Source organism: Desulfuribacillus alkaliarsenatis, from assembly GCF_001730225.1.
Taxonomy (GTDB): domain Bacteria; phylum Bacillota; class Bacilli; order Desulfuribacillales; family Desulfuribacillaceae; genus Desulfuribacillus; species Desulfuribacillus alkaliarsenatis.
The window spans coordinates 115,343-173,013 of the sequence record NZ_MIJE01000031.1 but is presented as its reverse complement, the minus strand read 5'-3'; the positions used below and the strand labels follow the sequence as shown (position 1 = coordinate 173,013).

Annotated in this window: 40 protein-coding genes (2 of these 40 running past the window's edge); 34 read left to right on the top strand and 6 right to left on the bottom strand. The window is 38.0% G+C overall.

Annotated features, from left to right (window positions below):
- From BHF68_RS10480 to BHF68_RS10410, 15 genes are all read left to right on the top strand, one after another.
- Positions 1-286 carry the 3' portion of a chemotaxis protein CheA gene (locus BHF68_RS10480; protein ID WP_069643598.1) on the top strand. It extends 1,826 nt beyond the left edge of the window, so only the last 286 of its 2,112 coding nucleotides appear in the window; its start codon lies beyond the left edge, outside the window; the stop codon is at positions 284-286.
- A gap of 51 nt (positions 287-337) precedes the next feature.
- Positions 338-808: a chemotaxis protein CheW gene (locus BHF68_RS10475; RefSeq protein WP_069643597.1), complete on the top strand. Its 471-nt coding sequence runs from the start codon at positions 338-340 to the stop codon at positions 806-808.
- A gap of 1 nt (position 809) precedes the next feature.
- Positions 810-3,122 (top strand): ATP-binding protein, encoded by a 2,313-nt coding sequence (locus BHF68_RS10470; RefSeq protein WP_084019372.1) that lies wholly within the window; start codon positions 810-812, stop codon positions 3,120-3,122.
- A 4-nt stretch (positions 3,123-3,126) separates the two neighbouring features.
- On the top strand, positions 3,127-3,522 hold the full coding sequence (locus BHF68_RS10465) for a response regulator (RefSeq protein ID WP_069643596.1): 396 nt from the start codon (positions 3,127-3,129) through the stop codon (positions 3,520-3,522).
- Between the two features lie 72 nt (positions 3,523-3,594).
- Positions 3,595-4,083: a chemotaxis protein CheW gene (locus BHF68_RS10460; RefSeq protein ID WP_069643595.1), complete on the top strand. Its 489-nt coding sequence runs from the start codon at positions 3,595-3,597 to the stop codon at positions 4,081-4,083.
- Between the two features lie 28 nt (positions 4,084-4,111).
- Positions 4,112-5,818 (top strand): methyl-accepting chemotaxis protein, encoded by a 1,707-nt coding sequence (locus BHF68_RS10455; protein WP_069643594.1) that lies wholly within the window; start codon positions 4,112-4,114, stop codon positions 5,816-5,818.
- A 128-nt stretch (positions 5,819-5,946) separates the two neighbouring features.
- Positions 5,947-7,116, top strand: a complete 1,170-nt coding sequence (locus tag BHF68_RS10450; protein ID WP_069643593.1) for a DnaJ domain-containing protein — start codon at positions 5,947-5,949, stop codon at positions 7,114-7,116.
- Between the two features lie 40 nt (positions 7,117-7,156).
- Positions 7,157-9,361, top strand: coding sequence for an SF1B family DNA helicase RecD2 (gene recD2 / locus BHF68_RS10445; protein ID WP_069643592.1), 2,205 nt, complete (start codon positions 7,157-7,159; stop codon positions 9,359-9,361).
- Positions 9,362-9,424: 63 nt separating this feature from the next.
- Positions 9,425-11,107 carry a Na/Pi cotransporter family protein gene (locus BHF68_RS10440; protein ID WP_069643591.1) on the top strand — a complete coding sequence of 561 codons (1,683 nt, stop codon included), beginning with the start codon at positions 9,425-9,427 and terminating at the stop codon, positions 11,105-11,107.
- A gap of 13 nt (positions 11,108-11,120) precedes the next feature.
- Positions 11,121-12,929, top strand: coding sequence for a DNA topoisomerase III (locus BHF68_RS10435; RefSeq protein ID WP_069643590.1), 1,809 nt, complete (start codon positions 11,121-11,123; stop codon positions 12,927-12,929).
- 46 nt (positions 12,930-12,975) lie between these two features.
- The gene (locus tag BHF68_RS10430; RefSeq protein ID WP_069643589.1) at positions 12,976-14,061 is read left to right on the top strand and encodes a 6-phosphofructokinase; all 1,086 of its coding nucleotides are present in this window, start codon (positions 12,976-12,978) and stop codon (positions 14,059-14,061) included.
- Positions 14,062-14,236: 175 nt separating this feature from the next.
- Positions 14,237-14,686 (top strand): hypothetical protein, encoded by a 450-nt coding sequence (locus BHF68_RS10425; protein ID WP_069643588.1) that lies wholly within the window; start codon positions 14,237-14,239, stop codon positions 14,684-14,686.
- Positions 14,687-14,917: 231 nt separating this feature from the next.
- On the top strand, positions 14,918-15,499 hold the full coding sequence (locus tag BHF68_RS10420) for a hypothetical protein (protein WP_069643587.1): 582 nt from the start codon (positions 14,918-14,920) through the stop codon (positions 15,497-15,499).
- A 303-nt stretch (positions 15,500-15,802) separates the two neighbouring features.
- Positions 15,803-22,258 carry a DUF8202 domain-containing protein gene (locus BHF68_RS10415; protein WP_069643586.1) on the top strand — a complete coding sequence of 2,152 codons (6,456 nt, stop codon included), beginning with the start codon at positions 15,803-15,805 and terminating at the stop codon, positions 22,256-22,258.
- A 295-nt stretch (positions 22,259-22,553) separates the two neighbouring features.
- The gene (locus tag BHF68_RS10410) at positions 22,554-25,622 is read left to right on the top strand and encodes a hybrid sensor histidine kinase/response regulator (RefSeq protein ID WP_069643585.1); all 3,069 of its coding nucleotides are present in this window, start codon (positions 22,554-22,556) and stop codon (positions 25,620-25,622) included.
- A gap of 108 nt (positions 25,623-25,730) precedes the next feature.
- Here the strand turns inward: BHF68_RS10410 and BHF68_RS10405 are convergent, their stop codons facing one another.
- A complete protein-coding gene (locus BHF68_RS10405) occupies positions 25,731-26,900 on the bottom strand; it encodes a response regulator (protein WP_069643584.1) in 1,170 nt (389 codons plus the stop codon).
- Between the two features lie 198 nt (positions 26,901-27,098).
- Here BHF68_RS10405 and BHF68_RS10400 point away from each other — a divergent pair, with 198 nt between their 5' ends.
- From BHF68_RS10400 to BHF68_RS10385, 4 genes are all read left to right on the top strand, one after another.
- Positions 27,099-27,812 (top strand): class D sortase, encoded by a 714-nt coding sequence (locus tag BHF68_RS10400; protein ID WP_084019370.1) that lies wholly within the window; start codon positions 27,099-27,101, stop codon positions 27,810-27,812.
- A gap of 31 nt (positions 27,813-27,843) precedes the next feature.
- Positions 27,844-32,841, top strand: a complete 4,998-nt coding sequence (locus BHF68_RS10395) for a DUF7601 domain-containing protein (RefSeq protein ID WP_069643582.1) — start codon at positions 27,844-27,846, stop codon at positions 32,839-32,841.
- A 122-nt stretch (positions 32,842-32,963) separates the two neighbouring features.
- Positions 32,964-34,439 carry a CAP domain-containing protein gene (locus BHF68_RS10390; protein ID WP_069643581.1) on the top strand — a complete coding sequence of 492 codons (1,476 nt, stop codon included), beginning with the start codon at positions 32,964-32,966 and terminating at the stop codon, positions 34,437-34,439.
- Between the two features lie 95 nt (positions 34,440-34,534).
- A complete protein-coding gene (locus BHF68_RS10385) occupies positions 34,535-35,674 on the top strand; it encodes an RtcB family protein (protein WP_141706274.1) in 1,140 nt (379 codons plus the stop codon).
- A gap of 35 nt (positions 35,675-35,709) precedes the next feature.
- Here the strand turns inward: BHF68_RS10385 and BHF68_RS10380 are convergent, their stop codons facing one another.
- Positions 35,710-36,207 (bottom strand): hypothetical protein, encoded by a 498-nt coding sequence (locus BHF68_RS10380; protein WP_069643579.1) that lies wholly within the window; start codon positions 36,205-36,207, stop codon positions 35,710-35,712.
- A gap of 161 nt (positions 36,208-36,368) precedes the next feature.
- Between BHF68_RS10380 and BHF68_RS10375 the strand changes: the two genes are divergently transcribed.
- From BHF68_RS10375 to BHF68_RS10350, 6 genes are all read left to right on the top strand, one after another.
- Complete coding sequence (locus BHF68_RS10375; RefSeq protein ID WP_069643578.1) at positions 36,369-36,983, top strand: vWA domain-containing protein; 615 nt, start codon at positions 36,369-36,371, stop codon at positions 36,981-36,983.
- Between the two features lie 117 nt (positions 36,984-37,100).
- Positions 37,101-37,280, top strand: coding sequence for a hypothetical protein (locus BHF68_RS10370; RefSeq protein WP_069643577.1), 180 nt, complete (start codon positions 37,101-37,103; stop codon positions 37,278-37,280).
- Positions 37,281-37,478: 198 nt separating this feature from the next.
- Positions 37,479-38,261, top strand: a complete 783-nt coding sequence (locus BHF68_RS10365; protein WP_218070353.1) for a deoxyribodipyrimidine photo-lyase — start codon at positions 37,479-37,481, stop codon at positions 38,259-38,261.
- 502 nt (positions 38,262-38,763) lie between these two features.
- The gene (locus BHF68_RS10360; protein ID WP_069643576.1) at positions 38,764-39,084 is read left to right on the top strand and encodes a hypothetical protein; all 321 of its coding nucleotides are present in this window, start codon (positions 38,764-38,766) and stop codon (positions 39,082-39,084) included.
- A gap of 63 nt (positions 39,085-39,147) precedes the next feature.
- Entirely contained in the window at positions 39,148-39,564 is a 417-nt protein-coding gene (locus tag BHF68_RS10355; RefSeq protein ID WP_069643575.1) for a class I SAM-dependent methyltransferase, read from the top strand.
- A 150-nt stretch (positions 39,565-39,714) separates the two neighbouring features.
- Positions 39,715-42,174, top strand: coding sequence for an ATP-binding protein (locus BHF68_RS10350; RefSeq protein ID WP_069643574.1), 2,460 nt, complete (start codon positions 39,715-39,717; stop codon positions 42,172-42,174).
- Positions 42,175-42,224: 50 nt separating this feature from the next.
- Here the strand turns inward: BHF68_RS10350 and tig are convergent, their stop codons facing one another.
- Both tig and BHF68_RS10340 read right to left on the bottom strand, forming a co-directional pair.
- A complete protein-coding gene (gene tig / locus BHF68_RS10345; RefSeq protein WP_069643573.1) occupies positions 42,225-43,451 on the bottom strand; it encodes a trigger factor in 1,227 nt (408 codons plus the stop codon).
- 96 nt (positions 43,452-43,547) lie between these two features.
- Entirely contained in the window at positions 43,548-44,609 is a 1,062-nt protein-coding gene (locus BHF68_RS10340; RefSeq protein ID WP_069643572.1) for a copper amine oxidase N-terminal domain-containing protein, read from the bottom strand.
- A 295-nt stretch (positions 44,610-44,904) separates the two neighbouring features.
- Here BHF68_RS10340 and BHF68_RS10335 point away from each other — a divergent pair, with 295 nt between their 5' ends.
- From BHF68_RS10335 to BHF68_RS15385, 3 genes are all read left to right on the top strand, one after another.
- Positions 44,905-47,862, top strand: a complete 2,958-nt coding sequence (locus BHF68_RS10335; RefSeq protein WP_069643571.1) for an AAA domain-containing protein — start codon at positions 44,905-44,907, stop codon at positions 47,860-47,862.
- Between the two features lie 275 nt (positions 47,863-48,137).
- The gene (locus BHF68_RS10330; RefSeq protein ID WP_069643570.1) at positions 48,138-50,486 is read left to right on the top strand and encodes an nSTAND3 domain-containing NTPase; all 2,349 of its coding nucleotides are present in this window, start codon (positions 48,138-48,140) and stop codon (positions 50,484-50,486) included.
- A 223-nt stretch (positions 50,487-50,709) separates the two neighbouring features.
- Positions 50,710-50,862 carry a hypothetical protein gene (locus tag BHF68_RS15385; protein WP_176719924.1) on the top strand — a complete coding sequence of 51 codons (153 nt, stop codon included), beginning with the start codon at positions 50,710-50,712 and terminating at the stop codon, positions 50,860-50,862.
- Between the two features lie 197 nt (positions 50,863-51,059).
- Here BHF68_RS15385 and BHF68_RS10325 read toward each other — a convergent pair whose 3' ends face one another.
- Entirely contained in the window at positions 51,060-51,626 is a 567-nt protein-coding gene (locus BHF68_RS10325) for an HD domain-containing protein (RefSeq protein WP_069643569.1), read from the bottom strand.
- 77 nt (positions 51,627-51,703) lie between these two features.
- Here BHF68_RS10325 and BHF68_RS10320 point away from each other — a divergent pair, with 77 nt between their 5' ends.
- Entirely contained in the window at positions 51,704-52,435 is a 732-nt protein-coding gene (locus BHF68_RS10320; protein ID WP_069643568.1) for an AAA family ATPase, read from the top strand.
- Positions 52,436-52,569: 134 nt separating this feature from the next.
- Positions 52,570-53,007, top strand: a complete 438-nt coding sequence (locus tag BHF68_RS10315; protein WP_069643567.1) for a VOC family protein — start codon at positions 52,570-52,572, stop codon at positions 53,005-53,007.
- Between the two features lie 41 nt (positions 53,008-53,048).
- Here the strand turns inward: BHF68_RS10315 and BHF68_RS10310 are convergent, their stop codons facing one another.
- The gene (locus tag BHF68_RS10310; protein WP_218070352.1) at positions 53,049-53,963 is read right to left on the bottom strand and encodes an alpha/beta fold hydrolase; all 915 of its coding nucleotides are present in this window, start codon (positions 53,961-53,963) and stop codon (positions 53,049-53,051) included.
- A gap of 89 nt (positions 53,964-54,052) precedes the next feature.
- Here BHF68_RS10310 and BHF68_RS10305 point away from each other — a divergent pair, with 89 nt between their 5' ends.
- From BHF68_RS10305 to BHF68_RS15855, 4 genes are all read left to right on the top strand, one after another.
- Positions 54,053-54,235 (top strand): YwbE family protein, encoded by a 183-nt coding sequence (locus BHF68_RS10305; protein WP_069643566.1) that lies wholly within the window; start codon positions 54,053-54,055, stop codon positions 54,233-54,235.
- A 24-nt stretch (positions 54,236-54,259) separates the two neighbouring features.
- Complete coding sequence (locus tag BHF68_RS10300; RefSeq protein ID WP_069643565.1) at positions 54,260-54,598, top strand: arsenate reductase family protein; 339 nt, start codon at positions 54,260-54,262, stop codon at positions 54,596-54,598.
- A 113-nt stretch (positions 54,599-54,711) separates the two neighbouring features.
- Positions 54,712-57,153 carry a UvrD-helicase domain-containing protein gene (locus BHF68_RS10295; RefSeq protein ID WP_069643564.1) on the top strand — a complete coding sequence of 814 codons (2,442 nt, stop codon included), beginning with the start codon at positions 54,712-54,714 and terminating at the stop codon, positions 57,151-57,153.
- Positions 57,154-57,609: 456 nt separating this feature from the next.
- On the top strand, positions 57,610-57,671 hold the beginning of the coding sequence (locus BHF68_RS15855) for a DUF1653 domain-containing protein (RefSeq protein WP_254006223.1). It continues 151 nt past the right edge of the window; only the first 62 of its 213 coding nucleotides appear in the window; its start codon is at positions 57,610-57,612; the stop codon falls past the right edge of the window.

Below are 57,671 nucleotides of genomic sequence, written 5' to 3'. Positions count from 1 at the left end.
AGTTAGGCTTCATCAATACTTCAATGTAGAGACAAAGGTAACAGAGTTAACCGACGGTATTCTTGTCATGGTTGAGCAAGATGAAAAAACGATTTGCCTATTCTTAGATGAGTTATTAGCCCAACAACAAGTAGTCGTTAAAGCACTACCAAACTATATCAAAAAGACTAGAAATGTAGAAGGTATCGCTGGGTGTACGCTTTTAGGAGATGGAAGCATCAGCTTAATTATTGATATAGCAGGACTTCATAACCGATCAAAATCTACTAAACATGAGATAGCTTAAAAAAACAAAATGAGAGCTCATAGAATGATAGAATACGGGGGGTGAATTTCTATGGTTCAGGAACAATCATTAGAAATTGAGCATATTGATGATGTGGATACGCAAAAGAATAAATATTTAACATTCATACTTGAAGATGAGACATACGGTATTGACATCGGATATGTAACAGAAATCATTGGTATACAACCGATTACTGTGGTTCCAGACATGCCTAAATACATTAGAGGCATTATCAATATCCGGGGAAGAATTATTCCAGTAATGGATATGCGGTTGCGCTTTCAGCGGAAGTGGAAACCATATACAGAACGAACTTGTGTAATCATAATAGATATTGATGATATTACAATAGGATTTATCGTAGATGAAGTATCTGAAGTCATGGTCATACCCGAAGAGGATATTATGCCGCCGCCGGATTTAGGGGAAGGCTCCGAGAAATATATTAAAGCAATTGGAAGAGTTGGCAATCAAGTAAAGATGATTCTAGATTGTGAGAAACTCACTACGGGTGAATAATATGGAAAACGGTATAGTTAATCACATGAAACCAAATAAAGATGCTATCCTTGATAACCTAGGGGACGGAGTTATTGCCGTTAATAGGCAAGGGATAATTACATATATTAACATAAGTGCGGTAGCACTAACAGGATGGGAACAAGAAAATGCTCTGGGGAAGGATTTTGATATCGTATTCTCCCTTGTTCATGCTCAAACAGGAGAACCAATGCCTAGCCCACTGTTAAAACTGTTTCAGGAAGGAATGCATCAAACGGGTCTTCAAAGAAACACAGTATTGGAAACAAAACATTCCCTGCCAATCTATATAGCTGCCAATTGTACTAAGATTCTTGATGAACTGGGTCAGATAACAGGAGCATCGATTGTTTTTCGTGATGTTAGTCAGCGAGTAACACAATCTATTGAAAATGCAAACCGTTTAAACTGGGAGAAAGAATCGTGTTTGAAAATGCTAGATACTTTACCAGTTATGGTATGGCTAGCGGATAATAAGGGTAGTAGTGATTATATGAATCAGAGCTTTCTCGATTTTATTGGCCTTAAAACAGGAGCTACCGTAGTCGAGATGTGGGCAAAGATTCATCCAGAGGATTTTGATGCTTACTATACTCTGTACTCCCAATCATTTGAAAAGCAAGAGTCCTATGAAATTGAAATGCGTTTACTACGGGCAGATGGGCAATACCGCTATGTTGTTAACACTGGAGCCCCTTATTATGATATAGACAATCAATTTTCAGGATATATAGGGGCCATCCTTGATATAACATCGAGGAAAATGGCTGAAGCGTCTTTGAAGCAAGCAAAGAAGGATGCTGAGGCTGCAAACCATGCAAAAAGTGAATTTCTAGCAAATATGAGCCATGAGATACGTACGCCTCTTAATGGAATTGTCGGAATGATAGATTTGACTCTTAGAACAGAGCTTGACCAGGAGCAACAAGAGAACATGATAACGGCAAAAAAATGTGTTGACTCACTGCTAACAATAATCAACAACATTCTGGATTATTCAAAGCTAGAAGCTACGAAAATGGAACTTAACAAAAAAGATTTTAACCTCAAAGAAATGATAGCAGAAATGAAGAAGATCCATCTCCTACACGCTGAGGAAAAGGAGTTAAATATTAGTTTTTCTATCAGTAAAGATATACCTGAGTATCTAATTGGGGATAGGTTACGAATCATGCAAATACTGAACAATCTAATTAGCAATGCACTCAAATTTACAGAGCATGGAAGTATCAATGTTAAGGTTCAACTAGCACATAAAAATGCTACTGACTTATATATAAGATTTTCCGTCGCAGACACAGGTATAGGCATATCCAGCGAAGATTTGAAGAAGTTATTCAATAGCTTTACCCAGGTAGATAGCTCATTTACCAAAAAATATGGGGGTACTGGTTTAGGACTGACAATAAGTAAAGAACTAACTGAACTTATGGGTGGCGAGCTTGATGTAATTAGTGAAGAAGGGCGAGGAAGTGAATTTGCCTTGACCGTACCATTGCAAATAGGTAAATCACCAAAGCTAAATAGTGAAGCAACTCAAGTAGTCTATTCAACGAAGGAAAAGCTTGAGCAAGCCCATATACTTATTGTAGAAGATGCGAAAGTTAATCAGATGGTCATTACAAAGATGGTAGAAAAATTAGGTTATTCATACGATTTAGCTGAAAATGGGCAAGAAGCAGTTGAACTGCATGATAATAACCATTATGACTTAATTCTCATGGATATTCAGATGCCAATATTGAATGGTATCGAAGCCACTAAGATCATTCGAGAGCGGGAAGGAGAAAATAATCACACACCAATTATTGCTTTGACAGCCTTTGCACTTCACGGTGATCGCGAAAAATTCCTAGCATATGGAATGAATGAATACGTTTCTAAACCCTTTGATAAAGCTAAACTAGCAGAACTAATAGCAAACTTTATTAGGAAATATAGAGCGTATAATCAGAAAGAGCACAAGAATATTACTGCTGGTTTTTCGGACAAAGTGACTATCGACGAACACGGTGAGATAGTATTTGAAAAACAGGATGCTTCTCCCGTGGTATCAAAAGCACATTTGTTAGAAATGGTTAAAGATTTAAACAAAGCCTTTGCTGCAAAATCTTTTACGTTAATTGAGAAGGCTGCACATTCACTTAAAAACTTGCTCGAACAAATGCAACTAGACGAGCTAAAAAGATTGGCTTTTAAAATTGAGCTTGCTGCAAGAAGAGAAAATATAGAACAAGCAAAAGATAACAAACAAGCACTTTTAAATGGACTGCAAGTACAGCTAAAGGAGTGAGAAAATGTTAAAGATTTTAGTTGCAGAGGATGATATGGTAAGCAGAAAGTTTTTGCACAAAATACTATCTGAATATGGAGAGTGTGACTTAGTAGTAGATGGTCTTGAGGCGATTGAAGCCTATATGATGTCTATGAAATATAAAGAGCCCTATGATTTGATTTGCTTAGATATTATGATGCCTAAGGTAGATGGGGTAAAAGTTCTAAAGACAATACGAGACCTAGAAAAGCAGCATTACATCACCGAGGACCAGCAAGTGAAAATCATCATGACAACAGCCTTAGGTGAGACTGATATGGTACAACAAGCATTTGATTTAGGTTCAAACGCATACGCTTCAAAACCAATAAACACAGAAAAGCTAATCGAGGTGATGTGCAAGCTTAAATTGATTTAAAAATACCGATTCCAACAAGATGACTATAACTTTGACGAAAAATATTTCGAAAAGTTTTAGGAGGGAGTTCAAATGGAAAAAGGAACAACGGCTACACAATTTGTAACCTTTCAAATTGGCGATGAAGAATATGGGGTAAGTATTATGCTAGTCCAAGAAATCATTCGTCACCAAAAGCTTACAAAAGTCTTTAATGCCAATCATGCCATTAGAGGAGTAATTAATTTCAGGGGTAATGTAATACCTGTGGTTGATATGCGCCGAAAGTTTCAATTAGAAGAAATCGACTATGACAACCACACCGTCGTAATTGTGTTAGAAGTAAACAAAAAGACAATGGGTATTATCGTCGAACGTGTATCAGATATTGTGAATTTTACAGAGGATATCTTACAGGATATTGATCAAGAATTTGCTGGTGATGTCATGACGTCGCATATAAGAGCTATGGCGAAATATGATAATCGAATTATCATGCTACTTGATCCTGATAAGATTATGAGTTTCGAAGAGTACAATAAAATTAAAAAATCAAACGATGTCCTACAAGAGGCAAATTAGACACCGATAAAAAAGAAGGAGGGTTTATATGTCTGGAAGATTCAAACTAAATATAGGAACGAAATTACTAGGCGCTTTTATAGTTATTTTTATTATGATTATTGCAATGGGTGGAGCAGTTTATTATTTTATGGAAATGCAGCAACAAGCACAAATTAACGCGTTAGAAACAATGGAAGATTTTATTTTCTTTGTAGAGCGAGAAGTTGATCATCTTAACTGGGTTAATGGATTGGCTAATATGTTTGTAACTGGTGAGGAGTTTACGGGCCAGCTTGACCATAGGAAATGTGCTTTAGGAGAATGGTATTATGCAGTCGTAGAAACAGAAGCATTTCAATTACTACCAGCAGATTTTCGACGGACATTTGTCCAATTAGAAGAGCCGCATCGCTATTTACATAATACAGCAATTGAGATTTTAGATGTGATAGAAGCAGATGCTGAAAATGGCATATCTAGAGCTATTGAAATTTATGAAACAGAAACAAGACAACATATGGCAGAGGTTAGAAGAGTCATTACTGAGCTAAATAGTTTATTGGAAATTCAAACATCAGACAATCTTGCGCTAGCAGACCAGCAGGCAAGTAGGACTATACAGGTGCTTATTTATGTCACAATTGCTGTAATTGTTTTTGGTGTTGTAATTGCTATATTCTTAACGAAGGCAATAACTAATCCGATTAAAAATGTAGTTGACTCACTACGGGAAATGGCCGAAAGTGGTGGAGATCTTACCCGTCGAATTGAAGTGAAATCGAAGGATGAAGTTGGGGATTTAGCTTATTGGTTTAATGCTTTCGTTGGCAAACTACAAGGAATTATTAAAAATGTTCGTACTTCGACGGACATCGTTAATAACGGCTCGATGGAAATTGCATCAGGCAACCAAGATTTGTCACAGAGAACAGAAGAGCAAGCATCAGCGCTTGAGGAAGTTGCGTCAACGATAGAAGAAATAAATTCTTCAATGGAAGCTTCTTCATCTAATGCAGTAGAAGCTGATAATCTATCAAAACGCACTTTGGAAACTGTGAGAAATGGAGAACAAGTCGTTAATAATCTTCAAGAATCTATGACTGAAATCACCAAGGGGAGCCGAGAAATATCAGAAATTATTTCTACTGTAAATGATATTGCCTTCCAAACAAACCTACTTGCATTAAATGCTGCTGTTGAAGCTGCACGAGCTGGCGAGCAAGGTAGAGGATTTGCTGTTGTTGCAGCAGAGGTACGAAATCTAGCAGGTAGAGCAGCTGAATCTGCAAAAGAAATAGAAAGGCTAATAAAGAGTAGTATTGAACGGGTTGATAGAGGAAATGAACAAATGGAAGACACACAAAAAGTCTTACACGCTATTGTCGATAATACTCGCAAGACAACAGACGTGGTTGGAGAGATATCTGCATCCCTTAAGGAACAGACAGTGGCAGCTTCAGATATACGCCGAGCCATTGATGAGCTAAACCAAGTTACACAACAAAACGCATCATTAGTTGAAGAGATAGCAAGTTCAAGTGAGAACATGAGTAGCGAATCAATGGAACTAGCTAGGCTAGTAAGCGTGTTTAAGGTAGATAACGATAGCCAGCCTGTAATGGCTCAGCAACGGTCGCAACAGGTAAAAACAGCTACGAAGAAGTTGCCAGCAGTAGGAACGCCTAAGCAGAAAAAAGACCAATACCAAGAAAATGACTTTGACTTTGACGAAAAAGATTTTGAGAAGTTCTAAAATAGTAGAGAGCACCTAGATATCAACTGTCTAGGTGCCTTTCTTGTACTATCAGTGGTAATAATTTATAATGTCGGTAGTATACGGTGATTTCACTGAAACATCTATTAAGAAGGGATGGGTTGGCAATGAACAGCGCTTGGGAAGATTATTATAAGATATTACAAGTTCATTTCTTAGCTGAGCCAGAAATGATTAATAATGCTTATAGGAAGCTCTCAAAAAAATACCACCCAGACCTTAATAAATCCTATAACGCAGAATCGAAAATGAAAGAAATCATCCGAGCTTATGAAATACTTAGTGATCCGACTCGACGTCAGCAATATTTTATGAAATGGGTAGAAAAAAATAGTAGACTACATAGCTCAAGTTACCAAAATAATAATAGATGTTACCACAGCAACGTAGAACGTGAGCAAATTAAAGGTGTATTGCTAGATTATCTCCATTGCATTTCTAAGAAAGAATACCATACGGCCTTCGATATGTTATCAGAGAGGGATCAGCAATATATAGCCAAACAAGATTTTATCAAATGGCAGCAGCTAGTCTCGGAGGTCTATGAGCTTTTAAGATACGACTGCGAAGTGCAGGATATCTATCGTGGACTTAATATGAATAATAGCACCTATGAAATGGTAGCTGATTTAGAAGTCAAGGTAATTGAGAAAAACCATATCATGGGCCGTAAAGAGAAGGACGAGCTATCAAAGAATATCGTATATGAAAATAACGACTGGAGTGTCTATCTTGGGCGGAACGACCTCACAGCTATAATTAATAGATTTAAAGAATTAGCTAGTCTAAAAAAGCGTAATCGCACCTATATGTTTAAGGCAAAAAGAAATCTATTTTTAGAAGAAATACCAGGGGTAATTAATAAACGCGCATTCGTTGAGCGGGCGCGGCTAGAGCAAATTCGCTATAATCGTTATGGTAATGTTTTTTCCGTAGTTGTCTGTGAAGTGATACGACGGAAATCTGATGATAATGCTATAATAGTCAGAAAGAAGAACGATGAAGATGAGATTTACAAGCAAATTGGTATTGTCATTGCTGACAATCTAAGGCATCTCGACTGCATTAGCCGTTGGAACGGTAATGGATACATAATATTATTACCAGAGACAGAGGGTTCAGCAGCAATTAAAGCTGTAGATAAAATCAACAAAAAAATCGATGAGCTCTTTGCTTGTTCACAGGAATTCAGAAACAACTATACAATGAAGTTTAGCATCGCCGAACAGACTTATCGTACCTTTAAAGAGCTATATCAATCATTAGCAAAAAAATAAATGCATAAACAAAGAAATAAATACAAACACAGGTGAGACTATGGAGCGTTTGAGTGGCATAGTAGAGAGAATTACATACCAAAACGAGGAAAACGGTTTTTGTGTGCTCAAAATTCGCTCGAAGGGGCATGTAGACTTAGTAACTGTAGTCGGGAATCTAGCGTCCGTGAATGTCGGTGCAGTTATTCAGCTTCGTGGACTATGGAAAATGGATAGCAAATTTGGCAAGCAATTCGCTTGTCAGGACTATGAAGAGACCGTACCAGCAACAATTGCTGGCATTGAGAAATATCTAGGCAGTGGACTTATCAAGGGTATAGGACCTGTATATGCCCGTAAGATTGTGAAACATTTTAAAGAAGACACTTTACGCATGATTGAAGAACAGCCTGATGACCTTATCCATGTAGAAGGGATTGGTCAGAAGCGAGTTAATATGATTAAGAAGGCGTGGGTGGAACAGAAGGAAATCAAAAACGTCATGTTATTTCTACAAAGTAACGGCGTATCTACAGCCTATGCAGTAAAGATTTACAAAACATACGGTAACGATGCCATTGATATCGTTACAACCAATCCCTATCGACTGGCGGATGATATATGGGGCATCGGCTTTAAGACAGCCGATCGCATTGCTCAACAAATGGGTTATGCCAAAGACTCCTTTGAACGCTGTCGTTCAGGGATTGTTTATGTTCTTAATGAACTATCCAATGATGGTCATTGCTTTGCAACTAGAGAGCAGTTACTAGAGAAGTCACAGGAAATATTAGAGGTAGAAAGACAACGAATTAACGAAACCCTAGAGCAAATCGTAATTGATAGGACAGTCATTCTAGAAAAATCCACTGCAACAGATAACATCATGCCACTGGAGTTATTAAATAGCACTGAGCATACTGAGGATGCTATATTTCTGCCATCCCTATACTACAGTGAAGTTGGCACGGCGAGGCGAATTAAGGAAATTAGCAAAACACCGAGCCGCTACCAGGACAGAGAAGTTAGCACAATCATTTCTAATATCGAAAATGAACATCAGATTCGTTACGACGAAGTACAAAGACAAGCAATTCAGACGGCGATTCAGTCGAAATTTATGGTGCTTACAGGTGGGCCAGGGACGGGAAAAACAACAACTACACTTGCAATTATCAAAGCCTTTGAAAACCTTGGTGGCAAAGTATTATTAGCAGCTCCTACAGGTAGGGCAGCCAAGCGTATGACGGAGACAACAGGCATGGAAGCTAAAACCATCCACCGCCTATTAGAATTTAAGCCAACGGAAGGCTATAAAAAGAACGAGCAGGATCAACTTGAATGTGACATATTGATTGTTGATGAGACATCTATGGTAGATGTTGTCCTTATGTTTAATCTATTAAAAGCCGTTGCTAACGAAACGGTAGTTATCCTCGTAGGTGATGTTGATCAGCTACCGTCCGTGGGACCAGGGAATGTTCTGAAGGACATAATTGTCTCTGAAACGGTGAACGTGGTAAAGCTAACGAGGATTTTCCGACAAGCCCAGGGTAGCGATATTATTATGAATGCCCATCGCATCAATAATGGAGAAATTCCGAGATTGAAGACGGGACATGATAGCGATTTTTTCTTTATTGAGGAGGAAGATCCTGTTCGTATTGCTCACACTATTAAAGGCTTGTGCACCAAGCGCCTACCAAGCTATTATCAGATAGATCCAATAAACGACATTCAGGTATTGTGTCCAATGCAGCGAGGAGATACTGGGGCTGTCAATCTTAATATCGTATTACAGCAGGCACTGAACCCATCTACTGTCTCCATTTCCTATGGAAGTACAACCTACCGTTTGGGAGACAAGGTCATGCAGATTAAGAACAACTACGATAAGAATGTTTTTAATGGAGATATAGGCACCATTACTCATGTAGACCGTGAAGAGCGCACTTTAACTATTACTTTTGACAATATTCCAGTAGAATATGATGTAACAGAGCTTGACGAAGTAATGCTTTCATACGCGACGACAGTTCATAAAAGTCAGGGTAGTGAATATCGTATAGTTATAGCACCATTTACCATGCAACATTATATGATGCTACAACGGAACCTTATATACACTTGTATCACCAGGGCCAAAAAGGTAATCATATTAGTCGGCACAAAAAAAGCCATTAGTATGGCCGTTAGAAACAACAAAACAACAAACAGAAATACAAGGCTTACCGACCGACTACAAGACAACAATAATGACTGCTAGTTAAGTTAGCGACAAATTGAGTTATGTTATTAATGAAGCAGACAATAGGAAATAGGTGATTGAATGACAACATTTGCATTGATTCTCGGTGGAGTAGGTTTGTTTCTCTTAGGGATGAACCTTATGACTGAAGGGTTAAAAGCTCTTGCTGGAGAATCGTTAAAAAACATGCTAAGTAAATTTACCGGTGGGACATATCGTTCCATAATGACCGGGGCAACTATGACTGCAATTATTCAATCATCAAGTGCCACTACCTTTATGACTATTGGATTTGTCAGTGCGGGATTACTTACATTCAGTCAGTCTGTGGGAGTTATCATTGGAGCGAATCTAGGAGGTACGAGTACAGGTTGGATTGTTTCTGTAATTGGATTTAAAATTAATATGAGTGCTATTGCCTTGCCAGTTATTGGTGTTGGAATTTTGATGAAATTACTATCGAGTAACCGCTTAGGGCCACACGGATATGCTTTAGCGGGCTTTGGCCTTATTTTCCTTGGAATTGCAGTTTTACAGGATGGTATGGCTGATTTTACTACCTATATCGATCTAACACGCTTTGCAGGAGATCAATGGTGGGTGATTCCGATACTGCTGATTATTGGGATTGTGATGACAGTCGTTATGCAATCATCATCTGCAGCTGTAGTTACCACTTTAGCAGCTCTACATACAGGAGTTATTGATTTCAATCAAGCGGCAGTGCTAGTAATTGGTCAGAATGTTGGGACGACTATTAAGGCAATTATAGCTACTATTGGTGGTACAATTGCTGCAAAACAAACCGCAATGGCGCATATCACCTTCAATTTACTAACAGGCTTATTAGCTGTCGTATTTTTACCATGGCTAATTCAATTTGTGTTTTTCATTAGTTCTATTTTCCAAATCGCCGATTTAGCTGTAATTCTTGCGCTTTTCCACACCGTATTTAATGTAATTGGTGTATTAATTATTGTTGCCATCTTACCGTGGTTTGCCAAAGTAGTTAAATGGGTCTACCCAGACGAGAAGGATACAGACAACTATAGCCGTTACCTTGATGATAGCGTAGCGGAAGTTGGTCCTGTAGCAATTGAGGCAGCACGCCGTGCTCTTTTAAGGCTATGGGGTGACATTGTTGACTTATCATTATCAACTGTAGCGAAGGATAGCTCGAAAGCTTTAACAATGGATAGTAGACATAAGAAATTAGATAAACTAAATCAAGCACTTGCGGAAATAAGGATGTTCTTACTGAAAACAAGTGAAAACATGCAGCGCCATTCCAAACAAGAATATAAGGCTCACGTAGCATTAGTCCATGCTGTTGACCATATAGATAGACTTATTTATCTGCTGAAGGAAGACTATAATCCGCAGAAAATAACTGAAATTCAGCTAATAGACAACATAGTAGACAAACTACGAACTACTTACGAGAGTATAAAGCTAGATAGCGAGAATTTAGTCATAGAAGATGAATGCTTAAAGCAATTGGAAATAGAGTCTAAATCTATAGCAGAGCTTCGCAAGCAAGGTAGAAAAGAAATATATAAATCAACTGCGAAGGGCGCAGAGTTTCCAATAGATTCCGCGATTGTCATAGTACAGACGATACATTGGCTAGATCGCTTAGCCTATCATCTATGGAGATCTGCGAACCACTTAACGATAATTGGATTAAATGAAAGTGATAAGTTGGATTCGCATGAAAGTGATAAGTCGGACTCAAAAGAAAGCTCCGAAGACATTGACGAATAAGAAGGAATTTAACATGACACAAAAAACATTAATTATAGCAGAGAAGCCAAGCGTCGCAAGGGATATTGCAAAAGCAATTATAAATGGTAAAAGCACTTCGAAGGACGGCTATATAGAAGGTGGAAAACATATTATTTCCTGGGCAATTGGACATCTAGTAACATTGTGTGATCCAGAGGATTACGATGTGAAGCTCAAACGCTGGAATATGGGACATCTACCAATTTGCCCTGAATCCTTCCGACTCAAGCCAGTAAAGACTACAAAAAAACAACTTGAAATCGTTAAGCATCTTATGCAACGACCAGATGTGGACGAGCTTGTATGTGCTACAGACGCTGGACGTGAGGGTGAGCTGATTTTTCGCTATATTTATCACTTAGCAAAATGCAATAAGCCTTTTAAACGACTTTGGATTAGCTCGATGACAGAAGAAGCAATTAAGAAAGGATTTGCACAGCTTAAACCTGGTACGGACTATGACCCATTATATGAATCAGCGAGGTGTCGTAGTGAAGCTGATTGGCTGATAGGAATTAATGGCACGAGGGCTTACACGACTAAGAACAACACGATTTATAGCGTCGGTAGAGTGCAGACCCCAACCCTTGCCATGCTTGTAGAGCGAGATCGGCAAATTGAAAATTTTACACCTGAAGATTATTGGGAAGTAAAGAGTATATATGAAGATTTTCAAGGAACATGGATTGACCTGTCCTTAAAAGAGAACAGCACAAAAATAAGCTCAAAAGATGAAGCAGAGAAAATCGCTAACCTAGTCAAAGGAACAACAGGAAAAGTTACAGAACTAAAGAAGGAGAAGAAAAAGCAACCACCTCCACTGCTTTATGACTTAACAGAACTACAGCGTGATGGGAACAAATATTTTGGGTATACGGCAAAACAAACCCTAGACATCGCCCAAGCGCTCTATGAAAAACATAAGCTGATAACATATCCTCGTACCGATAGTCGCTATCTGTCAACGGATATGAAGCCAGCGGTTAAAGATACTATTCAAAAGTTAAAGCAAAGCACCTACAATGAGTGGATTGAACCAATAACAGGCACGATGAAATTTACAGCAAGAATCATCAACGACAAAAAGGTCACAGACCATCATGCCTGTATTCCGACACCGCGTATACCAAATCTACAGCGGCTTAACGATAAAGAAAAGAATATATACGAATTAGTTGCGAAGCGATTAATCTCTGTATTCTATCCACCCCATGTATTTGAGACAACCACTGTATTAGTAGAAACAGAAAGCCATACCTTCCAATCAAAGGGTAAAGTAATAGTAGATGCTGGTTGGAAGCATGTGTACAATAAATCAGTAGAAAAGAAAAACTCTGATAGTGAGCAGCAGCTCCCAGCACTTAAGAAAGGTAACGCAGTACAGTTTGTAGATACAGAAATATTAACAAAGCAAACACAACCGCCTAAACCTTATACTGAAAGCACACTACTGAGTGCCATGGAGAATGCTGGAAGACAGGTGGAAGACGAAGAATTAAAGGAGCAATTAAAAGACAGTGGCTTAGGTACACCTGCCACACGAGCATCTATCATCGAACGCTTAATCCAAGTAGGTTATGTAGAGCGTAACAAGAAATCTCTGCAACCAACTGCTAAAGGAATTGCGATTATAGAGGCAGTCCCACAGGAACTACAATCTCCAGAAATGACAGGTAAGTGGGAGCGAGCATTAAACAAAATGGCCAAGGGCAACTTCTCCTCGGAGCGCTTTATGGAAAGCATCAATCGCTTCGCAGCCTACATCGTCCAAGAAGCCAAAAAGAGCAAACCAATAAAGTAAACCAATAAAGTAAAACAATAAAGTAAAACACAAGGGGATAGTTCTTATGAAAATTAAACGTATCGGAGTATTAACTGGTGGTGGCGACTGCCCAGGTCTTAACGCAGTCATCCGTGCTGTAGTAAAAACAGCTATTCGTCAATATAACTATGAAGTAGTTGGATTTATCAATGGTTTTGCAGGCATGATTAAAAAAGAATATAGGTTGCTAACAGAGCAAGAGGTTTCGGGAATCCTTCATAGGGGAGGCACTATCTTAGGTACAACCAACCGTGATAACCCGTTTCGCTACGCTGTCAAAGAAAACGGGGAACTCGTATTTAAAGACGTCTCTGAACAAGCTATTGCCAACCTTCAAGAGCTAGGTGTTGACGCTCTCGTAGTTATAGGGGGAGATGGTAGCTTGGCGATTGCCAATGAATTCTACCAAAAAGGTTTGCCTGTAGTAGGTATACCTAAAACTATAGATAATGACCTATCGGCTACAGATACGACCTTTGGCTTTGATACAGCCTTAACAACGGCATCTGAAGCCATAGATAAGTTACATACAACTGCTGAGTCACATCACCGTGTAATGGTACTAGAGGTTATGGGACGCTATGCGGGCTGGATTGCCCTACACGCTGGAATTGCAGGTGGAGCCGACGTGATTTTAATCCCAGAGAAACCATTCACCATTGAGGGCGCATGTGCCAAAATTAAGGAGCGCGCAAGCAAAGGCAAGAAATTTAGTATTGTGGTAGTAGCTGAAGGAGCTACGATTAAAGACGGTGAGCTGGTGGTTCAACGTGTTGTCAAAGAAAGTCACGACTCTATCCGTCTTGGTGGAATTGGTAATCAAATCGGCGAAGCGATTGAGGCGTGTACAGGTATGGAAACACGTGTCACAGTGCTAGGTCACTTGCAACGAGGAGGATCACCGACGGCATTTGATCGCATTCTCAGTACACGCTATGGAGTCGGTGGTGTTGATTTAGTAGCACAAGATAAATTTGGGCAAATGGTAGCACTAAAAGGCACAGACATCGTAGGTGTAACCCTAGAGTCAGCAGTTAGTCAGCTTAAGAAAGTGGATCCTGATGGTGAACTCGTTCATGCTGCAGAATCTGTGGGAATTTGTTTCGGGTGATGTTTAATGAACTTTTACTAGAACTATTGAATAGTTGATAGGGTAATATTTGCACTATATTTGCTGGGATTTTACAATTCTTGATATGTTCTTAATATCTCTCTGATAATTTCTTGATATCTTTTCTGTACAGTTACAGTGCAAGAAAAATTCATGAATAAAGGAGAGATTTATTATGAAAAAGAAGGCAACAAAAATCGTTATCGCGATGGCTGCAAGTGCAATGCTATTAGTAGGTACGGCCTTCGCAGCAGGAGCAGAACCTGTAGGGAAAAACATGACAGGCGAAGGACTAGGGCAAGGAGTTACTAAACACTTCATTACAGACTTTCTAGCAATTGACCCGTTTGAAGCTCGTCAATTTCGTAGTCAAGGGCTTTCAATGGTAGAGATTGCTGAACAAAAAGGTGTTTCCGAAAGCACACTTATTGACGCAGTAGTAGAATTTAAAACAGAAAACATGGGAGAAACTTGTATAGTTGAAGACGTTCGCGAAAAAATAACAGCTAACTTAACGAAAGCACCAGCACCAAGAGCCAATGCAAATCCAGCAGAATTAAGTACAGGTGAGCATAGAGGTGAGCCTGTATATAATCAAATGAGAGGGCAGGCAAGAGGTTGGTAAAGAGAAATATAAAAGCTGAAATATATAAGGAATAATTGAATAAGAAAAATAGAACGTGTCTGCGGTCGCTTTAATAGCAAACTGTGGACACGTTTTATTATCGAAAGGAAACGATTGAAGGATAGCGAATATTTATATAGAGCTTAAAAGTTAAGCTTTAATTTAAAGGACTTTTGAAAGTAGAGATTAGTGTGTGGAAGTATGTGCGAACTAGGAAAGGTGAATACGATTATGACCAAAATGAAAAAAATATCAGAATGGTGCTACCGAAACATCAATGTAAAGATTTTTTTAGCTGTAGCCATTATATTTGTGTTATTTATGATTTTAGTGTTACCTCAGGTAGCTGAACACTCATATGAGGTAACAGGGACAAAGTCATCCCCTGACACTTCTTTTTACTATACAGCTAGCATTCTCTATGAGATTGCAGAAGCCTATGGCGAACAAGGAAGAGTCTACTATATTAGCTCCCGCTTTACCTTTGATGTGATATGGCCAATCGTATATGGAGTATTCCTGATCGCTGCACTAACGTTCGTATATCAGAGAATATCTATAGAAAGTCGTTGGCGTCGTATCCATCTGTTGCCATTTGTGGGGGTAGGCTTTGATTTCTTAGAAAATATTGGCGCATCAATTGTAATGGCTCGCTATCCAAAGACAACACCAATTATTGCCGAACTCACTCCTGTATTTACTTTGCTAAAGTGGATTAGTATTTACGCTAGTTTTTTCTTTCTACTTGTGGGACTAACTTTATGGATGGTAGGATTCTTTAAAAAACTTCAGAGCAATACGAAAAGAATGTAACCGATGCAAGGCTTGTATAGTAATTCAGCTTAACAAACTCCTTTCCCCAATTTTTGAAAACAAACTCCCCTAGTTAGAAATCTATCTTGGTTTAATCACTTCTCCTCAAATCATATTCCCTGAGGCTTATGTCGCCTTGTTAGTGTCAACAAAGTTACGCTGCTTCAAATTCTGTATAAATTAGTTTAGATTGATATTGTCAGATTTTTGTCAGACTAGTTTGATATATTGAGTTATGGACACCGAAGAAGGCGAAGCTTGTACATTAAAAATTGAAGACATGAAGGGAGAGAAGTGTGTAAAATGTTGAAACAAAAAAGATTGCAAAGCATGAGGAAAGGATTGTCTAGATTTTTAGTCTTTGTCATGCTCTGGTCACTACTTGCAGGAGCCTTTCCGTCAGTAGCATTGGCAGGTGCAGATCCAGGCTTAGGAGGACTGCCAGGAGCTTCTACAGAATATGCGGCAGGTGGAAGTGCAGTAGCAATTGCTCCTAATGCAACGATAACAGCAATATCAGGAGTGGATTTCGATGATGTTGCAGACGGTGATGTAATTACGTTTAATGTGAGGATTACGAATGCTGCGGCGGGGGATGAGTTGTCTGAGCCTTCTGTTGCCGGAGTTACTTCAACGTATGACGGGGCAACAGGAGTACTAACAATCGCAAGTGAAGTTAGTGGTGGATTTACTGGAACAGATGCATTTAATGCGATTCAGGAGGCTTTACAGGAAGTTACATATCACAATACGAATCCAGTACCAGTAGAAGGCGAAAGAACTATTGAGATTGCTTTGGAGAGTATTGGGAGTAAGAAGTATTTTCCAGGAACAGGGCATTTGTATGAGGAAGTTTATGAAGGGTATACTGGTGCTCTAGATTTATATGGAGCAATTAGCTGGGAAGATGCAAGAGATGATGCAGCTGAAGAAAATGTAATTGGTCTAGCAGGTTATTTAGCTACAGTTACTTCTGGTGATGAACAACAATTTATTGTTCAAAACGTACTTGGTACAGGTGGAGGGTCAGACGATTTCCATACGTATAATAGTGCGTGGATAGGTGCGGAAAACGATAATCTGGATTTAATATCACATGATTATCGTTGGAAGACTGGACCTGAGACGGGTAACTCGGTTGAAATTGGAGCACTCACTTGGTATCCTACTCATCCATTGGTTAACGGGAAATATCTTTCTCTAATTCGTCATAATGTAAGCTTTGGTCAAGGGTGGACATATTATGAAGCCTACAATTATGCTTCTGCCTATATCGTAGAATACGGTGATACGCCGTTAAACTTACACGGTACGGTTACTGTTGATGTAACTGCAGATTTTGCTGATCTGGGGTTAACAGACTTACCTGGTACAACAATTGAGTTTGCGGCGGCTGGTTCAGAATTGGTTGCACCTGGTGTGGTACTTGCAGGTGATCCTGCTATTAAGAATGATATTGCTGATGGTGAAAGGATTACCTTTGAAGTTAGGATAGCAGAAGGGTTTGATGCAACTGCTGGAGATACGTTATCAGCTCCATCTGGTGCAAATGTAACTTCAACATACAATTCGTCAACAGGAGTTTTAACGATTGTAAGTGATGAAATTAGCAGTTCAGGTTTTACTGGAGCAGATGCTTTTGCTGCAATTCAAGCGGAGTTACGCCAAATCGAATATAGCTCTAATACAGCAGGAGATGTAAAAATCTCAATTGACTTAAGAAGTATCGGCGATAAAAAGTATTTCCGTGGCACAGGGCATTTATATGAGGAAGTATATGGAGGATTTTGGGCATTTAGTTGGAACACTGCGAAAACAGCAGCAGAAGGAAATCAAGTATTAGGCGAACAAGGTTATTTAGCAACAGTTACCTCAGCAGCTGAAAATGCGTTTATTACAAGTCGTGTAATCAATGCTAATGTTTTAGGTGACTCAGGGTTATTTAGCTGGATTGGCGCCCAAAACCGTGCCGTTTGGCCTGCTGGTAACGGAGCATTCCATTGGGAGACAGGTCCAGAAGAAAATGACCAATTTTTCACAGGGAATTACCTTACAGGAACTCCTGTTGAAAGTAGATATAGCAACTGGATGCTCGGGCAACCTCAAGTGTTTGCGCGCGATATAGCAATGAGTAGATATATCGGTAGTTGGATCGCACACTTTGACTTTTATCAAGTTTCAGGCTATATCGTCGAATATGGAACGGGTTCGTTAAATTTACATGGAGATGTGGATGTAAGAGTGACACCAACAGATGGCTTCGGTGTTACACGTGCATTTAATGTTTCTTATGTTCAAGGAGAGCAAGCAAAGCAAATTGCTCCTAGTGTATCGGTTGTAGGAACAGATGGAGAGGTGCTTGGAGACTTTACAGTAGAAATAACAGGTGGTTTTGAAGATGGAGATATATTAGCAGTACCCGCAGTAACTGGCGTTAGTTCATCCTATGATGCTGGAACAGGGGTACTATCACTTTCTACAGATCCAGCTGATTTTGATGCGATTCAAGCAGCACTACGACAAATAACGTTCTATGGAACAGAAGTAGGAACTAGAACAATTACCATTAAACATGATGGAACGGAATTAGATAGCTTTACAGTTGAAGTTACAGCTTCTGATTTCGCAAGTGGAAGTGGTACAGCGGATGATCCGTGGATCATTACAACACCAGAACACTTAGATAATGTACGTAAATATTTGGGATTAGAACATGCGGATAAACATTTTAAATTAGGGAATGACATTGATTTAGCTGATTCAGAATATGTAGATCCACCAAACGGATGGGATCCAATCGGAGACTCAGACGATCCATTCCAAGGCTCATTTAATGGAGATGGTCAATCGATTACAGGTTTATTTATCGACAGAAGTGCTGCTACAAGTGGTGTAGGTTTATTCGGTCAAGTCGGTGAAGCAGGTATCCTTAGCGATGTCCATGTCGTTTTAGATGAGGATGGCGTAGAAGGAAACTTAAGAGTAGGTGGTTTAGTCGGATCGAATAGCGGTACGATTATTCATTGTAGCGTTACAGGTGAACCAGATGGAGCCATTGAAGGTGCGGCTTATATCGGTGGTTTAGTCGGATATAACAATGGAACAGTGTTGAGGTCGTTTGCAACAGTTCCAGCAGGATCGCCTGGAAGAGATTACGCAGGGGGGTTAATCGGACATAATGTAGGAGGAACGATTACCGAATCGTATGCTACAGGTTCAGTTTTAGGTTGGGATAATATCGGAGGATTAGTTGGAGAGAATGACGAGGGATCTATTACGAATTCGTATGCACTAGGTTCAGTTGAAGGTAATAGCAATATTGGAGGATTAATTGGATATAATGACGACGGTGAGATAACAAATACGTATGCGGCAGGATCAGTTACTGGAACTACGAATGTCGGAGGATTAATCGGAGACAACAGTGGTGGTACGGTAAATGATAGCTACTACGATGAAGAAACAACAGGTCAAGAAGATACAGGTAAAGGTATTCCAACATCAACAAATGATATGAAAATTCAAGGTACTTATACACCTGAATGGGATTTCATAGATATTTGGGGTATGGTTGGTCATATGAATGATGGATATCCGTATTTAAGGTGGCAGCAAGTGTCAGGACCACCAGGACCACCAATAGTGTCAGCATACCCAGGTGGAGTTAGTACAGGATTGATTTCATGGGTAGATATTGAGAACAATAAGGTTTTGGGAGACGGTACACAAATAGCTTCATTAGATGACTCAGTCGGATCAGTTAATTGGAATCCTATTGATGCCCAAAATGATTTTATAGCGGATGCGATTAACTTCAATGGTGGCATGGAAGTTGGCAGATACTATACTCGAATTCCTTTTGATATAACTGATACTGCCCGAGAGGTATTCTCGATTCAAGGACCAAAGCAAGGGGTAACTATGAATGGGTTCCCATGGAATTTTGGTGGAGAAGGCGGAGACGCTCAACAAGTAGTTGATATATTTAGATCAGATTTAATTCGAGTTTCTCTAGGTGCATCTGTGAATGAAGATACTCAAAAAGTTAGTGTTGATTCAGGTTTTAGCTTAGGAAACGCAGATCTTTTAAATGTAGTTAGAACAACTAATGAATTAACTGTAGCTTTAAATGGTGTTCAAATAGGTGAAAGAGATGAATTACCAGGAGTGCAATTTGGGGGTGCAGGGGGGATAACTCCTTATTATATAGGAGCAGGTCATAATAGCGTATTCAATGGGTTAATTTCTGAGGTGATTGTTTACAGTCGTGAACTTGATCCAGATGAAAAGCTAAGAGTGAACAGTTATCTAGCTTTAAAATATGGTCTTACGTTGGATAGTAACTATGTTGCTAGTAACGGTACAACTACAATGTGGACATCGGCTAGTAATGATGGCTACGGACACCGCATTACAGGTATCGGTCGTGATGATGATAGTGGATTGCTACAAAAACAATCGAAATCTCAAGCGAACGGTACAAATGTAACGATTGCATTAGGTGATAGTATTGCAGCAACAAATGCTGAGAATGCTAATAATATCGACTCTGATTTATCTTTCTTCGTGTTTAGTGATAATGGTGAAGACGCTAATTATATTGTGAGTACGATTGAAGAACCAGATACAAGTGCACCATTGAACCGAATGGAACGTGTGTATAAAGTCGAGAAGACGAATTGGACAGATACAGATGTAACATTGAAATTGGATGGAACAGAAGATCTCGGTGATATTTATTTAGTGACAAGTACAGATGGAACAACATTTGCTAATCCAACATCTGCTCGTAAATTGGATGAACATGGTGAGATAACGGTAGACAGTTCAGAACTACAGTATTTCACGTTTGCAAAAGTTAGTGAAATACCAGCAGCTCCAACAGGTTTAACAGCAGTAGCACCAACAACATCAGCGAATGATGATGGTCAAATTACGGGTGTAAGTGATGCGTTAGAATACCGCCTACAACCAAGTGGAGCCTGGGTATCAGTACCAACAGGAGCGAATGAAATTACAGGTCTAGCACCAGGCACATATGAAGTAAGGGTAGCAGAAGATGGAGATACGCCAGCAGGAGCAATTACAGAAATAGTAGTGCCAGAAGTACCAGCAGCACCAACTGGGCTGACTGCAGTAGCCCCAACAACATCAGCGAATGATGATGGTCAAATTACGGGTGTAAGTGATGCGTTAGAATACCGCCTACAACCAAGTGGAGCCTGGGTATCAGTACCAACAGGAGCGAATGAAATTACAGGTCTAGCACCAGGCACATATGAAGTAAGGGTAGCAGAAGATGGAGATACGCCAGCAGGAGCAATTACAGAAATTACGGTACCTGGATACACGGCACCTCCAGCAGATGATGACGATAGTTCAGGAGATGATGGTGGTAGTACAGTACCTCCTACAGATGATGACGGTACAACAACACCTGCAACAGAAGTAATTACTGTCGATGTAGAAGTAGATGGTATTACAGGAAGCGATGTAGCAACAAGAATTCCAATCTCAAGAGAGACACAAGCTAATGGCTCCAAGCATGATAGTGTATCATTAACTGTCGATCAAGCTAGAGAGGCTGTACAAACTGCAGTCAATTCAGAAAGAAACATTGCAAGAATTGTTATTCCAGATGCGAACGATGAAGTTTCGCAAGTCGAAGTAAATGTTGAATTACAATCTGTACAAGAAATTTCTGCACAGAGTGTTAACTTAGAGGTGCTTACTGACAATGTACGTATCTTAATTCCAAGCAGTTCACTTGACGGAGTAGCAAATGATTTATACTTCCGTTTAGTGCCAGTTAAAGAAGTAGGAGAGCGTCAATTGGTAGAAGAGCGTGCAAGGGTAGAACGGTCTGTCCAATCAGTTGCTAGAGGAAGAGATGTAAATGTCGTTGCTCGTCCGATGACAATTGAGACTAACTTACAAAGTCGCCCAGTCACATTAACGTTACCATTACGTGATGTGGAATTACCAACGAATGCACAAGAGCGTCAAGAATACCTTAATAAACTAATTATCTTCGTAGAACATAGTGATGGAGATAAAGAGTTATTAATTCCTAGAGTTGTAGAATACAAGCAAGGTCAACTTGGATTAGAATTTGGTGTGACGAAGTTTAGTACATTCTCTATTCTTGAAATGGAAGGCTGGCAAGATAGTTATTTTGGAGCCTATATTAAAGGGTACGAGGATGGAACATTTAGACCAGCGAACGCTGTAACTCGTGCTGAAATAGCAGCGATGGTTGCGAGAAACCTACGTTATGATGACACACAACAAGTAACGCATGATCCATTTAAAGATGTAGCTTCATCGCATTGGGCGGCAAATGCCATTGCATTTGTTAAGCAAGAAGGCTTCATGCTAGGTGATGCAACGGGTGCATTTAACCCATCAGCACCAATTACACGAGCTGAAATGGTAACGGTTATTGCTCGTTATCAACAACTAGCATTACTGTCAGAAGCAGAAAGTGCAAAAGCGTTCCCAGATATTGCGGAACACTGGGCAGTGAAGGAGATTGCTGCCGTGAAGTCGCAAAATATTGTAAATGGATATGAAGACGGGAAATTCCGACCGAACGATAATTTAACTCGTGCAGAGGCTGTCAAAGTAATCAATTTAATGTTTGAGCGTCCATCCTATTCAGGAGTGATGACACCAAGCTTTACAGATGTTCAAACAACACACTGGGCGTATATTGATATTGAAGAAGCGTCTCGTGATTACTTTTTAATCGAGCAATAAAGTAAATTTTAACAGAATAATAAAATGCAAATTTTTATCTAAGGGTAGTCTAAAAGTAATGGAAAATTGCGTACAAATAAAGTGGTTATATATCATGGTGTTTGTAGCAATAGACATATTTTAGACACCCTTTTTTATTTGGAAAAAGTATTGTCATTACAATAGTATAAACGTTATTATTTGTTATAATGATTATAAGCATTTATCACTATAAAAATTTTTAGCATTTCAATGATTTGTTTAATGCCGATTAACATAATTATAGTGCTTACAGTGGTATAAAGAGGTGAATAAAATGTACCATCAAAAGAAGTTGGAAAATAATAGTTACTACTTTATATTATCAATTGGTATTTTTGTCATATTTGTATTGTCTATGTTTATAAGTATAGACGAATCTGGTCAACCTCAAGCAGAAAGAGGAACATTAGATTTAAGTGGATGGAATTTGGAGCAGGAGGGGATAATCCAATTAAATGGATATTGGGAGTTTTATCCACGAAAGTTGTATGAGCCAACAGACTTTACTATACAAGAATCATTTAACAAAGAATACAAATATGTGCCGAGTGGCTGGCATTTTCTTGATGAGTTTGGGAATAATAGTCCTTTCGGATATGCAACATACCGACTTAATGTGATTAATTTACAGGAGAATGAACAGCTAGGATTAAAGGTTATGGGCATCCGTTATTCTTATAAAGTCTTTGTCGATGGAGTTGAAGTATTGGCTTCGGGTCATCCTAGTACGTCTAGAAAAGACTACGAAATGAAGAATATACCAAAGCAAGCTATTTTTACTCCAAAGCAAGATTCTGTTGAAATTGTTATTCAGGCAGCGAACTTTGACTATATATCAAGTGGAATCGGAATACCCATTTATTTTGGTCATGCACAAGATATTTTATTAAAGACGAAGAGGAATATATTCTTAGAAACAGCAGGAGCTGCATTCTTTCTAGTTTTGGGGATATGTTATATTTCAATATATTGGATGGCTCGCCGAGATTTGAATTATTTTTATGCAGGATCTGCTTTCCTTATTTTCTCAGTACTTATTTCTATGTATGGCCAAAGCATTTTCGTGCAAATGTTTCCTGATGTAAATTTTAATTTGTATTTAAAGGTTAAGATGGCAGTAACATTTATTGTTATTCCATTTATAATGAATTACATGCGAACGGTACTTTCTGAATGGAAATATAGCAAAATTTTCTACATTCCTATTATTCTCTTTGGAGGGTATTGTTTAAGTATTATTATCCTTCCTACACATTATTATTTTTTAGCTTTTTCGTTTATTATGCCGTTAGTTATTGCATTTTTAATTATAACGTGGATTATTGCGCTTTATCATGAGCGCCGAGGGTTTTACGGTAAGTTAAGTAAGAATGAAATGCGTTTTATAGTCATTATTTTGCAAATAATTAGCTTAATGTGCCTGGATGCGATTTTATACTATTATAGTATGAAAAATAATAATTATTTTGGCATAGCTGCGACATTATTTCTAGCTTTAGTGATTTCGATCTTCTTAGCATACAACTATTTTCGGGCATACTTAACAATGGAAGATCAGACGAAACAGCTAAAGAAAGCAGATAAAATGAAGGACGATTTCTTATTTCGAACATCTCATGAATTAATAACTCCATTACACGGAATCATTAGCATTTCAGAGACGCTACTACAAGATAAAAAGAATGAGCTTACTCCTAACTTAGAGGAGCGATTGGAATTAATACAGTCCACATCGTATCGGTTAGTTAATCTAGTCAATGATATACTAGACTTTGCACGGATTAAAGAAGGATACTTACATATTGTCATGGCAAAAATAGATATTCGAAATATCGTTAATATTATTTCAGAAATTTTCAACCATTCTTTAGTGCGAAAAGGCAACCAACTAAGTGTCAATATAAATGCAGATGCTCACTGTATATTGGCAGATGAAAATCGCGTATTCCAAGTGTTAGCGAACTTAGTCAACAATAGCTTAAAAAATACGACACAAGGAATAATTCGAATCAGCAGTGAGGTACAAGGGGAGAAAATTATTGTCTATGTTGAAGATAATGGAGTAGGAATTCCCCTCCATGAACAAGAACATATCTTACTACCATATGTGCAAGGTGAGAGCAATATGGGAAGTAAAGGGTTAGGACTCGGTTTGTCTATCAGTAAGGAGCTAATGGAATTAATGGGTGGTGCTTTGTCGTTGGAGTGGTCTGAAGAAGGCAAGGGAACTTGTTTTCGATTGGAGTTTCAGGCACCTTCTACACAGGATTCGCCCGCTCAGGAAGCCCATAAGATGATAATTAATGGAGATGAAATAGAAAAACGCTCATTAGACTCAACTAAAATAACAAAGAACTATAAAGTGCTAGTAGTCGATGATGAAGAATTGAATGTTGAAGTACATTCATCATTATTGAAAGCTGATGGATATGAAGTATATGAAGCCTTCTCTGGGGAAGAAGCCTTGCAATTGCTAGAGAACAATAAGCTAGATATAATTTTACTAGATGTAATGTTACCAAAAATGTCAGGATATGATGTATGCCGGAAGATTAGAGAAAACTATTCTATTTTAGAGCTACCTATCCTATTTAACTCTGTTCGGAGTCGTCCTGAGGATGTCGCGGCAGGCTTAGCTGTAGGTGGTAATGACTTTATAATCAAACCATATGATTCAGGAGAATTAAAGGCTCGTGTTCAAACATTACTATTGATGAAACAGCTATATGTTGATGCGATGAGAAATGAAATGGCATATAGACAATCACAAATCAAGCCTCACTTTGTCTATAATGCCTTAAATTCAATTACATCTTTATGTTACGTCGATGGGGAAAAAGCGGCAGAGCTATTAGCAAATTTCAGCAAATATTTGCGTATTATTTTCACCCTTGACCATAGTAATGTGATGATTTCTGTTGAACAAGAAATAGACCTAATAAACGCATACATTGAAATAGAGAAAGTTCGATATGGCAATCGTTTAAAGGTAAAAACATCTATAGATGAACACTTGATGAGTTGCAAAATATTACCGCTTATCATAGAGCCTTTAGTTGAAAATGCGATTTTGCATGGTATTTCAAAAAAGGATAAGGGTGGTGAAGTTATACTTTCGATAAGTCTTCATGGGGATAAAATTAAAATTCAAATAAAGGATAATGGAATAGGGATGTCCAATGAAAAGATAGAAGAAAGTCTGAACAATAATCTTTCTAGTGACGGTATTGGAATAAATAATATTAATGAACGGTTAAAAATGATTGAGGATAGCTCATTGATTATTGATAGCAAGAAGGGCAAGGGAACTAACATTACAATGTATTTTCCGCTCATTTATTAGATAAGAGGTTAAGAAGCTATACAATACAGTGCGTATAAAGTGTAGGGGGGATATCCCCCTTTTTTGCTGTTAATGAAGAACCGTATGCCGCGCCCAATCCACAAATTTTCATTTATAGACATATTTTATAAAAAGTTGAATCATGACTTCAGAAGGAAGTAAATCTAATTCTTCCACCATCGTTTTTTCATATTGTCTGAGCAACTTTACAATTGAAGCCCTGTCATTCAATTTTGCGTAAATATCAACTAACAGTCTGTAATACCTTTCTTCATGTGGGAACCACCTAATCTTTTTTTTCAAAAGTCGAATCGTTTGCGTATCTTCACCTTTGCTTATGTAATAATGAAGCAGTTTATCGGCAAGTATTTGATAATTTTCATTTATCTGTTCACGAAGACCAGCATCCCATAAATAATACCGATCTGAGAATAAACTCCCTTCAAACAATGCTTCCATTGTTTCGAAGCTAGTCAGAGTCTGTTCATTGACAGTCGCATCTGTTTTTACAAAACTGTTCAGTTGTTGATAATCCACAAGCTGTTGTGTTAGGTCGAATTCCAGATAACATGAATGTTGATCGCTAGATATTTGGAAAGGTAGCTTCTCACTTTCAATCGTCTTCTTCATTCTGTAGATTGACGTATACAAATTGCTCTTAGCATTTTTCGGTGGCATGTCAGACCAGAGCAACTCACACAACTCCCACTTACCTACAGGCTTCCCTTCTTGAACCAGTAAGTAAGCGAACAATTCTTCGACTTTTGCTGTGGGGAATTTTACCGCTTTTGTTGGTGAGTAACCGCTTAGCACGATAAAGCTTCCCAAAGTACGCACTCTCAGCGGGCACTCAATAAGTTCAGGGGTGGCATACTTTAGTTTCGCCGACTGGAGGTTAATTTTATCGGTAATCTTCCTCAAAACCCTTTCTACATCAAGTTTGGTAAATGGTTTTAAAACATAATCAAGTGCTTCAACTTCAAAAGCTTCAACCGCATAGTCCCTGTAGCCTGTCACAAAAACAACCTCAACTTGAGGAATCTTTTGTTTCAAACATTGCACTAACTGCAGCCCATTTAATCCAGGCATTTCTATATCGACAAAAGCAACATTGACCTGGTTCAACCCATTGTTGTTCTCACCTTGTTGCAATAGCTCCAACAACTGCTGCGGGAGAGAAAACACACCTGCAATCTCCACTTTGTTCGTAGCTGCCAATAGTCTTTCTAGTCGGGCGCACGATAGTTCTTCGTCATCAATGATGATGGTTTGTAACATTCCTCAGCTCTCCTCACTTCCCCATAAATATATCAGCAGAAAACAAATCGTAAGCACTGAATGTATTGTTAATAAATAATAAAATATCTGTTTTGTAGTTGTCAATAATTTGAAGCATTTTTTCTATGAGTATTCCAACGAGCTTTGTCAGATTTTTGTCAGATTACTTTATTATAATAGGTCTAATCTGTCGAGCGAATGGGGGAGAAACAAATTCAGTCACATAAAAAAATGATAAAGGTATTGTTATATGGATTATTGATTGTTGGATTACTCTTTATCCTTAGCCCCGATATCGATGCGTGGATTACTCAGAAAAAACAGAAAGGAATGGTAGATGACTGGAAAAACAAAGTCGAAGCATATTCAGTAGAGCAAGACGATGAGCTTTGGGAAGAAGTGCTCCCGATTTCAGGTGTGATAGATTTAACTGAGCAGCCTGAAGAATTGGAGTCCACTTCAGCACAGGACGAGGACGTCGAGAAGGATTTGCAACAACTGATACAAGAAATCAATGGCCAGCAAGTTAAAGGTTTATTGAGGATCCCTAAGATTGACTACCAAGGAGTAATTATTCCAGGTACCAGTGAGCGTGCTCTGTCACTTGGGGTAGGAACTGTTGTCAAGGGTCGAGCACCTGGCAAGGGTAACTTTGTTCTGGCAGGTCACCGAAGTTTAACCTATGGGCACCAATTTAATAGATTAGGAGAATTGAAGATTGACGACTCGATTGAGATAGAGACATTAGATAATGTGTACTCCTATGTAGTCTCAGACATTCTTATTGTAGAGCCAACCGATCTGTTCGTACTACAAGATTCTACTGAACACGCAATCTTAACTCTAATCACTTGTGAACCGTTGGTTAGGGATGCTCCCTATCGATTAATTATTAAAGCAACAATGTTATAGAAAGTAGAAGAGATAGAAGAGGTGAGAAAAATTGATTAGTAGATACAAAGTATTATCAAGGGTTATGAGAGAAAAGGCAAGGCGTCAGTATAGAAACAAGCATCGTTATGTGGCAACATTGATTATTATGCTGATGATGTTTTCTAGTTTTGTGCCGACGTTTCAGCATTCTGTCTATTCTAGTGGTACAGGGGTCTATGATAAATTGATGGACTTCGAAAGCACTGTTCAACAGAATGGGACTGTTATAGAAGAGGGGGAGACACTTGACAGTGGAGATCCTGTGAATGTAGTAGTATCCTTTCGTGTGCCAGTCCAAGGAGATGTTGATACTGCAGAAATAAGTGATGGAGATCAGATAGTTAAAGGAGACTCGGTTTCATTCCAACTTGCTTTAGGATTTACATTAACATCTGGGGCAGGTCCCTTTAGTTTGGAGTTTGGAGGCGTAACTATCGGAACTCTGTCACTTACAACTGATCCTGTAACAAGAACAAGTACAGTAACTATCGACTTTGATGGTGATGATGAGGTTTATGATGGAACATGGAATACGGTTATATGCACCTTTAACGCAACATTAGCTTATGATGGCTCAGGTGGAAATGATTCAGTTGGTGATCATTTTGTTCAATTATTAGGTAAAGAGTTCACAGTTAATATTCCACCACTACCTGTTGAAATTACAGGTAGTAAATCAGGTGAACGTGATGGTCAGTTTATTGATTGGATAGTAGAGGTGACTGCAAAGCAAGGAGATGACGATTATGATTTAGATGGTTATCGTTTTTCTGATGTTTTAACCAATGTGGGAACATATGTTGAGGATAGCTTTAGAATCGGTGAGAGCGCAAATTATAATGATGCTACGGCAGTTCTAGATGGAGAAGTTTTGGATGATGGAAACTTATCGTATGTTTTTCCTGCTGGTAATGTAGGAACACGTTATATTTTCTTTAGAACCCAAATTGGCGATGACGTATTCTATGATAACGGTAATAAGACAATTACGAATACTGCTAGAGTATTTGATGGCGTTGAAGAAAAGTGGTCAGGAAGTGGCAGTGTTAGTTTTAATATAGAGTGGATTAACAAAGAAGCTACTGATATTAATGTCAACTATGTTGCGAATACAGCGGAATTGACATGGGTAATCACGGCGAATAATTTAGGTGCATCGCTTAATGATGTTGTAATTACTGATGTGCTGGATAGTAAATTGATTTTTGATTCCGCTGAGGGTTTCACATGGGATGGTGCTGATTGGGTATCTGCTGGAACTTGGAGTTCTGTCCCTGCAGGAGGGGAGTATGATTTCGGTAATATTAGCACTCCGATCCAATTAAAAATTACGGCTGTAGTTGACACAGATGACTATAACATAGGACACACGGTACAGACAATCAATAATCAGGCAAGTATTAGCTGGGCTGGTTATAGTGGGCCAGGCAATGGAATCGGCACTGGTAACGTTTCAGTAGGCATAGGGCAAAATCCTATTTCGAAAAGTGCAGGCACTTACAACCAGTCAACTCACACTATTCCATGGACTGTAACTGTAGGACAATCGGATGTCGCAGTAAATTTGCGTGTATTAGATTTATTGGTTTATGGTTCTAGTGGATTTGATGTCAATGCTACATACACTGTAGTCGGGAATGAGGGGGCTGGTCTAAAACATGTTACTGCAGGTAATATTGCCAACCTTACCCCTCGATATAATCAAAAGTATAGAAGTGGTAGTTTCGCTACTTCTGATGGATTAGAAGTGGTAGTATACACCTTGCAAGATGAACTTGGAAATGATGTTGCAGATTTGCTCGTAGTAACTGGAGGTGGAGGTGCTGAAATTGATGCATCAACAAGTAAGACCTTTACTTATGACACGATAGTGACAAATCCAGATATATATGCAGCCGCCAATGGCAATACAACTATCTACAACACAGCTAGTTTGTTCAGTGCTAATCAACTATTAAATTCAAGGACTGCTAATGTTCAGGCAAGGTCACATATGTTAAGTAAAGATATGCTGACGGTGGCGAATGCTAGTGACCCTGATGGCAACAAAAATACTAATGCAGCAGGAAACAGTAGTGGATTTAATTATATTGACAAAACAGTTGTGTTCCGTCTCCATATTAATGCGAATGATATTGCTGGTGGTGCAACTAATGGTATTACAGCAGTGCCAGGTACTACCCTTGGAGCAATAACGGTGACCGATACACTTCCAGCAGGTTGGGAGTTTATCGAAATTGAGACAGGGAAGAATTTCTTGATATATGAAGGAACAGGCCATAGTAATGGCAATATTGATGCTGGCGGCGTGCCTAGTAATCTCTCCTTTATAAGTGATGATTTTTCAACGCCAGGAGAAGCAACCTTTACCTTTTCGTCTCTCGACAATCCATATGTAATCTTATTGAAAGCTCAACCAACTAGCCAAACTGTAGAAGGGTTTTTCAATGATAATAAGAATACGACGGTAACTAATAACGTAAGTCTATCTGCAGAAAATGGAATCACTAGTACGACGGCAACTCAGAATGTGACTATTAACAGCACAATTTTGAGTAAGGACTCTCCAACGGTCAGTGATGGAACACTGACATGGACAGTCGAATACAAGCCATATGGTATAGAGTTTCCAGGGACAATAATTGAAGATACCATACCAGTCGGAATGGAATTACGGACAGATGCTGACGGTGTTGTGGACATAACTGATAATAACATTAGTGCAATTGAATTAAACCTAAACGCTAATGGCAGTTATTCCGATGGAGCTGTTGTTCCACTGACACTTGGAGGTAATATTCATTACGATAATGCAACGCGTATACTTTCATTTGATATACCTGATACAGCAAAAGCTTATAGGTTAACCTACAAGACAGATATTACTGGAAATAGTGGGACGACATTAACTAACTCAGTAAGATTAACAAATAGTAGTGCAACACCTAGCGCTATTGAAGAGAATTACACAGTTTCTTCTGCAGATGTCACTGCAACAATGAACAAAAGTGGCTGGGTTGAGATAACGAAACTAGATGGGAATAGTGACCCACTTGCTGGGGCAGTATTTGAGATGCTAAATGCTAGTGGCCAGACAGTACTTCGCTCTGGAACAACTGACTCTAATGGGAAGCTCTTCCTACGCGGGTTGCCTGTGGGAACGTATATATTGAAAGAGGTATCGGCTCCAGCAGGATATAATTTGATTGCTGACGAATATACAGTGGTTGTTAATTCAGATAATACACCGATGGCTTCAATTGATGGCAGCACTGGCTCAGATAGCAATAAAATTACAGTCACTAACTATTTAACTGGAACTGTTGGTAGTATAGAGATACAAAAAAATCTAGCAGGCAACGCTGCAAGTACCACAAAAGAATTTGACTTCGAAATCACTGTTACTGGTTTAGCAGACGACACTTACGCGTACGTAGGTTCAGGCGGAAAAGCAAATGGTAATTTAACTTTCGCGGGTGAGAAAGCTACTTTTACGCTCAAAGGTGGAGAAGGAATTACAATTTTGAATTTACCGAAAGACCTTGATTATGAGGTATCAGAAGCAGATTACTCAGCCGATGGATATAGCACGACAAAGAGCAATGAAACTGGTACCATAGTTGCTGACGCAACGCAAACGGTTTCTTTTACAAACACAAGGAATACAGGTAGCCTAGAAATTAAAAAGAACCTTGCAGGTAATGCAGCAAGCACGACGAAAGACTTTGAATTTGAGATTACCATTTCTGGTTTGGTAGACGGTGACTACGCCTATGTAGGATCAGGTGGCAAAGCAAGTGGAAGTCTGACTTTCACTAATGAAATTGCTGAAGTAATACTTAGGGGTGGAGAAGGAATAATAATTTCAGATCTGCTAGAAGGTTTGAGTTATACCGTGTCAGAAGCAGACTATTCAGCAGAAGGATATAGCACGACAAAAAGTAATGAAACTGGCACCATAGTTGCTGACGCAACACAAACGGTTTCTTTTACAAATACAAGGAATACAGGTAGCCTAGAAATTAATAAGAATCTAGCAGGCAATGCAGCAAGCGCGACGAAAGAATTTGAATTCGAGATTACCATTTCTGGTTTGGCAGACGGAGATTACGCCTATGTAGGATCAGGTGGTAAAGCAAGTGGAAGTCTGACTTTCACTGATGAAATTGCTGACGTAATACTTCGGGGCGGAGAAGGAATTACAATTCCAGACTTGCTAGAAGGTTTGAGTTTTGCGGTATCAGAGGCAGATTACTCAGCAGAAGGATATAGCACGACAAAAAGCAATGAAACTGGCACCATAGTTGCTGACCAAACTATTACAGTAACTTTCACTAACACTAGAAATGTGTTCAGCGGAGGAGGCGGTGGATTTGTCCAGCCACCACAGCCAGTAGAGCCTGAGCCGATTGTACCAGAGCAAGTACAACCGCCAGAGCAAGAGCCACCAGAACCGAACGTACCTACACAAGAACAACCGCTTGATCCATCGGTAGTACCAGAGGAACCAGCACAAACGGTTCCAGAAGGTAGCATAGAGACTCCACCACAACCAGAGACACCTAGTGCTCAGATAGAAGGTTTAATCTGGCTTGATTTAAATCAAGATGGAGTAATTGACGATAATGAGATAGGGATTGATGGGGTAGTTATCAATGTTTATAGTTCAGTAGGAGAGTTAGTGGCAACTACCGTAACAACAACAAAAGACGGGGTACCAGGTTATTACTCTACTGATAACCTTCCATTAGGTGAATATACGATTAAAGCGGTATTGCCAGGAACAAACACGGAGGTTGTTATTAGTAGTATGGTCGTTCTAGACGCTTCTAATAACATAGCTAGAGTTGATGCTCCTGTAATTGAATATGAAGGTATATATGTACTACCTAAGACGGGAGAATCGAGAGCTATATTACCAACACTAGGACTTCTGCTTATCGTGTTTGCAGTTTTCTCTCTTGTCTTAATAAAACGAAAAGAACGAATAGATATAAAACAGTTTTAAATAATCGAGCCGAAAGGCTCTTTTTTTCTGGGAAAACACATGCTATAAATACTATATTGTCAAGGGTAATATTGATATAATTACAAGTATAGCAACAAAAAAATTTAAAGTAGGTGTTATCCATGAAAAGTATAAGATGGCAAGGAGTATTATATGTATTGCTAATTATATCTTTAATCTCAATAACATTTGGACAGCCTGCATTCTCAACAACAATATACAATCAAACTAAAGCAGAAGAATTACAAAAGCTAGGAATCCTTAGGGGTAGTGACCAAGGATTTGAATTGGAACGCTCGTTATCTCGAGTTGAAGGTTCAGTTATGTTAGTAAGATTATTAGGAGATGAACAATACGCACTGAATAGGAAATACGCTCACCCGTTCGTCGACGTGCCTGGTTGGGCTAATGATTATATCGGTTACCTTTACAAGAAGGGTCTGACAAGAGGGGTAAGTGCTGACCGATTTGCATCGTCGGATCTGATGACGGCGGCTCAATATGGGACTTTTGTTTTACGTGCATTAGGATACAGTGACAGTTTAGGAGATTTTCAATGGAATCTAGCAGTTGACAAATTAGTAGAGATCAACTCAATTCCTGGAATAGATGCCGAACGGGCTACTTCAAGAACGTTTTTACGGGATGATATGGTTTCTTTCTCCTATTATGCCTTAGATACTTTGCAAAAAGGCACGACTTTTACTTTAAAGGATAAGCTGATAGAAAAGGGTGCAATAGCCAAACAACGAGATGATGTTATAAATATTCAAGGAATAGCAATCGGGGACCCACTTAATGATTTAATAGCCTTAAGAGGAAATCCAAATCGCATTGATGCTAGTCAATATGATTTCGATTGGTATATTTATAATAATAACTATCAACAATATCTTCAGGCTGGGGTTAAGGATAACAGGATTGTTGCTCTTACAAGTAATGTTTTGCCATGGAGAGGACTAGGGTTAGACCATCAGTCCAATCGAGTAAAGGTGAGGTCTATTTTAGGGGAGCCTTTAGATGGTATTCTAATTGATAACACCAAATATGCGGAAACTGCTAACGACCGAGATGTATATTTGATTAGTGAGCAATATTATATCTATGTTTATTATGACCTGTTCGATAATGATAAAGTAGAAGCGATACTTTTACTAGACAAAAAAAGCAGAGAGACACTTTCAGGCATATATAGTTCTGGTAGTAGTGATTTGGCTAAAGCTTTTGAACTGCAAGTATTAGATTTGCTAAATGCTACAAGGGTTAAGCGGGGATTAACTACTATGACGTGGAGTAATCAAGCCGCAGATGTTGCAAGAAATCATAGTAGGGACATGATGCAAAGGGGTTATTTCGATCATACGAATCAATCTGGTGAGACCTTTGTAAATCGAATGCAAAATGCTGGTATTGCTTTCCATAGCGTAGCAGAAAATTTAGCTGCTGGTGGAGAAGATGCAATTCGGGCTCATGCGCAATGGATGAATTCTGCTGGTCACAGAGTGAATATGCTTTCTCAACAGACTTATTTAGGTGTAGGAGTGAGCTTTGGAGGAGAGTATAAAGTTTATTTCACACAGAACTTTTTTACACCATGATCATGGTGGCAGTTATCTAGCGATTAAGAAATGGAAGTATTAGTAGTTCCACCAAGACTAGAAGTAGGAGTACAGATGCGATGGTTCTGAGAGGAATACAAGTAATTAATGGACAATACAATATTGCAAAAGTTTTTACAAGCCAGCTTGACGAAGTTACTAAGGCGCAGGTTGAGGAGCTCTGTAATCAAGAATTCTTTGCTGAAAGTCAAATTAGCATTATGCCTGATTGTCATGCAGGCATGGGCTGCGTAATTGGTACGACCATGACTATCAAAGACAAAGTAGTACCAAATCTCGTCGGTGTGGATATTGGCTGCGGGTTACAGGTAATCAAACTAGCAGAGATATCGATAGATTTTGCAGCTCTTGATATATTCATTCGCAAGCAAATTCCTCATGGTTTTGCTATTAACCAGAAAGCTAAGGCAGACGAGTTAGTTTTGATTGAACGACTTCGTTGTTTTACGAGCTTTCCAAAGGCAGCGAAAGAATTTAACCGTGCTATCGGCAGTTTAGGTGGGGGTAATCATTTCATAGAAGTAAATGTCGACGAGCATAATAATAAATATCTAGTTATCCATAGTGGGAGTCGTAATCTCGGACACCAGATTGCAACCTATTATCAGAAGAAAGCGTTTGAATACCATAAGCAAATAGGTAATTCTCATGAAAGTTCAAAAACTAGTAAAATCCCTAAAGAGCTCTGCTACCTTGAAGGAGACCTGATGAAAGACTACCTGCATGATATGAGTATCGCTCAGCAGTACGCCTCAATCAATCGTGACACTATCGGTAGACGCATCGTGACGGAGTTTCTAAAGCTAGATTATGACCAGCTTACGAAGTTTGAAACCATCCACAATTATATCGATAGGGAGCATAACATCCTTCGCAAAGGAGCAATCTCCGCACAAGAGGGAGAGCAAGTTATTATCCCAATCAATATGCGAGATGGTAGCGTCATTGCCATAGGCAAAGGAAATCCTGATTGGAACTACTCAGCGCCCCATGGAGCTGGCAGAATAATGAGCAGAGCGGCAGCGAAACAAGCCATCAACTTTGAGGATTTCAAAAATAGCATGTCAGGAATCTGGTCGACATCAATTAAAACAAGCACAATCGACGAAGCACCGATGGTCTACAAACCTATGGAAGTTATTTTAGAAGACGCAAAAGATACTATTGAAATCTCGCACTTCATTAAGTCTATATATAACTTCAAATCTAGTTAAAATACAATTACAGCAATGTTTGGATTATGGAATTATTAGAACAATGGTTGCAAGCTAAAGTAATGTAACGCTGAATTCACGTCATCGATGTCGTGAATTTTTTTTTCGAGACAAAAACGGATTACTAAATCGAAGGTTTCATGCTCCGACAATGAATAACCAGCAGCACACAATAACTGCTCTGCTTGTTTAACATTCAAGGTTAGAGCGAAAGCTAACGCAATCACTGTATGCTTTTTAGGAAGGTAATCTGCTTTAGAGCGAATCTTAGAAAAGTGCCTTCGATCAATCTCTGCTTTTTTATATACCTCAGCATCCTTTAATTCCTTTTTATCAATGAGAGTAAATAGCACCTCCCGAAACGAAGGCTTTTGGTGATCCCTTATAAACCCCTCTAGTTCATAAGGTGCAATGCTTTCGGACAGACAATAATCAGCTTCAATGATGATAGGAGATTTATAGACGCAGATGCTTTTTTGCAAGCCTTTCTCAACATATTCCTGTAGTTCTTTAAGCAGCTTCTCAGTAAGCATGCGGACTCCCCCACCCTGTATAAATGTCGCCTGCCAGGCGACCACACACGTCTATATTCTTGCTACGATTATATCACAGCAGAAACACTACTGGAACAGCACGTTCGCGACAGAAATATAATGTAAACGCTGTGATAAACCAATTTAGGGGGATGGTACCAATGACCAACCAATCAAGTGAAGCAAGAAAGGTAATTGTGAACGACATGACTGAACTAATCTTTGTATTAGACAGAAGCGGCTCAATGGGTGGACTAGAGAATGTTACGATTAGTGGTTTTAATGAGCTAGTTCAACAACAAAGGTACTTGGGGGAAACGCTTGTAACCGCCGTTTTGTTTGACGATCAATATGAGATTCTATGGAACGGTATCCCTGCAGACGAAGCAAAGCTTACAAGGGGGCATTACTATGTGCGCGGAACGACAGCTCTACTAGATGCTGTAGGCAAAACAATCTTAGACGTAGGGCAACGTTTATCTCGTACCCCTGAACAGAATCGTCCAGCAAAAGTCATTGTCGTGATTACTACTGATGGTATGGAAAACGCTAGTCGCGAGTTCACCTACAAAAAAGTCAAAGAATTAATCAACCATCAGCAGGAGAAATATAGCTGGGAATTCATCTTTATGGGTGCAAACATTGACGCCGCTGCAGAAGCTACTAATCTCGGTATTCAAGAAGACAGTGCTTACGGCTTCCAAGCCTCTCATGAAGGAATAGAAGTCATGTACAACACAGTATGCGAAGCCTTGTCCGAAAAACGCAGAAGTTAGTTTTCTGTAGTAATCATCGAAATATTTATGGAAGCACGCATATAGAACAAGAGGAAAAAACCTGATATAATAGAAATGAGAGGGATAGAAGTAGCACCAGAAAGGAGAGAATTAATAATGACAATAGCAGAGAAATTAATTCAACAAGGAATGCAACAAGGTATTCTCGCTGGGAAAATAAAAACAGCTAAAAACTTACTCCAGATGGGTATCTCTGTCGAACAAGTAGTAAAGGCTACTGAGATCCCTGAAGAAGAAATATTAAAGATAGAAAAAGAGCTCCATAAGAAAAACTAACAAATTGGAAGCATAGAAGTTTATAAGCATCTACTTATTTAGCACCAGAGGATTAAGTAGATGCTTTTTGTATGGATATACAAGTTTTATTTGAAAGGTTATGAAAAAGAAATAGCGAATATATTAAAAGAGAGTAATAACATAATGAATTCACTTGCTGAGCAATGCTAAGCGCATTGATGAGAAGGAGAAACTCGGATGATTCAGAGAGAACGAATAATCAACAAAGTTGCTATAGACATTCAAAAACCAGCAACAGGCCCAATCATCTACTGGATGGAGCGGGACCAACGTGTAGAAGAGAACTGGGCTATCATATATGGACTGGAGCAAGCGCGCAAGCATCAAGTTCCATTAATCGTGAGCTGTATACTCGCATCTGCTAACTATGAGCAATTATCTACTAGACAACAGCAATTCATGCTAACAGGGCTAAAAGAACTAGAACAACAGCTATTCAATCTAAATATTCAGTTCATCCTACAAACTGGAGAACCAATAACATACATTCCAGAATTGATAAAGCAGACCCAGGCCTCCATGCTCATTACCGACTTCAATCCGCTTAGATACCGTCAACAGTGGAATGAAAAGCTCATTCAACTACTAGATGTTCCAATCATAGAAGTAGATGCACATAACGTAATACCTTGTTGGATTGCTTCAAACAAGCAAGAATATGGCGCATACACTATCAGGCCTAAGATTCACCGACTACTATCACTTTATCTAACAGATTTTCCTAAGCTGCAGCCAAATTCATACGGAGAAAGACTTCAATATCTTAATTCGGCTATGCAGGAACTAGATAACTTTATTAACAACAAATTGCAATATTACAATCAACGGCGTAACGCCCAACAGCAGATGCACAATCTAACCTATCACCATACTTGCACTTTGGACAACTATCAGCGCAGCGCGTCGCATGGAAAGTGCTGCATAGTGATGCCAGTGAAGATAATAAAGATGCATTCCTAGAAGAATTGATTGTGCGCAAAGAGTTATCAGAAACTACTGCTACTACAACAAAGATTACGACTCTTTCACAGGCTTCCATCCTTGGGCCCAAAAAACATTAAACGAACATAGGACAGATGAACGGGATTATATATACACACTAACAGAGTTCGAACAGGCAGAAACCCATGATACGCATTAGATGGTCGAGATCCAAACGGATATACAGGTATTGCGTGGAGTATTGGCGGAGTTCACGATCGAGCGTGGAAAGAACGACGCGTCTTTGGCAAGATTCGCTACATGAATGAATCAGGATGTAAGCGCAAATTTGATGTGAAGAAATATATAAAATGCAGGTCATATATGACATAAAGGAAGTGTTTCTTAATGGAATTTCGATACCGTCTGTATAAACAAAGGAGGTTTTTCAAGTGATATATGTATTTACAATAATGCTATCTGTATTTGCAGCCCTTATTATTATGAGCCAACCAAAATCACCGAATAAGAAATGACAAGAATGAAAATAACAACAAACTTCATTCAAACTCAACTCGTATTTCTCGTGCGTTGGTATATCAATCATAAGGGAATCGAAGCAAATCCTGGACAATGGTCAGATTTTTCCCGATGGGAAGAAATAGCTCTCGAAGCCGTAAAAGAACTATACAAAGATGAGCTTTCAGATAGCGACCAAACATATCGATTAACACTACAGCGGGCCATCGAAGACTATTTTGCCACTGAAGTAGCTCCAGTCCAATCTGACGAGCACAGTTTTGTAGAAAAACTAATAGTCACCTATAATGAGATGCTTACTCTAAAACCAACAGGTCAATAGGCAGCTAGGATATATTACGAATCCTATTCCAATTGGAAACAAGTAGAAACAAGCTCCATCCTTATGCTATCACCTAAGAAAATAAAAACCGAACAGCTCTTAGATCAGGACAAGCAACGCCTGGATAACTTTATCAAAATACTTGGCAGACGTAAGCACTTCGATCAGATTGAATACCATTTATATTCGCTAGCAAGTAAGCTATTTCCTGGGGAAGGAATCATAAGCTTTGTACCTGAAACTTTACTTTACTCATCAAAGACAGAGCCTCTGCGCAATTGGTTGCAAGATATTTGCGTTATTAGAGCCATTATTAACCTGCCACATCACGCACTACAGCCTCACACACAAACAAAGATCAGCATAATCATTCTAGAAAAGCAATACCTACCTGACTACCAGGAATCGGACATCTATATAGCAAAAGCAAACAAGCTATCGGACCTAGAAGACATTATAATAAACTTTTTTAGTCGATAACAATCATTGGCTGTAGAACCAAGTTATCATGTGGAATATTTCCTAATTATTTTCTCGAAAAAGAGGAGTATTTAACTATTGATAGAATTTTCAAGAAAAAGGATACTATGATTAGATATGAGGAAATCTTTGGCTTTGGGGAGGTAGGCAATGGGAGAATTATTTTTACACAGGTTACGTAGTAAGATTCGCTTCCGATCAATTCGTACTGCATTTATTGTGACTTTTATTGCCCCCTTTTTACTAGCGGGCTCATTTTTGACTATGATTGTTCTACAAGGAAGTCGGGAAGCAGTAGATGATGTTATAGTTGAATTACGAGAAACCATCTTTGATCTTGTTGATAATGAACTAACCTCTAAGCTTTCAGAAGCCAATCGCTTGAATAGGACCCATAGCCAATCTTGGTATCGTGGGCAATTGCTTTTGCATGAGCAGACTTCCCGTGAGCGCTATTTTGTTACAGCCTTAGAGAGCTTGCCCAATGCAGCTATGACGTTTATAGGCTTAGAAGACGGCCAATTTTATGGTGCGAGAAGAATGACCACTGGAGAAATAGAAGTTGTTAGGAACAACCAACAAACAGGACAAGCTTCCGAATACTATAGCATATCGGAACTAGGCGACGGCGAAGAATTGGTTGCACGTTTTGAGAATTTCGACCCGCGTGTCAGACCTTGGTATATGAAAGCAAAAGAATCAAAAGGCCCAGTATATAGTGACATATACAGCCATTTTGTATTTCAAGAGCCAACAATCACCGCAAGTATGCCCATATATAATAATGATGAACTAGTAGGAGTCTTTGGTGTTGATTTATTACTTACCTGGTTAGGGGAGACTTTACGTGAGCTACCGATTGGCACCAATGGATGTGTATTTATTGTTGATCAAAACGGAAAGGTTATAGCGACATCGACCGAGGATAGCATATTCCGTGTTGTAGATAACACCTCTGTGCTAATTAAGGCAGCAGAATCAAACAGTGAAATTATTCGACATATATGTCAATTGCCAGAGGAGTCTTTTGATGCTAGAAGCCCATATGTGAAAATATTAGATAATACATACCTGATTAACAAAGGTGAATTCCAAGAGTATGGACTCAATTGGGATATATATATAGCGTTAGCTGGGGACGATTTTCTCCAACAAATGAATTATACGGTGAGTCGTGTGCTATTACAGATTGCATTGTTTATTGGGGTTTTCATTGGATTTGCTTTTTGGTTCTCTAATCGGACAACCAAACCAATTATCGAACTGAATGAAGCTGCCAAAAAACTAGCGAATGGTGAATTCTCCAAAATTAAGGTAGACGAAGGCCTCGACGAAATTGCTGAATTAACCAAATCATTCAACCTCATGGGCATACAATTAACAGGATTAGTATCCCATCTAGAAAGTGAAGTTCAGAATCGAACAGCTGAGTTACAAAATGCACTAGAAGCTAAATCTGAATTCTTAGCTAACATGAGTCATGAAATTCGTTCGCCGATGAATGTTATTATTGGTATGTCAGAGCTCGTACTGGAATCAGACTTAAAATCAGAAAATCGGGAATATGTCACAATGGTTAACGAATCAGCAAAGATGTTACTTAGCGTAATCAATCAAATCTTAGACTACTCGAAGATGGAAGCGGGACGTCTGACGTTAAACAAAGCACCGTTTTCGCTGCAAGCAGCTATTGATCAGGTGGTTAAGATACATTCCTTTACGATTAGAGAATATAATATCGAGGTCATCACAATACATGATCAACAAATACCAGAGTGGCTCATAGGGGACAAAGCTCGCTTGCAGCAGGTACTAATTAACTTGATTGGCAACGCAATTAAGTTTACTGACCAGGGAAGCATTACCGTTTCTACTGAAATTTTGGAGCAAGATAATCAAAATGCTAGAATAAAAATTAGTGTTCAAGACACAGGCATTGGAATCCCTGCTAATAAAATAGACAACCTGTTCCAAAGCTTTAGTCAGGTGGATAGCTCCTTAGCGAGGAAATATGAAGGAACAGGTCTTGGACTAGCCATATCGCAAAAACTCATTAATATGATGGGTGGGCAGATTGAAGTCATAACTGAAGTAGGCCAGGGGAGTACCTTCTACTTTACGCTCGAATTTCAGAAGACAACTGCGCCAGAATCTGATTTAAATATCAAGTCTAGTCAAGGCACAGATGTTCAGAAGACTCAGGACCCAGATTTACAATATAATGAGCAGCCAGCATCAATCCTCTTAGTGGAAGACAAGAAAATGAATCAACGATTAGCGAAAGTCGTCTTAGAAAAAATGGGCTGGCAGGTGTCTATTGCAGAAAATGGGAAACAAGCACTTGATATGCTAGAGACAGAAAGCTTTGATCTTATTCTTATGGATATCCAAATGCCAGTAATGGATGGGATAGAGACAACGAAACGGATAAGAAGGCTTAGTACTTCAAAGCCAGAACTAGCTCTTATTCCAATCATCGCCATGACAGCTAACGTCATGGAAGGAGATAAAGAAAAATGCTTAGAGATTGGTATGAACGACTATATCTCCAAGCCATTTGTACGGGAACAAGTTTATCAAATAATAAAGAAAAACTTGCCACCAAGGTAATTAGAGACGACCTTGAGGCTTATATAAAAAATCCCCAGAAGGGGATTTTTTTATTTGCTTTCACTATGTTCAACGAGAAGCGCTTCGGCTTTACGCATAGCTAATTCGCTTTTCAGAGAATTGGCATTGTCTTTGTTTTCAAGTAATGCTTGAATTTCCTCAGGTTGTTTATTATATGTTTTAGCAATCACGAGCACTTCATTGTTTATCTCGTCTTCTGTAACTTCTATATTTTCTACACTTGCTATCTCTTGCAATACAAGATGAGATTCAAGTCGATTCTGAGCTTCGTCTCTAAATTGTGTCTCAAAACTTTCTAAGGTCTGATTCGTTTGTTCAAGATAGCCCTCAAGTGTAGTGCCATGAGCTTTTGCTTGGTTTTCGAAGTCGCGAACCATTCTTTTAACTTCTGCATCAATCATCTGTTCATCGAGTTCGAAAGTAGCATTATTCACTGCTTGTTTAACGAGTTGTTCTCGCTTGTACTTATTCGCAGTAGCTTCTTTTCTTGCCAATAATACTTTTCTAACGTCTTCTTTTAATTCAGCTATTGTGTTGAAATCACTAATAGTTTTTGCGAATTCATCATCGAGTTCAGCAATCTGTTTGCGTGTAATTTCATTCACTCTCACCTTGAAAGTAACAGGTGCACCAGCTAAGTCCTCAGCATGATAGTTTTCTGGAAAAACAACCTCAATATCCTTCTCTTCGTTCAGCTTCATTCCTATAACCTGTTCCTCAAAACCAGGAATAAAACTCCCAGAACCAATCTCTAATGAATAGTTTTCAGAAGATCCGCCAGCAAATGCGACCCCGTCTTTAAAGCCTTCAAAGTCTATTTTAACAATATCGCCTGTTAGGACTTCTCCATCTTCAACCACTTCAGTCTTTGCATTACCTTGTCTATATCTTAATAACTCTTTCTCAATTTCAGCGTCTGTTACTGTTAATGCCTTATCTTTTGTTGTCTCTAGACCTTTATATTTTCCAAGTTTAATTTCAGGCTTAATAAATACCTCAGCAGAAAAACGTAAAGGCTGATCCTTAGCAGCTTCAATAATGAATATGTCTGCTTTCGATATTGGAGTAATACCAGTTTCTTGCACTGCAGCTTCATATACTTCAGGTATAATATGATTAAGTGCTTCATTGAGCAATGCGTCTTCTCCGATCCCTTTGGTGAGGGCGAAGTCTAAACCTTTATTGACTAGCTCTGCACTAGCCTCAATCTCCAACTTCACTCTGTTTGGTCCTATTTTTTCTAACTTAACACCCATTGAATTATGTCCCCCTAATAATTTGCACACAACTTCAGTATGTACTTATTTTGAACCTTTAAATCTTCACCATTATAACATACATGGGGGTTAGTACTACACCTCACTATCGTTAATTGTAACATCAACATTTAATACTTCGCGTAAAAAATCAACAGGCACATGCGTCCGATTATTGACAATCAATGGTGCGGTATCAAGATGTACGAGCATTTTCTGTTTGCCATAGCTTTTACTGTCGATTGTTAGTGTACCAGTCTGAGCACCGCGAAACAGACTTACACTAAGGCTTTCTTGCTTCCATTCCACATCAAATCCAAAGCTCTCAGCAATCGAGCGCACTGGCACCATTAAGACACCATCGTCATTTTTAAACATAGTTTCGCCAGTTAAAGGATGAACTTCCTGCCCGTTAATTGAAAACACTCCAGCTTTAGTGGATATAATAATTGAGTCTGTGAGAACTTCCTGTGCTTCGGACTTATCTGGCAACAGCATAACTTTATTTGCAGGAACCATAGCAGGATGACTCAAAGCCATAATCTCTGACCATACAAGAATCCTACTGTCATTAACGATATCAGAGATATGTACGAATTGGCGGGTTTTATAAGGTATAATAGGAGTCTCGTCTTCGATATGAATGTTGTAATTGCCAGCTGCATCAATGACAAAAGCATTGCCTTTGTCATCAATAGTCACTTCTTTTGCTTCAATGAAACGAGCAGGCGACTTCTTATCTAGGTTTGTTAACACAACAAAGGTATTTGATTGCGGTGGCAGACTGCGCGTCATTGCTGATGAACCATAGATATATATTATGTCACCTTCAGATATTTCCCTTGGATTAGCAGGAATTCCTTGTTCATTGTCGACAAAGATTGTATCCTCAAATACTTTGAACAGAATTTCACTTTCATAGTTACCTAGCTCTTTTACTAGTAAGCTAATAATTTGTTCGCCATCAATATTAATAGCTAGCGCCTCAGCTTTAGTCTCGTAAATATGAGATATTGATATTTGTTGCTGTTCTGTATTTTCAGTGCTTGGTTGTGAGATTGGCAACGCTATTTGAGTAAGTGTAGCCCCTGCATATAGTGGCGAGCTTACTGCCAACATTGCAGTTAAGGTCGCTGTGATAAATGTTTTCTTTTTCATAATTTAAAACCTCCGTAAGTTATGTATTGATAGTATGTATGTTGCTATCAATGCTATATACGGATTTTACCTGGGGAATGTTTCAAAAATCAAAAAATCACAGCAAAACAGAGAGCATTGAATAGCAAGATTAACCACCTAGTAGGATTTATGGAATTTGTGGCGAATATACATAAAGAAAGACATATTTGGAGGTAAAAACCATGGCGACCATCAACTAAGCCAAGAAGAGCCAGAAAAGTTAAGAGGGAACTTGGTTTAATCTCATAGAAATCCAGGTGAATAGGAGAGTAGCATGGTCAATACAACAGATATGATGACAAAATATTTCCGTAGCGCTGTAGCTGCACAAGCGAACATAGGAATCGACTTTAAAATTGATGATTTTTATCAGACTAATATGGAATCATTAATAGAAGGGGAAATAGATTCTCCTATATGCGCTACTATTTTTCAAGATATAAACAAAAAAGAAGAAGCTAACGGAAAAAAAGTCCCTAATGAAAAATCACACCTAAACATTATACTTTGTGCCAAAACTATAAAAACAATCTTTGAGGCTAATGAAAAAGCAAAGGATGAAATAGAAGAACTTACTGGCATATATTTTATTCCTGCTATTTTGAATCATGATGGGAAATTATCATGTAATGTGAGTGACAAAAAGCTACCATGGTTTCCGAGAGAGTATTTAGAACCAATGATTGAACCTAAATTAGCAATAGGTAAAGCAGAGAGTGTAGATTCGTTTATGAGTAATCATGTAGCTGAAATCAGCAAAATTAATTCATGGAAAAGCTATATCGTGTTTACAAAAAAATTATATGAATTTGTTGCTGAATCAGCTTTTGAGAATAATGAAGTGCGCAGTCTAGATACTCAGGAATCAAATCTTGAACTCGATAAAAACGTATATATCTTCATTGATAAGTCGATAAATTCAACATACCATATCATGAAATTGTACAATCATATATCCAACAATCACAGTGAAAAAAAGCTTTATGAAAAGTTTATGTTAACCAAGTTAGAAGAAACAGTACCACTAATTAACGATGATATAGAAGCTATGAAATTGCATGTTGGTCAAATGGGTGGGGAATATCCTTTGTCGTGCTCACAGAGAGAAGCCATAAACCATTTTAACATCATGGAAGAAGGCGAAATACTAGCAATTAATGGCCCACCAGGGACAGGGAAAACGACGTTACTACAATCAATAGTTGCCGATATGTTCGTAAAAAGAGCTATAAATAAAGATAAACCGCCAATAATAGTCGCTACATCAACGAATAATCAGGCAGTTACGAACATAATAGATTCTTTTGGAAAGATAGATAATACTGGAATGTTTAATCTGGAAAACAGATGGATTACTAACGTGGACAGTTTTGCAACCTATTTCCCCTCTGTATCCCAAGCGAAGAAGGGAATAAATAATAATTACCAATTTACCAATCAGAAAGGTGAATATTTCGTAGAAAATGTAGATAATGAGGGGAATCTAACAAACTCAAAAGTTAATCTAATAAAGGAATGCAGTGAGTATTTTGATAGTGATTTCAATGATGTTTATGCATGTCAAAATAGGCTCCATGAAGAACTGGTTACACTTGATAATTGTAAAAAGTCATTACTATATATCGTTCAAGAAGCCGATAGATTTCAGTTAAATGGACAACCAATTGATAAATATATAATACAATTAGAAGAAAAGACAGAAGCACTAAGAGCTGAAATATCTAGTTATCGACAACGAGTTGATGAATGGAAAAAATGTTACTATAAGATTCCCTTTATCTATAGAATCTTAAAATTCATAAGAATGTTTTCTAAGAAAATAGAATTGGAATTTCGTCTTCATATTAATGAACAAGAGCAAGATTATATTACGGAAAATATGGACTTCGAACAAATTTTAGAGCGTTATAGCCAGTTGATAACTGCTAAATTGAAAAAACTATCTTTAACAAAAGAGAAAAGAGATAGGCTTATTAGTGTTAAAGACAAATACGATAGAGAAATAGAAACTTTAAATAGACATAAGGTAATAGTACATGCGAATGATGTGAATAAATATAAGCTGGACTTAAATACAATAAATCATTTGCTCGATACTAGTATAAGATATACGGAGTTTTGGCTTGCGGTTCACTATTTTGAATGCAGATGGGTTAACGGTGAATATGCTTTAACAGAAAAGCAAAAAGGCAAGAATTATGAGAATGTGCTGCAACAGTTTTACACAAGACTATCTATGATAACTCCTTGTCTAGTCATGACGTTTTTCGTACTGCCAAGTCAATTTCAAGCTTATGGAGACCAAAAGAGTTTCTATATGTATAATTTTATCGACCTGTTGATCGTAGATGAAGCGGGCCAAGTATCTCCAGAAATTGCAGCATGTTCCTTTTCATTGGCTAAGAAAGCAGTGGTTGTTGGTGATATAAACCAGATTGAACCAGTATGGAGCGTCAATCGAGCATTAGATAAAGCGCTAGCTATATCAAATCGCGTTATTCAAAAAGAAAGTGAATTCGAACTTCTTGATGTGACGGGACTAAATAGCTCCAGTTCCAGTGTTATGCAGGTCGCAGCATCATCGTGCAAATACGAAAAATACGGAGAAAAAGGACTTTTTTTAAGTGAACATCGTCGTTGCTATGATGAGATAATAGCGTATTGTAATCAGTTGGTATATAAAGGAAGACTAGAACCTAAAAGAGGCTCGGGGAGACAAGATGAAAAAGCGGCTATTAAAGCGCTACCTCAAATGGGCTTTAGACAAATAGATTCCAAACAATCAAGTAAAAAAGGTAGTAGTAGATACAATCGAGAGGAAGCAAAAGAAATTGCAATTTGGTTAATGGAGAATTTTGAAGCTTTGAAAACAGCGTATAATGAAAATGATTTAAAAAACCTAGTAGGAATTATTACTCCGTTTAAAGCCCAAGTTCATTGTCTACAAGCCGAGGTTAAAAATCATTTAGCAAAGCATGCAAAACATATCGAAATTGGAACTGTCCATACTTTCCAAGGTGGGGAAAAGAAAATCATAATTATGTCAACTGTATACGGGGAGTTGGACGGGTGTTTTTTCATCGATAACAATAAAAGTCTAATGAATGTCGCCGTTTCACGTGCCAAAGACCATTTCTGGATATTTGGTGATACTGAGTGTTTGAAAGATAATAAAAGTAGCGCAAGTGGGCTGTTGAAATATTATATTAAGGGTAATGAATTAAAAGATTGATAGAGTGGTAAATAGCTAAATACTTGATAAGTTTGGTTAGAATCTGAAATAAATTCCTCAAGTGATAATAAACCTACAGATTTACATTTGTAGGTAAAAAAATCTTTTTATAGAAAAAGCATCAAACTTATCCACTAGTTAGGGTTTATATTATTATCAAAATCCAGAGGATGCTGTGTTTAAGGCTTTGGGTGTGGAATAGTTGCACATATTGTAAATTACATTTAAGTAAATATTAGTTTTTAATCTTACTGGGTATTAAGGAGGTAATTTCAGTGTACAATTACCATAATCTAAATGATGTTGAATTTGAGGAATTGTGTAAAGACATAATGGAAAAGAAATTACATACCCAGTTAAGAATATTTGCCCCAGGGCGTGATGGGGGTATTGATTTAACAGATAATTGCGTAACACATAATATAATTGTCCAAGTGAAGCATTATATCAATAGTAAATATTCGGACTTAAGAAACACATTGAAAAAAGAAATAGAAAAAGTGAAAAAGCTTAACCCCAAACACTATTACCTATGCTGCGGTATAAACCTAACGAGTCCCAATGTGCGCGAAATATTTCATATGTTTTCTGATTATATGGACTCGGATAGAAATATCATAACATTAAAAGAAATTGATGAATTCTTATCGAAACCAGAAAATAATGAAATTGTTAGAAAGCATTATAAACTTTGGCTATATGCTTCAAACATTTTATCAGAAATATATAATCAGAACATATTTATAGACTGTGAAGTTTTATTTAGTGATATTAACGAAGAAAGTAATTTTTTTGTTCAGACTACTGCATATGATGAATGCTTGGACTGTTTAGAAAAAAATCGAATAATAATGATGATAGGCGCCCCAGGTGTAGGGAAGACAATAACATCTAAAATGCTAGTTCTGTATTTTGCTACTCAAGGATATAGAATACGATATACAACGAATGGCAGTATTTCGGATTTGAAAAAATCACTGTCAGCAGCTGCTGAGTGTAAAGAAGTAGTATTATTGGATGATTGTTTTGGCCAACATTACTTCAATATGAAAGACTCGCAGGAAACGGAATTATTATATCTTGCTAAATATATTAAAATCAATCCCAACAAAATACTAATACTTAACTCTCGTATAACGATATATAATGAAGCTAAAGAGCGATCTGACGAGTTGAAGATGTTTATAAAAGGGGAAAAGGTTAAAGTCCATACGATTGATATGGATCTTATTAGTGATCTTGAAAAAGCAAAAATATTCTACAATCATTTAATCTATAACAAAATTCCTAATAGCTATTACGAAGAAATAAAGCAGGAAAAAAGGTATTTAGATGTCGTTAAACATCAAAATTATACTCCTCGGATTATTGAATATATAACAACCCAATACAGAGAAATACCACCAGATCAATATTATAGTTTTATAAAAGATAGTCTAGATAATCCTAATAGCATCTGGAAAAATGAATATTATAGTAGATTAGAAGCTATTGATAGAGTTTTCATGACTACACTTTATTCAATAACAGATACACATATAGATTATGATGTAATTAAACAGTGCTTCAATAATAGATTAAGTCAAATGAATGGCATAGATCATACCCTTAATAATTTTGAAATAGTTCTAAATCGTCTCAACGGTTCTATGTTACAAATCACGGATAAAAATGGGATTAGACAGATAGGAGTTATAAATCCATCTGTTAATGACTTTTTACGGTCGATTTTTTTTAGTAATGATTTAGAACTGGATTCGGTTAGACAGTCTATTGTTTATCATGAGCAATTAACCCGATGCTATTCAAATGAGGGATATATACAAGTACTAAGAGGATATTTAACTACAGGCACAATAGTAAATATGTCTTTTTTGACCCAAGAACTAAAAAGCCATTTTATAGTATCTAATGTTTGTTTTTATGAAATTGAAAATGAAATATATATAGACTTGATTGAGGATTATCTAAGAAATGGTATTAATGAGTCGTTAGAAAAGTTGTATTCTAAAAGTGATATAGTAGAGGCATTATGCTCTGACCCACTATGTTCATTTTATGATATCTCTAATCTCATATGTGATTTAGGACTAGTGAAAAGTATATTAGTAGATATGGAATTAGAAAATCAAGTTGCTACTATAAGGTCGATTTACGAACTGATATTACAAACATGGGATTTTGATAGTGTGTTTATGAGTAAGTTTGTAAAACTATGTTCTGATATTCTAATAACAGCTATTAATGAATACGGAGAGAATTGTGATATCCCATCATACTGTGATAGTTTTGAAATAGGGCAACTTGCACAGGAGTTTAAAGAAGACAATGAGCATGAATATGGATATGATTATGCACAAATTAAAGAGGATATAGCAAGCTCTTTAGAGCAAATGATAGAGGCAGAAATTTTAGAAGAAATATATGAATTTATTAGTGATTTACCTGAATCTCTTCTGAAAAATATAGATTTGGATTCTATTAAATTTGATATAAATTCACTTGAAGTTGATAGTGTTGTTGAGTCGTTTTTTGAACCGTCAATAGATGAGCATGATGGATATCGGGAATCAAGTGGAGAAAGTAGTATTAGTGCCATAGAAGCAATCTTTGAAAGGATTTAACTATTTAAGATGAGGTGCACTTTTTGTGCATTCTTTTTTTACTCTCAAGAAGGGATTTTTACATTGATAGCCAATAATAACAATAATATTTAGCCGAACGTGTTTTCCCTGACAAATAGTCGTCATAAAGCACTTGTATAATATACATATCATGCGAGAATGGAGGATTTGTATGCAATTAGACCATTTAGGAAGTGTATAGCAATATTAAAGAGTTGCTTATTTGTTAGCGAATGGCATTCAGAAGATGGAAGCGGATAGGATTGCTAGAACGGATAATGGTATTCCCCAGGAAATATTTAAAACGTTAGACATGCTAGTTCGGTATGGGTATGAGCGAGGTATTCAAACACCAACGATGTATTTGCTAATCTAAAATTGAGCAATGGATAAGGGAAGAAGGTCGGCAAGAAGGCAGAGAAGAAGTACACAAGAAATTAATAGCGAATATGGCAACTGAAGGTATTTGCATATGATCGAAAATATTATTAGCATTATTGTATTCGGTGCTATCATAGCATTTATGGTTTTCTGCTTGCCATGAAGAAGACGATAAAGTGCTAGTTAGCACAATTATATTGTATTTTCTAACTTAACCCTTAACAGAAAAACCTCCTGAAACAAACCTGATTTTTTCTGCACTCGCTCACGGGCAATTATAGATAAGTTATTGCTTATATTGATGATAAAATTCTTAGTGTCATACCGACAGCCGTGGACAGAAATATCACGTTGACGCGTATAATCTATAGCGTCTGCCAATCTTAGAATAGCAGCCAATTGTCTAACAATTTGTTGATTGCTAGGTGAAATATTTTCTATGGGATGATGGAGTTTCTTGCGATGCCCGCCAGCTATTAGTGCAAGCATAGTTCTCTTTGGCTCAGGAATGTTATCAAAGTAGGAATCAGTTAAAATGAGATTCATAGTATGTAGGTCATGTTTCTTTTCGCTGATAGAATGTCCTATATCATGGTAATAAGCGCTTTCTTTTAGTAGTTCGCGCTTCTGTTGCAACTGCTGCTCTCCATTAATACCATCTCTGAAAACAGGGTGGGAAGACAAACTATCAAACATAACTAAAGCGTAATTACATACACGTTGCTCGTGACTATCAGGCAGTTTATATATATCAAACATTTAGCTTCATCTCCTTAGGATGATTATATCACTAAGAAATGACTAGTTACTAATTATGAAGATTGAGGAGAAAGATTATGCTAGAAAAAGGAATGTTTCAATACATTAGATCGGTAGAGTTAAAGAAGATAGATGAAAGTATAAGTAATGAATACCCGTTTTCATTAAAGGCTGTAAAAGAACTACCTAGACTTGATTTTCACCCTAATGTAACTTTTTTATTAGGTGAAAATGGTAGTGGTAAATCTACACTTCTTGAAGCAATAGCAATAAATTACGGATTTAATCCTGAAGGCGGGAGTAAGAATTTTAACTTTACTACAAATGACACGCATTCAAAGTTATCTAATTATCTTCGCTTAGCTAAAGGTATGGTATTAGCGAAAGATGGATACTTTCTTAGAGCTGAAAGTTTTTACAATTTAGCTACAAATATTGATGATATAGGTGTAACAGGGCACTACGGAGGAGCATCTCTTCATCAGCAATCTCACGGAGAGTCTTTTATGGCATTATTATTGAATCGATTTCACGGGAATGGACTATATATATTGGATGAGCCAGAAGCTGCTTTATCGCCAACTAGGCAGATGGCACTTGTTGCAAGAATTCATGAGTTAGTGAAGAACGACTCACAGTTTATAATAGCAACCCACTCACCAATAGTAATATCTTATCCCCATGCAACAATTTATAATGTTGAGGATGGTTATGCTACAATAAGCTATGAAGAGACTGAACATCACCAAGTAATGAAGAGCTTCATGAATAACACTAAAGGTATGTTGGACAATTTACTCTCAGACTGATTCATAATCAGTTTAACGGATATCAGCAGCTTTTAGAAAAAATCACTGATGGACTATAATTGACATCTAATTAAAGGAAATCTGGGTTAGACCGTGGTATAATTTGCTAAAATATAGACAAGGAGTTGTATAAAATGGTTGGTGTAGAGATTGATATGATTGTATCAGATAGCCTAAAAGCATTAGAACAATACGAAAAAATCTTTGATATTGAGCGTATTGAAGTTACTGATTTTTCAAAAGGCGAGAATGAAGTTGTTTTTTCTTTATATGGCGTAAAATTTCATATGCTAGATGAAAATCATCAGCTTGAGATGATAGCCCCTAAGCCTGATGATCCAAAGACAATATGGTTTAATATCATGGTACCAGACATTGCAGAAACTTATGCTAATGCCATAGAAGCTGGTTGTACAGAAGTACAGCCGGTGACAGAAATAACTGATTTTGGCGTATCTAATGCAATGTTCAGCGATTCCTTCGGGTATATTTGGATGCTGCATCAAGTACACAGAGAAGTAAGCTTTGAAGAACGGACAAAGCTTTGGGAAGAAAGAAAAAAATCTGGATAATTTAATTCTGCGGTATAATCCGAAGATTACCAACAGCAAAGTTACAATTTAGATTGTAGCCAATTCGTGATATCAGCATATACACGCCCACGATGGCGTTCGTTAATCAACTCATGACGCATATCATCATATAGTTTCATCTTAAGATCACGCAAATAAGGCTGATACATGTGGTACAACTTCTCTACCATAAAACCGTAACCACCTACAGGATCATCTTTTCCAGCTAGTATAAACATTGGTAAGGACTTAGGTATAGTTTGCAGGCGGTTAGGGTCATACAGTCTTGTAAGTCCTTCGAAGAAATACGCATAGAACCCAGTCGTAAATGTAGTTCCACAAAATGGGTCTTCCTCATAACGTTTTACCTGACTTTTGTCAGTTGTGAGCCAGTCAAATCGAGATGTAGGATTTTCAATCTTGCGATTATACCCAGCAAAGCTCAACGTGTCGAGTAATCGGCTCTTTTTTTTGTCGCCAAATAAGCGCATCTCTAGCTTAGCTAGTAGCATGCCAGCTTGAACGTCGAGTCCATTTCGGGCTGCAGAGCCACAAAGCATAACCCCTGCTAATTGATGTACATGTCGTAATAAAAATTCCTGAGCAACAAAGGAGCCAAAACTATGAGCAAATAAGAAAACTGGGAAACGATATGTTTGTTTTGCCCAGTATAAAACATCATACACATCATCAACAATTTTATTGAATCCATCTCTACCTATATATCCAAGCTGCTCTACACTACCTGCGGTTTGTCCGTGACCTCGATGGTCGTAAGCAACTACCATATATTTGTGATGGTTCAAGTAGTTAGCGAAATTTTCATAACGTGTTGAGTGTTCAGCCATACCGTGAAGAATAAGAATGATAGCCCGAGGCTGTTCGACATCGTCCCAGATATTCATATGTAGTTTTTGTCCGTCCCTAACAGTTAATTGCATCTTTTTACTTCGCAAATTGACCGCTCCTAATAGAATTTAATCGATAATACGATTATAATAGCATTAAATTCTATTATAGAAAAACAATATGTAGGTGATGTCGAATGGAACGAACAAATATACAAATTGGATCAAAAGTAAAAGTCGTCCAAAAACAAGATCAAAGAACGGGAAAATTAACTGAAGGTGTTGTTATGAAGATTCTCACGAAATCAGCTAACCATCCACATGGTATTAAAGTAATGCTAGAGAGCGGAGTAGTCGGCAGAGTTAAGGAAGTACTGTAACCTAGGAGGAAGGAGCACGCTATAATGAATATTCAGATTTACGGAGCAACGAAATGTTTTGACACAAAGAAAGCGGAGCGTTATTTTAAAGAACGAAAAATCAAGTATCAATTGATAGATGTATATAGATATAGGCTTAGTAAAGGTGAATTTGAAAGTGTGAAAAATGCTGTAGGTTTGAATAACCTAATTAACGATAAGGCAAAAGAGTACAAGCAATTAAATCTGCAACATATTCGTGGCAGTAGTGTTCGGGAGGAACTTCTATTTAAGAATCCAAAGATTTATAAAACACCGATTGTCCGTAATGGTAAAAAAGCAACGGTGGGTTATGAGCCAGATGTTTGGAAAAGTTGGGAATAAAATGATACAAATAGCACAATCAAGAATTATATAGCAGGATATGGGAAAACAATGTCGAAATGTCTCATATATGTTTACGTAGTAATATGTAAGGCTCTATTGGAGGTCTACTTGTGAGACAGGTAATTTTAAATGACGATCAAAAACGCATTATAAACATTAAACCTCAGGGCTTAATGATTATTAAAGGTGTAGCGGGAAGCGGCAAAACGACAGTTGCTGTTGAACGATTTGCTAGACTACTACTGGACTTCATGATGTTTGAGGAACGTGCTGTTATCCTTGGATATACAAATTCCTTAACGAAATATATGAATCATTTGTTAGAAGAAAAAGAAATTATTGGCGTTGAGCGTTTTGAGCCCAAGGTCATATTTGACGTGTTCAAAGAGTTTTTTCAGCGTGAAAAGATACATAACCGAATCACGAATGAAAATCGAAAAGAATTAGTAAAACCGATTTACATTGATTATAAAGAAAAGCACAAGGACTCTATTATTTTTCAGCAAGATATTGACTTTGTCATAGAAGAGTTCGATTTTATCCAGTCTAATATATGTCATTCGGTTCCTGGAGATATTAACGAAGAGTTAAAGCAGGAATTGGAAGAGTATTTATCGATTACCCGTAGCGGATCTAAAGTTAGGAATTTACAGGAACAATCAAGAAGAATCATCTGGGAGATGTATATTGACTATTTGCGTTTACTAAAACAACGGGGGATTGTTGATTATCCGTTATATTATAAAAAAGCACTAAAGCTACAATTGGCTAGTATGCAAAAAGGTACATACCAACCGGAATTTAAACACATGATTATCGATGAGGCACAGGATTTGTCCAAAGTGCAAATGAATTTTCTAGTGAATATGTGGGATCAGGAAAGTGAAGGCAGCAATTTAATTATCATTTGTGATGTTGCTCAGAGGATTTACAAGAACCAATATCGCTGGAAGGAAGTTGGACTAGAGGCAGTAGGACACTCCTATATTTTAAGAAAGAATTATCGTAATACGGTAGAAATTGCGCAAGCAGCAGCGGAAGTATTACGTCAAGATGTTGAAATAACGAAGGAAGAGGATTTCATCAATCCTGAATTTTCATTGCGTCACGGTGCAAAGCCTGTAATGAACCACTTCAATCATTGGCATATGGGTGAGCATAAACATGATTATAGCTATGAAGAAAGGAACTATATTGCAAAGAAGATCAGATATCTACTAGAGGAGCAAAACTATCATCCAGCAGATATTGTTGTCGTAAGTTTGCGTAATGATTCTTTACGATTAATAGAAAGAACACTAGCAGAATGGGGTATAGACGCTCAGATTATCAGTGGCAATAGAAACCTACTATGTCGTAATAGTGTATCCCTTTCTACTATGCATTCGATTAAAGGACTTGAATTTCCAGTCGTGTTTATTGCAGAGGTTAACGAACGTTTAGTAGGAAGAAGTCCATTGGATAGAGAAGAATTTATAGAAGACAATCGAACAAAGCTAAAGCTTTTATATACAAGCATGACCAGGGCGAAGGAGCTTTTATTCATATCTTCCCATAGCAATAATCCGTCACCGTTTCTAAGTCATGAGAAAATCGATTATTCTTTGTTCTCGATAGCTGAAGGTGTAAAATGTCGTCCATTCTGGGATAATGCGTATTATAAGGATGAGCACGAGAAAGTCCGCCAATGGCTAATTACAGAACTCGTCCATACTTATGGATATTCATTAGAAGATATTAGCCAGGAGGTTGAGGTATCTTTTGGTACGCGCAAAGGAATAGCAGATATAATCGTCTATCATCGGATAGGAAATCAACGGCTACCATTCATAGTAGCAGAGGTCAAAAGCAGGGGCATTACAGAAGGTGAAAGCCAGTTATATAGCTATCTAAGTGCACTTGCATCAGTGATGTACGGGATTCGCACAAACGGCAATGAAATAGAGTTTGTAAAGAAATCAATAGATAATGGACAGGTTATTACAAAGCAGGTAGCAGATCTTCCAGAGTACTCAGAAATCAGTCAAGACTGCTTGATGATTCCCACTGTAACCAACAGCAAGCTAAAAGTCATATACGGAAGTAAGTACGAGCGCAATCAAGCAATGTATGCCGTACCTGTGATCAATTATGTATCAGCAGGTCAGTGCGTGTATAGCCAGGAAAGGGATTTTGATTCAGTTTATATTCCAGAAGAGTTTGCTAAAAGTGATCGTATCGCAGCCGCCTATGTAAAAGGTGATAGCATGCTTGATTTAGGAATTGAGGATGGCGACGTGGTTCTCGTCAAGAAACAAAACTATGCAGAAAATGGGGAAGTAGGGGTATTTGTCTTACCTTATGATGAAGGTTACGGCACTGTTTGCAAGAAGATTCGTTACGATAACGGTTTTGCTCGACTAATATCCTTAAATGAAGCAAAAAGCTATGAAGACATAATAGTCAAAGATTTTCAATATATCGGTAAAGTTGTAGCCATCTATAAAGCCGAGGAAAAGCTCGGCAAATCTTGGGGAGGCATAAGCCCTTTTGGTGTATCTGTAGGCAAATAAATCTTTCAGTAGAATTAGCGTGCGATAGAATTAACGTGCGATATTCTCGGTAGGCTAATTCGCAGAACGGGGGACAAGATGGAACATATAAAGAACATAGAGCAATTAGATACAATTATATCTACTAAAACAAACATACTCTTATATGTTGCGGAATCTAAATGTAGCACTTCACGTGCCTTAGACGAAAAACTAGCAATCTTAGAAACAAGATTCCCAATGTGGACTGCTGTCCGCGTCGAATTAACTGAATTGCCAAGCCTAGCCAGTAAATTCATGGTGTTAGCGGCACCTACACTGTTGTTACTGGTTAATAGTAAAGAAGTCTATCGAGGTAATCGCTATCTAAGGATGGGTGACATAGAGGACCAACTAACGAAATGGCAACAGGCCTCTGAGCTAAAGTTGGATGATAAGGCAAATAGCATAAGTCACGTTGATGAGGATAATCCTACATTGGCAGTAGGAAAGAAATATCGCCATTATAAAGGCAATGAATATCTTGTCTTACATGTTGC

Coding starts and splice junctions, on each gene's coding strand:
- BHF68_RS10405 (WP_069643584.1), bottom strand. CDS start 26,900: ATGTTACAAACCATCATCATTGATGACGAAGAACTATCGTGCGCCCGA.
- BHF68_RS10305 (WP_069643566.1), top strand. CDS start 54,053: ATGGAACGAACAAATATACAAATTGGATCAAAAGTAAAAGTCGTCCAA.
- BHF68_RS10400 (WP_084019370.1), top strand. CDS start 27,099: ATGGGGGAGAAACAAATTCAGTCACATAAAAAAATGATAAAGGTATTG.
- BHF68_RS10470 (WP_084019372.1), top strand. CDS start 810: ATGGAAAACGGTATAGTTAATCACATGAAACCAAATAAAGATGCTATC.
- BHF68_RS10340 (WP_069643572.1), bottom strand. CDS start 44,609: ATGAAAAAGAAAACATTTATCACAGCGACCTTAACTGCAATGTTGGCA.
- tig (WP_069643573.1), bottom strand. CDS start 43,451: ATGGGTGTTAAGTTAGAAAAAATAGGACCAAACAGAGTGAAGTTGGAG.
- BHF68_RS10380 (WP_069643579.1), bottom strand. CDS start 36,207: ATGCTTACTGAGAAGCTGCTTAAAGAACTACAGGAATATGTTGAGAAA.
- BHF68_RS10410 (WP_069643585.1), top strand. CDS start 22,554: ATGTACCATCAAAAGAAGTTGGAAAATAATAGTTACTACTTTATATTA.
- BHF68_RS10450 (WP_069643593.1), top strand. CDS start 5,947: ATGAACAGCGCTTGGGAAGATTATTATAAGATATTACAAGTTCATTTC.
- BHF68_RS10460 (WP_069643595.1), top strand. CDS start 3,595: ATGGAAAAAGGAACAACGGCTACACAATTTGTAACCTTTCAAATTGGC.
- BHF68_RS10375 (WP_069643578.1), top strand. CDS start 36,369: ATGACCAACCAATCAAGTGAAGCAAGAAAGGTAATTGTGAACGACATG.
- BHF68_RS10465 (WP_069643596.1), top strand. CDS start 3,127: ATGTTAAAGATTTTAGTTGCAGAGGATGATATGGTAAGCAGAAAGTTT.
- BHF68_RS10415 (WP_069643586.1), top strand. CDS start 15,803: ATGTTGAAACAAAAAAGATTGCAAAGCATGAGGAAAGGATTGTCTAGA.
- BHF68_RS10360 (WP_069643576.1), top strand. CDS start 38,764: ATGAAAATAACAACAAACTTCATTCAAACTCAACTCGTATTTCTCGTG.
- BHF68_RS10370 (WP_069643577.1), top strand. CDS start 37,101: ATGACAATAGCAGAGAAATTAATTCAACAAGGAATGCAACAAGGTATT.
- BHF68_RS10390 (WP_069643581.1), top strand. CDS start 32,964: ATGAAAAGTATAAGATGGCAAGGAGTATTATATGTATTGCTAATTATA.
- BHF68_RS10365 (WP_218070353.1), top strand. CDS start 37,479: ATGATTCAGAGAGAACGAATAATCAACAAAGTTGCTATAGACATTCAA.
- BHF68_RS10440 (WP_069643591.1), top strand. CDS start 9,425: ATGACAACATTTGCATTGATTCTCGGTGGAGTAGGTTTGTTTCTCTTA.
- BHF68_RS10335 (WP_069643571.1), top strand. CDS start 44,905: ATGGTCAATACAACAGATATGATGACAAAATATTTCCGTAGCGCTGTA.
- BHF68_RS10420 (WP_069643587.1), top strand. CDS start 14,918: ATGACCAAAATGAAAAAAATATCAGAATGGTGCTACCGAAACATCAAT.
- BHF68_RS10425 (WP_069643588.1), top strand. CDS start 14,237: ATGAAAAAGAAGGCAACAAAAATCGTTATCGCGATGGCTGCAAGTGCA.
- BHF68_RS10315 (WP_069643567.1), top strand. CDS start 52,570: ATGGTTGGTGTAGAGATTGATATGATTGTATCAGATAGCCTAAAAGCA.
- BHF68_RS10435 (WP_069643590.1), top strand. CDS start 11,121: ATGACACAAAAAACATTAATTATAGCAGAGAAGCCAAGCGTCGCAAGG.
- BHF68_RS10355 (WP_069643575.1), top strand. CDS start 39,148: ATGCTATCACCTAAGAAAATAAAAACCGAACAGCTCTTAGATCAGGAC.
- BHF68_RS10455 (WP_069643594.1), top strand. CDS start 4,112: ATGTCTGGAAGATTCAAACTAAATATAGGAACGAAATTACTAGGCGCT.
- BHF68_RS10475 (WP_069643597.1), top strand. CDS start 338: ATGGTTCAGGAACAATCATTAGAAATTGAGCATATTGATGATGTGGAT.
- BHF68_RS10430 (WP_069643589.1), top strand. CDS start 12,976: ATGAAAATTAAACGTATCGGAGTATTAACTGGTGGTGGCGACTGCCCA.
- BHF68_RS10300 (WP_069643565.1), top strand. CDS start 54,260: ATGAATATTCAGATTTACGGAGCAACGAAATGTTTTGACACAAAGAAA.
- recD2 (WP_069643592.1), top strand. CDS start 7,157: ATGGAGCGTTTGAGTGGCATAGTAGAGAGAATTACATACCAAAACGAG.
- BHF68_RS10325 (WP_069643569.1), bottom strand. CDS start 51,626: ATGTTTGATATATATAAACTGCCTGATAGTCACGAGCAACGTGTATGT.
- BHF68_RS10320 (WP_069643568.1), top strand. CDS start 51,704: ATGCTAGAAAAAGGAATGTTTCAATACATTAGATCGGTAGAGTTAAAG.
- BHF68_RS10350 (WP_069643574.1), top strand. CDS start 39,715: ATGGGAGAATTATTTTTACACAGGTTACGTAGTAAGATTCGCTTCCGA.